At 56.2% G+C, this 57671-nt stretch carries 48 protein-coding genes and 1 pseudogene (1 of these 49 only partly in view); 21 read left to right on the top strand and 28 right to left on the bottom strand.

Annotation, left to right across the window (positions count from 1 at the left end; genetic code table 11):
• Window positions 1-694 carry the 5' portion of a DUF748 domain-containing protein gene (locus tag AB4N85_RS02125; protein ID WP_056783605.1) on the bottom strand. The gene continues 383 nt to the left of window position 1, outside the view, so 694 of the gene's 1077 nt are visible here — the first part of the coding sequence; it begins with the start codon at window positions 692-694; its stop codon lies beyond the left edge, outside the window.
• Window positions 695-835: 141 nt separating this feature from the next.
• Between AB4N85_RS02125 and cysK the strand changes: the two genes are divergently transcribed.
• Both cysK and AB4N85_RS02135 read left to right on the top strand, forming a co-directional pair.
• Window positions 836-1810 (top strand): cysteine synthase A, encoded by a 975-nt coding sequence (gene cysK / locus AB4N85_RS02130; protein WP_095180659.1) that lies wholly within the window; start codon window positions 836-838, stop codon window positions 1808-1810.
• A 184-nt stretch (window positions 1811-1994) separates the two neighbouring features.
• Window positions 1995-2933 (top strand): aspartyl/asparaginyl beta-hydroxylase domain-containing protein, encoded by a 939-nt coding sequence (locus AB4N85_RS02135; protein ID WP_252868967.1) that lies wholly within the window; start codon window positions 1995-1997, stop codon window positions 2931-2933.
• A gap of 46 nt (window positions 2934-2979) precedes the next feature.
• Here the strand turns inward: AB4N85_RS02135 and AB4N85_RS02140 are convergent, their stop codons facing one another.
• Together AB4N85_RS02140 and AB4N85_RS02145 are read right to left on the bottom strand one after the other, a co-directional pair.
• A complete protein-coding gene (locus AB4N85_RS02140) occupies window positions 2980-3156 on the bottom strand; it encodes a hypothetical protein (protein ID WP_191622380.1) in 177 nt (58 codons plus the stop codon).
• 43 nt (window positions 3157-3199) lie between these two features.
• On the bottom strand, window positions 3200-3736 hold the full coding sequence (locus tag AB4N85_RS02145) for a hypothetical protein (RefSeq protein WP_056783608.1): 537 nt from the start codon (window positions 3734-3736) through the stop codon (window positions 3200-3202).
• Between the two features lie 446 nt (window positions 3737-4182).
• Between AB4N85_RS02145 and AB4N85_RS02150 the strand changes: the two genes are divergently transcribed.
• A complete protein-coding gene (locus tag AB4N85_RS02150; protein WP_460066787.1) occupies window positions 4183-5046 on the top strand; it encodes a DMT family transporter in 864 nt (287 codons plus the stop codon).
• A 113-nt stretch (window positions 5047-5159) separates the two neighbouring features.
• On the opposite strand, the gene AB4N85_RS02155 is transcribed toward AB4N85_RS02150, so the two are convergent.
• On the bottom strand, window positions 5160-6068 hold the full coding sequence (locus AB4N85_RS02155) for a DMT family transporter (protein WP_460066789.1): 909 nt from the start codon (window positions 6066-6068) through the stop codon (window positions 5160-5162).
• Between the two features lie 214 nt (window positions 6069-6282).
• Here AB4N85_RS02155 and aceK point away from each other — a divergent pair, with 214 nt between their 5' ends.
• The 5 genes from aceK (at window position 6283) to AB4N85_RS02180 (ending at window position 14694) form a co-directional block, all read left to right on the top strand.
• Window positions 6283-8004 carry a bifunctional isocitrate dehydrogenase kinase/phosphatase gene (gene aceK / locus AB4N85_RS02160; protein WP_305382410.1) on the top strand — a complete coding sequence of 574 codons (1722 nt, stop codon included), beginning with the start codon at window positions 6283-6285 and terminating at the stop codon, window positions 8002-8004.
• Between the two features lie 273 nt (window positions 8005-8277).
• Window positions 8278-12189 (top strand): ATP-dependent RNA helicase HrpA, encoded by a 3912-nt coding sequence (gene hrpA, locus AB4N85_RS02165; RefSeq protein WP_150636562.1) that lies wholly within the window; start codon window positions 8278-8280, stop codon window positions 12187-12189.
• 403 nt (window positions 12190-12592) lie between these two features.
• The gene (locus tag AB4N85_RS02170) at window positions 12593-13714 is read left to right on the top strand and encodes a beta-ketoacyl-ACP synthase III (RefSeq protein WP_056783622.1); all 1122 of its coding nucleotides are present in this window, start codon (window positions 12593-12595) and stop codon (window positions 13712-13714) included.
• A 135-nt stretch (window positions 13715-13849) separates the two neighbouring features.
• Window positions 13850-14461: an RNA polymerase sigma factor gene (locus AB4N85_RS02175; RefSeq protein WP_041478829.1), complete on the top strand. Its 612-nt coding sequence runs from the start codon at window positions 13850-13852 to the stop codon at window positions 14459-14461.
• On the top strand, window positions 14455-14694 hold the full coding sequence (locus AB4N85_RS02180; protein WP_056783624.1) for an anti-sigma factor family protein: 240 nt from the start codon (window positions 14455-14457) through the stop codon (window positions 14692-14694). The genes AB4N85_RS02175 and AB4N85_RS02180 overlap by 7 nt, the downstream gene beginning before the upstream one ends.
• 264 nt (window positions 14695-14958) lie before the next feature.
• Here AB4N85_RS02180 and AB4N85_RS02185 read toward each other — a convergent pair whose 3' ends face one another.
• Window positions 14959-16281 carry a putative porin gene (locus AB4N85_RS02185; protein WP_252887467.1) on the bottom strand — a complete coding sequence of 441 codons (1323 nt, stop codon included), beginning with the start codon at window positions 16279-16281 and terminating at the stop codon, window positions 14959-14961.
• Window positions 16282-16561: 280 nt separating this feature from the next.
• Here AB4N85_RS02185 and AB4N85_RS02190 point away from each other — a divergent pair, with 280 nt between their 5' ends.
• A complete protein-coding gene (locus tag AB4N85_RS02190) occupies window positions 16562-17686 on the top strand; it encodes a GNAT family N-acetyltransferase (protein ID WP_252887468.1) in 1125 nt (374 codons plus the stop codon).
• 118 nt (window positions 17687-17804) lie between these two features.
• Here AB4N85_RS02190 and AB4N85_RS02195 read toward each other — a convergent pair whose 3' ends face one another.
• The 4 genes from AB4N85_RS02195 to AB4N85_RS02210 all read right to left on the bottom strand — a co-directional run bounded on the left by AB4N85_RS02195 (window position 17805) and on the right by AB4N85_RS02210 (window position 22034).
• Complete coding sequence (locus tag AB4N85_RS02195; RefSeq protein ID WP_252887469.1) at window positions 17805-19637, bottom strand: ABC transporter ATP-binding protein; 1833 nt, start codon at window positions 19635-19637, stop codon at window positions 17805-17807.
• Between the two features lie 88 nt (window positions 19638-19725).
• A complete protein-coding gene (locus tag AB4N85_RS02200) occupies window positions 19726-20289 on the bottom strand; it encodes a peptidylprolyl isomerase (RefSeq protein ID WP_252887470.1) in 564 nt (187 codons plus the stop codon).
• Window positions 20290-20292: 3 nt separating this feature from the next.
• Complete coding sequence (locus tag AB4N85_RS02205) at window positions 20293-21096, bottom strand: alpha/beta fold hydrolase (RefSeq protein ID WP_252885531.1); 804 nt, start codon at window positions 21094-21096, stop codon at window positions 20293-20295.
• A 14-nt stretch (window positions 21097-21110) separates the two neighbouring features.
• On the bottom strand, window positions 21111-22034 hold the full coding sequence (locus AB4N85_RS02210; protein WP_016771199.1) for a LysR family transcriptional regulator: 924 nt from the start codon (window positions 22032-22034) through the stop codon (window positions 21111-21113).
• 49 nt (window positions 22035-22083) lie between these two features.
• Here AB4N85_RS02210 and AB4N85_RS02215 point away from each other — a divergent pair, with 49 nt between their 5' ends.
• The 3 genes from AB4N85_RS02215 to AB4N85_RS02225 all read left to right on the top strand — a co-directional run bounded on the left by AB4N85_RS02215 (window position 22084) and on the right by AB4N85_RS02225 (window position 24798).
• Window positions 22084-22398: a hypothetical protein gene (locus AB4N85_RS02215; protein ID WP_016771198.1), complete on the top strand. Its 315-nt coding sequence runs from the start codon at window positions 22084-22086 to the stop codon at window positions 22396-22398.
• A gap of 230 nt (window positions 22399-22628) precedes the next feature.
• Window positions 22629-23228: an FMN-dependent NADH-azoreductase gene (locus AB4N85_RS02220; protein WP_252877668.1), complete on the top strand. Its 600-nt coding sequence runs from the start codon at window positions 22629-22631 to the stop codon at window positions 23226-23228.
• Window positions 23229-23940: 712 nt separating this feature from the next.
• Window positions 23941-24798, top strand: coding sequence for a carboxylate/amino acid/amine transporter (locus AB4N85_RS02225; protein WP_122882071.1), 858 nt, complete (start codon window positions 23941-23943; stop codon window positions 24796-24798).
• Between the two features lie 90 nt (window positions 24799-24888).
• On the opposite strand, the pseudogene AB4N85_RS02230 reads toward AB4N85_RS02225, so the two are convergent.
• The 7 genes and pseudogenes from AB4N85_RS02230 to AB4N85_RS02260 form a co-directional block, all read right to left on the bottom strand.
• Window positions 24889-25497, bottom strand: a pseudogene (locus AB4N85_RS02230) (mechanosensitive ion channel family protein); the annotation flags it as partial.
• Between the two features lie 324 nt (window positions 25498-25821).
• Window positions 25822-27222: a hypothetical protein gene (locus AB4N85_RS02235; RefSeq protein WP_460066798.1), complete on the bottom strand. Its 1401-nt coding sequence runs from the start codon at window positions 27220-27222 to the stop codon at window positions 25822-25824.
• A 235-nt stretch (window positions 27223-27457) separates the two neighbouring features.
• The gene (locus tag AB4N85_RS02240) at window positions 27458-28264 is read right to left on the bottom strand and encodes a hypothetical protein (RefSeq protein ID WP_460066800.1); all 807 of its coding nucleotides are present in this window, start codon (window positions 28262-28264) and stop codon (window positions 27458-27460) included.
• Between the two features lie 33 nt (window positions 28265-28297).
• Window positions 28298-28627, bottom strand: a complete 330-nt coding sequence (locus AB4N85_RS02245; protein WP_134931462.1) for a hypothetical protein — start codon at window positions 28625-28627, stop codon at window positions 28298-28300.
• Between the two features lie 102 nt (window positions 28628-28729).
• Window positions 28730-30871, bottom strand: a complete 2142-nt coding sequence (locus AB4N85_RS02250; protein WP_460066802.1) for a DEAD/DEAH box helicase — start codon at window positions 30869-30871, stop codon at window positions 28730-28732.
• A 101-nt stretch (window positions 30872-30972) separates the two neighbouring features.
• Window positions 30973-32604, bottom strand: coding sequence for a HamA C-terminal domain-containing protein (locus AB4N85_RS02255; RefSeq protein WP_460066804.1), 1632 nt, complete (start codon window positions 32602-32604; stop codon window positions 30973-30975).
• Window positions 32605-33006: 402 nt separating this feature from the next.
• Window positions 33007-33942, bottom strand: a complete 936-nt coding sequence (locus AB4N85_RS02260) for a hypothetical protein (RefSeq protein ID WP_058412200.1) — start codon at window positions 33940-33942, stop codon at window positions 33007-33009.
• A gap of 311 nt (window positions 33943-34253) precedes the next feature.
• Between AB4N85_RS02260 and AB4N85_RS02265 the strand changes: the two genes are divergently transcribed.
• The gene (locus tag AB4N85_RS02265; protein ID WP_004416582.1) at window positions 34254-34655 is read left to right on the top strand and encodes a hypothetical protein; all 402 of its coding nucleotides are present in this window, start codon (window positions 34254-34256) and stop codon (window positions 34653-34655) included.
• A 73-nt stretch (window positions 34656-34728) separates the two neighbouring features.
• Here AB4N85_RS02265 and AB4N85_RS02270 read toward each other — a convergent pair whose 3' ends face one another.
• Window positions 34729-36012: an SMODS domain-containing nucleotidyltransferase gene (locus AB4N85_RS02270; RefSeq protein ID WP_460066808.1), complete on the bottom strand. Its 1284-nt coding sequence runs from the start codon at window positions 36010-36012 to the stop codon at window positions 34729-34731.
• Window positions 36005-36625 carry an SLATT domain-containing protein gene (locus tag AB4N85_RS02275; RefSeq protein ID WP_004416588.1) on the bottom strand — a complete coding sequence of 207 codons (621 nt, stop codon included), beginning with the start codon at window positions 36623-36625 and terminating at the stop codon, window positions 36005-36007. The genes AB4N85_RS02270 and AB4N85_RS02275 overlap by 8 nt, the downstream gene beginning before the upstream one ends.
• Window positions 36626-36933: 308 nt before the next feature.
• Here AB4N85_RS02275 and AB4N85_RS02280 point away from each other — a divergent pair, with 308 nt between their 5' ends.
• Window positions 36934-37257, top strand: coding sequence for a histone-like nucleoid-structuring protein, MvaT/MvaU family (locus AB4N85_RS02280; RefSeq protein ID WP_460066812.1), 324 nt, complete (start codon window positions 36934-36936; stop codon window positions 37255-37257).
• A gap of 194 nt (window positions 37258-37451) precedes the next feature.
• Here the strand turns inward: AB4N85_RS02280 and AB4N85_RS02285 are convergent, their stop codons facing one another.
• Window positions 37452-37925 (bottom strand): helix-turn-helix domain-containing protein, encoded by a 474-nt coding sequence (locus AB4N85_RS02285; protein WP_004416592.1) that lies wholly within the window; start codon window positions 37923-37925, stop codon window positions 37452-37454.
• 207 nt (window positions 37926-38132) lie between these two features.
• Here AB4N85_RS02285 and AB4N85_RS02290 point away from each other — a divergent pair, with 207 nt between their 5' ends.
• The 3 genes from AB4N85_RS02290 to AB4N85_RS02300 all read left to right on the top strand — a co-directional run bounded on the left by AB4N85_RS02290 (window position 38133) and on the right by AB4N85_RS02300 (window position 39720).
• Window positions 38133-38870 carry a metallophosphoesterase gene (locus AB4N85_RS02290; RefSeq protein WP_460066815.1) on the top strand — a complete coding sequence of 246 codons (738 nt, stop codon included), beginning with the start codon at window positions 38133-38135 and terminating at the stop codon, window positions 38868-38870.
• Between the two features lie 31 nt (window positions 38871-38901).
• A complete protein-coding gene (locus AB4N85_RS02295; RefSeq protein WP_025168153.1) occupies window positions 38902-39201 on the top strand; it encodes a hypothetical protein in 300 nt (99 codons plus the stop codon).
• 252 nt (window positions 39202-39453) lie between these two features.
• The gene (locus tag AB4N85_RS02300; protein WP_080052810.1) at window positions 39454-39720 is read left to right on the top strand and encodes an antitoxin Xre/MbcA/ParS toxin-binding domain-containing protein; all 267 of its coding nucleotides are present in this window, start codon (window positions 39454-39456) and stop codon (window positions 39718-39720) included.
• Window positions 39721-39770: 50 nt separating this feature from the next.
• Here the strand turns inward: AB4N85_RS02300 and AB4N85_RS02305 are convergent, their stop codons facing one another.
• The 3 genes from AB4N85_RS02305 to AB4N85_RS02315 form a co-directional block, all read right to left on the bottom strand.
• Window positions 39771-41027, bottom strand: a complete 1257-nt coding sequence (locus AB4N85_RS02305) for a hypothetical protein (protein ID WP_460066819.1) — start codon at window positions 41025-41027, stop codon at window positions 39771-39773.
• Between the two features lie 115 nt (window positions 41028-41142).
• Window positions 41143-42843, bottom strand: a complete 1701-nt coding sequence (locus AB4N85_RS02310; RefSeq protein WP_460066821.1) for a hypothetical protein — start codon at window positions 42841-42843, stop codon at window positions 41143-41145.
• The gene (locus AB4N85_RS02315; protein WP_460066823.1) at window positions 42840-43742 is read right to left on the bottom strand and encodes a hypothetical protein; all 903 of its coding nucleotides are present in this window, start codon (window positions 43740-43742) and stop codon (window positions 42840-42842) included. The genes AB4N85_RS02310 and AB4N85_RS02315 overlap by 4 nt, the downstream gene beginning before the upstream one ends.
• Before the next feature lie 394 nt (window positions 43743-44136).
• On the opposite strand from AB4N85_RS02315, the gene AB4N85_RS02320 reads away from it, so the two are divergent.
• The 3 genes from AB4N85_RS02320 (at window position 44137) to AB4N85_RS02330 (ending at window position 48817) form a co-directional block, all read left to right on the top strand.
• A complete protein-coding gene (locus AB4N85_RS02320; RefSeq protein ID WP_460066826.1) occupies window positions 44137-44772 on the top strand; it encodes an HAD family hydrolase in 636 nt (211 codons plus the stop codon).
• Between the two features lie 264 nt (window positions 44773-45036).
• On the top strand, window positions 45037-45831 hold the full coding sequence (locus AB4N85_RS02325) for a Hachiman antiphage defense system protein HamA (RefSeq protein WP_004416608.1): 795 nt from the start codon (window positions 45037-45039) through the stop codon (window positions 45829-45831).
• 1 nt (window position 45832) lies between these two features.
• A complete protein-coding gene (locus tag AB4N85_RS02330; protein ID WP_038847261.1) occupies window positions 45833-48817 on the top strand; it encodes a DEAD/DEAH box helicase in 2985 nt (994 codons plus the stop codon).
• A gap of 479 nt (window positions 48818-49296) precedes the next feature.
• On the opposite strand, the gene AB4N85_RS02335 is transcribed toward AB4N85_RS02330, so the two are convergent.
• The gene (locus AB4N85_RS02335) at window positions 49297-49968 is read right to left on the bottom strand and encodes a hypothetical protein (RefSeq protein WP_025168154.1); all 672 of its coding nucleotides are present in this window, start codon (window positions 49966-49968) and stop codon (window positions 49297-49299) included.
• A gap of 142 nt (window positions 49969-50110) precedes the next feature.
• Between AB4N85_RS02335 and AB4N85_RS02340 the strand changes: the two genes are divergently transcribed.
• On the top strand, window positions 50111-51226 hold the full coding sequence (locus AB4N85_RS02340) for a hypothetical protein (RefSeq protein ID WP_460066831.1): 1116 nt from the start codon (window positions 50111-50113) through the stop codon (window positions 51224-51226).
• Between the two features lie 312 nt (window positions 51227-51538).
• Here AB4N85_RS02340 and AB4N85_RS02345 read toward each other — a convergent pair whose 3' ends face one another.
• From AB4N85_RS02345 to AB4N85_RS02365, 5 genes are all read right to left on the bottom strand, one after another.
• Window positions 51539-51790 carry an antirestriction protein ArdR gene (locus tag AB4N85_RS02345; protein ID WP_038847264.1) on the bottom strand — a complete coding sequence of 84 codons (252 nt, stop codon included), beginning with the start codon at window positions 51788-51790 and terminating at the stop codon, window positions 51539-51541.
• A 113-nt stretch (window positions 51791-51903) separates the two neighbouring features.
• A complete protein-coding gene (locus tag AB4N85_RS02350) occupies window positions 51904-52326 on the bottom strand; it encodes a hypothetical protein (protein WP_038847266.1) in 423 nt (140 codons plus the stop codon).
• 162 nt (window positions 52327-52488) lie between these two features.
• Complete coding sequence (locus AB4N85_RS02355; RefSeq protein WP_460066835.1) at window positions 52489-54450, bottom strand: integrase; 1962 nt, start codon at window positions 54448-54450, stop codon at window positions 52489-52491.
• Complete coding sequence (locus AB4N85_RS02360; RefSeq protein WP_460066837.1) at window positions 54447-56330, bottom strand: hypothetical protein; 1884 nt, start codon at window positions 56328-56330, stop codon at window positions 54447-54449. Before AB4N85_RS02360 ends, AB4N85_RS02355 begins: the two co-directional genes overlap by 4 nt.
• The gene (locus AB4N85_RS02365; RefSeq protein ID WP_460066839.1) at window positions 56275-57483 is read right to left on the bottom strand and encodes a site-specific integrase; all 1209 of its coding nucleotides are present in this window, start codon (window positions 57481-57483) and stop codon (window positions 56275-56277) included. Before AB4N85_RS02365 ends, AB4N85_RS02360 begins: the two co-directional genes overlap by 56 nt.
• Between the last annotated feature and the right edge of the window lie 188 nt (window positions 57484-57671).

Genomic DNA, 57671 nt, shown 5'->3' on the forward strand with positions numbered 1-57671 from the left:
TGCGTTTGAGCTCGATGTCGCGAGCGCGCAGACGGAATTCAAAGTCTTCGAAGTTGCTCAGCGGATCGAAGGTGGCGGTGGTTTCCAATGGCGCGTGGCCCAGCAGCAAGGCCTTGCCTTCAAAGCGGGCGTCGCGTTTGCCTTCCTTGTCGACCACATTGGTCAGGTTGTAGATGCTGGCGTTGACGTTGCTGGCATTCATGTTCACCGGCGGCTTGGAATTGAAGTTGCGGAAGGTGATACGGCCGTCGTTGATCTGCACTTCATCGAGGGTGATCGGCAGCAGCTTGCCCAATTGTTCACGCCAGTCGGTGCCCTGACCGGTTTGCGAGTTCTGCTTGTTGGGGCCACCGTCGACGAAGTTGATTTCGGGATTGAGGAATTGCACCTGCGCGACCACGGCATGGTCGTACCACAGCGAATGCCAGCTCACCGACAGGTCGATCAACGGCGCATCGACGAACGGCACCGGGACCTTGCCGTCGACCTTGACGATTTTCAGGCCGTTGATTTTGTACGCACCACGCCACAGCGCGAGGTCGACGTCGGTGATCTGGCCACGGTAATCGCCCATGTCCGCGAGCTTGTCATTGAGGTAGTCGCGTACCAGATAGGGCAGGGCGAAATGCAGGGCGACCAGCAGCACCACGACACCCGCCAGGGTCCAGAGCGGCCAGCTGTAACGACGTTTCATGCCATTGTTCCTTCAAGAGTGTGGCTTGACGATTCAATGCGATTGACTCCGCGCGTTTGCAGACGTTCGACCCGACTGGACTGTGATCGGCAACGGGCTTACCTTGGAAGGCTGAATTCAACGCTGCATAAGGACCCAGCCATGAGCCGTATTTACGCTGACAACGCCCACTCCATCGGTAATACGCCGCTGGTCCAGATCAACCGCATCGCGCCGCGCGGGGTTACGATTCTGGCCAAGATCGAGGGGCGCAATCCCGGTTACTCGGTCAAATGCCGAATCGGCGCCAACATGATCTGGGACGCCGAAGGCAGCGGCAGACTCAAGCCGGGCATGACCATTGTCGAGCCGACTTCCGGTAACACCGGTATCGGTCTGGCCTTCGTTGCCGCTGCGCGGGGCTACAAGTTGATGCTGACCATGCCGGCATCGATGAGCATCGAGCGCCGCAAGGTTCTTAAAGCCTTGGGCGCGGAACTGGTGTTGACCGAGCCGGCCAAGGGCATGAAAGGCGCCATCGAGAAAGCCGCGGAAATCGTCGCCAGCGATACCGATAAATATTTCATGCCGGCGCAATTCGATAACCCGGCCAACCCGGCGATTCACGAAAAGACCACCGGCCCGGAAATCTGGAACGACACCGACGGCGCCGTGGATGTGCTGGTGGCAGGCGTCGGCACCGGCGGAACCATTACCGGTGTCTCGCGGTATATCAAGAACACCGCCGGTAAACCGATTCTGTCCGTGGCTGTCGAGCCGGCATCTTCGCCCGTCATCACCCAGGCTCTGGCCGGTGCCGAAATCAAGCCGAGCCCGCACAAGATACAGGGCATTGGCGCCGGTTTTGTGCCGAAGAATCTTGATCTGTCGATGGTCGATCGCGTCGAGCAGGTGACCGATGAAGAATCCAAGGCCATGGCTTTGCGCCTGATGCAGGAAGAGGGGATTTTGTGCGGAATTTCCTGCGGTGCTGCCATGGCGGTGGCGGTGCGTCTGGCGGAGAAACCAGAGATGCAGGGTAAAACCATCGTCGTGGTGCTGCCGGATTCGGGTGAGCGTTACCTGTCGAGCATGCTGTTCAGTGACCTGTTTACCGAGCAGGAGAACCAGCAGTAAGCCTGTTGATTCGGGTCAGCCGAGGTTCAGGTGCTGCATGTTAATAAAGGCTTTGTTGCGTAATGCTTAACACTGAATCTTGCGTCAGGCGGGTTTTTCCGCAGGCCGGTAGTGTTTATCATGGCCGGCTGCCATGCCGGGTAAAGGGCATTGCGCAGCGTTGTCTTTATTCAAGGAGTTGTTGATGACCGTTTCGTTTGCCGCCAAGGCGTTTGTGCTGTTGCTGTTTCTGGGCAGCACGCTCTATGTGCATTTGCGCGGCAAGGCGCGTTTGCCGGTATTGCGCCAGTTCGTCAACCACTCCGCGCTGTTCGCGCCCTACAACGCGTTGATGTACCTGTTTTCCGCAGTGCCATCCAGACCGTATCTGGATCGCAGCAAGTTTCCGGAACTGGATGTTCTGCGCGACAACTGGGAAACCATCCGCGACGAAGCCATGCACCTGTTCGACGAAGGCTACATTCGCGCTGCCGAAAAGAATAACGATGCCGGTTTCGGTTCGTTTTTCAAGAAAGGCTGGAAGCGTTTCTATCTGAAGTGGTACGACAAACCGTTGCCATCGGCCGAAGCCCTGTGCCCGAAAACCGTGGCGCTGGTCAGCGCCATTCCCAACGTCAAGGGCGCGATGTTTGCGCTGCTGCCGGGCGGCAGTCACCTCAACCCGCACCGCGATCCGTTCGCCGGCTCGCTGCGCTATCACCTCGGTTTGTCGACGCCCAACTCCGATGATTGCCGGATCTTCGTCGACGGTCAGGTCTATGCCTGGCGCGACGGCGATGACGTGATGTTCGACGAGACCTACGTGCACTGGGTCAAGAATGAAACCGCTCAGACTCGAGTGATTCTGTTCTGTGACATCGAACGTCCGCTGAGCAACCGCTTGATGACCCGGATCAACCGCTTCATCAGCGGCTGGCTCGGCCGCGCCACCGCGCCGCAGAATCTTGATGACGAACGCGTTGGCGGCATCAACCAGGCTTATGCCTGGAGCAAGAACTTCAGCGACCGTTTCAGCGGCGTGGTCAAGCAGTGGAAGCGCCGCCATCCCAAGGCCTACAGGGTAATGCGCCCGGTGCTGGCGGTGCTGGTGCTGACGATGCTGGGGTACTGGTTGTTTGGCTGAGGCTGGATCAGACAATAGAAAACCGCTCTTTGGGAGCGGTTTTTCATTAGCGGAAGGAAAAGGACGACCCGGCTAATGCGCCGCTTGGCTCTTCAACGGCTGGATTGACCAGTGCATTCCTGATGCGATGCATCTCGGTTTCAGATAATTCAACAGATGGCTGCTTTTTCTCCATCTTTCTGGATTTGAAGTTTGATGCTTTCTTTTCAACGACAGCTTTCATGGGATCTCCCACGTTGATCACTAAATGAGCAGGTGCTCAGATACTAGACTTGGTCAATACGCTTCACAAGACGGCCCTCAGAGTCGAATTCGAAACCCAGTTGACGGTATAGAGGTATAGCTCCCGAAAGAGGCTCCTGAATTTCGATTTGCTGGCTGCCGATGATACGTGCGAAATGAGTGACGGCAGTCAGGGCGAAGGTCGCTATGCGGCCCTTGAGCGGGTGTTCGTTTGGGTGCCCCTCAAGACGCACAATTTTGACTCTCAGTCGGCTTTGGTTCGGATTGGCGAAACAAAGTCCGCACAGTTCACGATCAAACCAGATTGCCAGATCGAAGCTCATTGGTTCTTTGGCTTTCCATCGGACAATTTCCTCCCAGCAGAAATGCGGATCGAGCCATTGCTCATAAGCTTTCATGGCGGACGCATCAATAGCCTCGAAGCGAACCTTGGAATAATCAACGTCAACAATTGCGCGCGCCTCGAGTTCGCTGTGTAGCTTCGCAAATGTAACTGCCGCCCGCTTCCTCGCCTCCGACCGATAAACCTGATACCGCAAATACGTCCGTTTCCTTGGCATATGATCTCTTGCATTCCATGTCTCCTGACAATCCGTTGCCACGCCAATAACCCTAACCACCCGGCGCCGCACTGTCGCTACCGGCCCATTGCCCAAGTCATTGCAATCTGTGTCCCGGGCTGGTTATAGTCAGCCCGCTTGAGCGCTATGCTCACGCCTTCATTTCCTCAATAAAGATCAGCATCCATGCCTGCATCCCTCATCAACGCGGTAGTCGATTCAGCGGTCAACGCTGGCGTCGTGCCGTGCGGGAATCGGCAGCCTGTGCAGATCAGTCATTACCCTCCACCTGTCAGTAGCACGCCGGTGTGCGCAGTCGTTTCGCCGCCGGGCGTTGGTGTTCGGGGCTGATCGGCAGTTTCTGCTGAACCCCGCGCCCGCCAGAAAAACCTACTGAATTTCAGCTTCGGCTGAGTTGGCTTCTTGCCTGACTACAGGTGGTATTCATGTTTGTCCTTTCGAAACAATCCGCGCTCGCGGCGACGTCCACGAGCCTGTTCGTTCTGCTGTGGAGCAGCGGGGCGATTTTCTCCAAATGGGGCCTGGCCCATGCTTCGCCCTTTGCCTTTCTGCTGATTCGCTTCGCCATCGCCCTGTGCGGGCTGGTGTTGCTGGCGCCGCTGCTCAAACTCAAGTTGCCCAAGGGCGGCAAACCGATGCTGTTTGCGATCGCCACCGGCGTGGTGCTGTTGGGCGCCTATCAGATCTTTTATCTGCTGGCGCTGGACTGCAAAGTCACGCCGGGGGTGATGGCCACTCTGATGGGCGTTCAGCCGATTCTCACCGTGGTGCTGATGGAGCGCCAGCGTTCGGCGAGCCGCCTGTTCGGCCTGGCGCTGGGCCTGGCCGGGCTGGTCATGGTGGTTTATCAGGGCATCGGTCTGGCCGGAATGTCCTGGGCCGGCATGTTGTTCGGTTTGCTGGCGCTGGCGAGCATGACGCTCGGCTCGATCATGCAAAAACGCATCACCGACAATCCGCTCGGTACGCTGCCAGTGCAGTACCTGGCCGGCCTGTTGCTGTGCGCGGTGTTCGTACCGTTCCAGCCGTTTCACTTCGAGCACAGCGCAGGCTTTATTGTCCCGGTGTTATGGATGGGCCTGGTGGTGTCGGTGCTGGCGACGCTGTTGCTGTATCGACTGATCGCGCGGGGCAATCTGGTGAATGTCACCAGCCTGTTCTATCTGGTGCCGGCGGTGACGGCAGTGATGGATTACCTGATTTTCGGTAATCGTCTGGCGGCGTTGAGCGTGTTGGGAATGCTGCTGATTATTGTCGGGTTGGTGTTTGTGTTCCGTAAAACCGGATAGCCGATAGGCAGGTGGCGCTTGTTGCGCCGCCTTTCGCGAGCAGGCTCGCTCCCACATTGGAATGTATTTTTCTGTGGGAGCGAGCCTGCTCGCGAATATCTGCGGCAGAAAATCTAACGGACTGACACCTTTGCAGGCCTCACCACCGCCGGCTTCAACACCAGCCACAACGCCGCCGCAATCAGCACCCCGCCATAAATGTGCGCCATCGACAACGGCTCATCCAGCAACAACGCCCCCCACAACACGCCGAACGGCGGGATCATGAAGGTCACGGTCATCGATTTTACCGGGCCGATCGAGCTGAGCAGGCGGAAATAGATGATGTAGGCAAACGCCGTGCAACCCAGGCCCAGGCCGAGCAGCGACAGCCAGACATGCCAGCCACCCCAACTGACCGGCGGCGCAGTGATCACGCTGTAGGCGAACAGCGGCAGCAAAAACAACGTCGCCCCGAGCATGCTGCCCAATGCCGACAAACGGCTGTCCAGCCCACCGGCCTGATCCAGCCAGCGCCGCGCGAGGAAACCGGCAAAGCCATAACAAGTGGTCGCCAGCAGGCACGCGACCGCGCCCATCAGCAGTTGCAGGTCGAAGGCCACGGGACCGGCGCGTGTCAGCACGCCGACGCCGAACAGGCCGAGGAACACACCGCCCAGCTTGGCGATCGTCAGTTTCTCGCTGAAGAACAAACCGCCAATCAACACGCCCATCAGCGGCGTGGTTGCATTGAAGATCGCCGAATAGCCGGCCGGCAATACCTGGGCGGCAACCGAATACAGCGTCGCCGGAATCCCCGAGTTGATCACGCCAAGCAGCATCACGGTTTTCAGCTTGCCCTTGAAGTCCCAACTGATGCGCATCAGCCCAAGGATCACCAGCAGCCCGGCAGCCGCGATCGACACGCGAAAGAACGCGGTCGGGATCGTGCCGATCACCGGGGCAATAATGCGCATGAACAGAAAACTCGCGCCCCAGATAGCGGCCAGCGACAACATGCGGAAAATATCGACAGGGCTCACGGCGGGCTCCTTGCTTGATCGGGACGAGAGTGTTGCCGAGCGTCCGGATCATGGCAACCGCTATTCGGGCTTTTAATTCTGCCCCGGGATTTACCTGCGCGAGAAACCCCGTCAACGGTCAGCCCCGTATCGGTTTTGGCAGAAATTGCGCTTTTCCTGCGGGCGTTTCCGTGACTAAGCTCAGACCAACCGAATTCCCGCCGAGGTTTCATTTATGTCGCAGCAATGGCCAGCCACCGAGATCGCCCGGATGATCCTCGCCGGCTTCGACGATTACCGCGAGCATTTCCGCCGCATCACCGATGGCGCGCGGGAGCGCTTCGAACAGGCGCGCTGGCAGGAGGCGCAGGCCGCGTCGGCGGCGCGGATCAGTCTGTATGAGGAAAAGGTCGGCGAAACCGTCGCTCGCCTGCGCGAGTATTTCGACGAAGAGACCCTGATGAACGTCAACTGCTGGCCGCTGGTGAAAAGCGCCTATATCAGTGTCATCGACCTGCGCTTCGACGATGAGCTGTCCGAAACCTGGTACAACTCGATTTTCTGCGGGCTGTTCAGCCACGACCTGATCAGCGACGGCTGCATGTTCATCCACACCACGCGTCCTAGCCTGCGCCGTGCCCGCGCCGCGCAAACCCGTACGTACAAGCCGCAGGGCCAGTTGTCCGGGATGCTCGCCAGCATCTTCGCCGATTACCGCTTCAGCGAGGATTACGCTGATTTGCCCGGCGACTTGCTGCGGCTCGAAGCGCAATTGCGCGAGAACCTGCCGGACTGGGTGTGCAAGGACCCGGAACTGAGTGTCGAGCTGTTTTCCTCGGTGCTCTACCGCAACAAGGGCGCGTATCTGGTCGGACGCATCTACACCCGCGACGAGCAATGGCCGCTGGTGATTCCGCTGTTGCACCGCGAAGGCCGGGGCATTCAGATCGATGCATTGATCACCGACGAAGCCGATGTGTCGATCATCTTTTCTTTTACCCGTTCGTATTTCATGGTCGATGTCCCGGTGCCGGCGGAGTTCATCGGATTTCTGCGGCGCATCCTGCCGGGCAAGCACATCGCCGAGCTGTACACCTCGATCGGCTTCTACAAGCACGGCAAGTCGGAGTTTTACCGCGCGCTGATCAATCACCTGGCCAACACTGACGACCAGTTCATCATGGCCCCGGGCGTGCGCGGCATGGTCATGAGCGTGTTCACTTTGCCGGGTTTCAACACCGTGTTCAAAATCATCAAGGACCGTTTCTCACCGTCGAAGAACGTCGACCGCGCCACGGTGATCGAAAAATATCGACTGGTGAAAAGCGTCGATCGGGTTGGGCGTATGGCCGATACCCAGGAGTTTGCTGATTTTCGTTTTCCGCTGAGCAAGTTCGATCCGGCGTGCCTCGAAGAACTGCTCGAGGTGGCGCCGTCCACGGTTTCGGTCGAAGGCGAAACCGTGCTGATCCGCCACTGCTGGACCGAACGCCGGATGACGCCGCTCAACCTGTATCTGGAAAATGCCAACGACGCCCAGGTACGTGAAGCGCTTGAGGATTACGGCCTGGCGATCAAGCAGCTGGCGGCGGCGAATATTTTTCCCGGGGATATGCTGCTGAAGAACTTCGGCGTCACTCGACACGGCCGGGTGGTGTTCTACGACTACGACGAAATCTGCTTCCTGACCGAAGCCAACTTCCGCCACATCCCGGCGCCGCGCACGCCGGAGGATGAAATGGCCTCTGAGCCGTGGTACTCCATCGGCCCGCTGGACGTTTTTCCCGAAGAGTTTCCGCCGTTCCTGTTTGCCGATGCCGGACAGCGCAAGCTGTTCGATCAGTTGCATGGCGAGTTGTACAACGCCGATTACTGGAAGGGCTTGCAGGAGGCGATTCGGGCGGGGAAGGTCATCGACGTCTTCCCATACCGGCGCAAGGGCCTCGACAACGAGTAGCTCTTTTAAAAGCCCCTCACCCCAGCCCTCTCCCAGAGGGAGAGGGAGCTGACCGAGGTGTCTTGGGTCAAACGCCGACCTGAAAGAGCTCGGCGATTATGGATTCGGCAAAGCTCTTTCAGGTCGATGTACCTTTGAAGCATCCCCCAATCGGTCCCCTCTCCCTTTGGGAGAGGGCTAGGGTGAGGGTCGCAATCCCCCTGACACGCCACAACCCCCCCAAATCTGCGACAATCCGCCCCTGCATAAATAGACGACCGAATTGCCTACCCGATGACCGACGAATCGCCCTCCATCGACAAACTGCTGAAAAACCTCGATCACGCCATGCTCGCCGACCGTCACCGGCTGCGGCGGCAGTTGCTTGAACTGCGCAAGAAACCCGACGAGGCCAAACTGGCCCAGTGGGTGACGCGCATGCAGGCGTCCTGTGATCAGGTACTGGCGCGTCGCGCGAGCCTGCCGGTGATTCGTTACGACGACAGTTTGCCGATCGCGGCCAAGCGCGACGAAATCAAAAAGGCCCTGGAGCAACATCAGGTGCTGATCATCGCTGGCGAAACCGGTTCGGGTAAAACCACCCAGTTGCCGAAAATCTGCCTGGAAATCGGTCGCGGCCAGCACGGTCTGATCGGCCATACCCAGCCGCGTCGGATTGCCGCGCGCAGCGTCGCCAGCCGTGTCGCCGAAGAACTCGGCACGCCACTCGGAGCGCTGGTCGGCTATCAGGTGCGTTTCGAAGATCAAAGCGATGCCAACACCCTGATCAAGCTGATGACCGACGGCATTCTGCTGGCGGAAACCCAGAACGACCGCTACCTCGAACGCTACGACACGATCATCGTCGACGAAGCCCACGAACGCAGCCTCAACATCGATTTCCTCCTCGGTTACCTGAAAACCCTGCTGCCACGCCGTCCCGACCTGAAGGTCATCATCACGTCGGCGACCATCGATCTGGAGCGCTTCTCCAAGCACTTCGATGACGCGCCGATCGTCGAAGTGTCGGGGCGTACTTTCCCGGTGGAAACCTGGTATCGGCCGCTGACGCTGGAGCAGGACGAAGAGGGCAACCGGGTCGAGGATGACCTGACCGTCGATCAGGCGATTCTTGCCACCCTCGACGAAATCGCCGCCTACGAGCGCAGCGAACGGCGCAGTCCCGGTGACGTGCTGGTGTTTTTGCCCGGCGAGCGCGAGATTCGCGATGCTGCCGACATGCTGCGCAAGGCCCAGCTCAAGCACACTGAAATCCTGCCGCTGTACGCGCGCCTGTCGCCGGCTGAACAGCAGCGCATCTTCCAGTCGCACCCGGGCCGTCGTGTAGTGCTGGCGACCAACGTCGCCGAAACCTCGTTGACCGTACCGGGCATTCGCTATGTGATCGACAGCGGCACCGCGCGCATCAGTCGCTACAGCTATCGGGCCAAGGTGCAGCGCTTGCCGATCGAAGCGATTTCCCAGGCCAGCGCCAATCAGCGTAAAGGTCGTTGCGGGCGGGTTGAGCCGGGTATCTGCGTGCGTTTGTACAGCGAAGAGGATTTCCTCGGCCGCCCGGAATTTACCGATCCGGAAATTCTGCGCACCAACCTCGCCGCCGTAATTTTGCAGATGCTCCATCTGCGCCTCGGCGAAATCACCGCGTTCCCGTTTATCGAACCCCCGGACGGCAAGGCGATCAGCGACGGTTTCAACCTGCTGCAAGAACTGTCGGCGGTGGATCGCAACAGCCAGCTGACGCCACTCGGTCGACAATTGGCGCGCTTGCCGGTCGACCCGCGCATGGGCCGCATGCTCCTGGAAGCGGCCAGGCTCGGCAGCTTGCAGGAAGTGCTGATCGTCGCCAGCGCCATGTCGATTCAGGACCCGCGCGAGCGTCCACCGGAGCGTCAGCAAGCGGCGGATCAGGCCCATGCACAATGGAAGGACCCGGATTCGGACTTCGCCGGGCTGGTCAATCTGTGGCGTGGTTTTGAAGAGCAGCGCCAAGCGCTGACCGCCAATCCGCTGCGTAACTGGTGCCGGAAGAATTTCCTCAATTACCTGCGCTTGCGCGAGTGGCGTGATTCTCACCGTCAGTTGAGCCTGATCTGCCGCGACATGCAGCTGAGCCTGAACAAAGAGCCGGCGGATTATCCGAAGCTGCACAAAGCGGTGCTGGTCGGCTTGCTCAGCCAGATCGGCCAGAAAACCGAAGACGGCGATTACCTCGGCGCGCGGCAACGGCGCTTCTGGATTCATCCGTCGTCGGGCATCGGCAAGAAGCGTCCGCAGTGGCTGATGACTGCTGAGCTGGTCGAAACCACCAAACTCTACGCGCGCATGGTCGCCAAGATCGATGCCGACTGGATCGAGCCGCTGGCCGGGCACCTGATCAAGAAGAATCACTTCGAGCCGCATTGGGAGAAGAAGCGCGGTCAGGTCGTAGCCTATGAGCAGATCACCCTGTTCGGCCTGATCGTGGTCGGTCGCCGCCCGGTGCATTACGGCCCGGTCGATCCGGTGGTGTCGCGTGAGCTGTTTATCCGCGAAGGCCTGGTGCGCGGCGAGATTCAGTCGCGGGCCAAGTGCCTGAGCGCCAATCAGAAACTGCTCGAACAGCTCGACGAACTGGAAGCCAAGGCTCGCCGTCGCGACATTCTCGCCGACGAAGAAACCTTGTACGCCTTCTACGATGCACGTCTGCCGGCGGAGATCCACCAGACCGCGACCTTCGACAGTTGGTACAAGGTCAACAGCCAGAAAGACCCGCAGCTGCTGATCATGCGCGAAGAAGACGTGCTGGCCCGCGAGGCCAGTGAAGTCACCGCCCGTGATTACCCGGACACCCTGCACATCGGCGATCTGGAACTGGCGCTGACCTACCATTTCGAACCCAATCACCCGCGCGACGGCGTGACCTTGCGCGTGCCGGCGCCGTTGCTGCCGATGTTGCCGCCGGAGCGTCTGGAATGGCTGGTACCGGGCCTGATCGAGGCCAAGTGCATTGCCCTGGTGCGCAACCTGCCGAAAGCCCTGCGCAAGAACTTCGTGCCGGTGCCGGACTTCATCAAGGCCGCGTTGCAGCGCATGACTTTCGCCGAAGGTTCGCTGCCGCAAGCGCTCGGTCGCGAGCTGCTGCGCATGACCGGCGCGCGGGTCAGCGATGAAGCGTGGGCGGAAGCGGCGCAGCAGGTTGAAAGCCACCTGCGCATGAACCTGGAAATTGTCGACGGCGAGGGCAAGTTCCTTGGCGAAGGCCGCGATCTGGCTGAGCTGACCGCACGCTTCGCCGAAGCCAGCCAGGCCGCGCTGGCGGTGCCGCAGAGTGCGAAAAGTCAGCAGCCGGTCGAGGCGAAAGTCTTCGCGCCGGTAGCAGAAAAGACCCAGCAGAAGATCGCCGGGCTGTCGATGACGGTGTACCCGGCGCTGGTGGAAGAGGGCGGCGCGGTCAAGGAAGGGCGCTTCTCGACCCCGGCCGAAGCCGAGTTCCAGCATCGTCGGGCCTTGCAGCGTTTGTTGATGCAGCAACTGGCCGAGCCGGCGAAATTCCTCCGGGGCAAGTTGCCGGGGCAGACTGAACTGGGCCTGCTGTATCGCGAACTGGGCCGCGTCGATGCGCTGGTCGAAGACATTCTGCTGGCCAGCCTCGACAGCTGCATTCTCGAAGGTGAAGACCCGTTGCCCCGCGATGGCGCCGGATTGGCGGCATTGGCCGAACGCAAACGCGGCAACTGGACCGAGCACGCCGAGCGCGTCGCGCGGCTGACGCTGGAAATCCTCAAGATCTGGCACGGTCTGCAAAAACGCTTCAAGGGCAAGATCGATCTGGCGCAAGCGGTGGCGTTGAACGACATCAAGCAGCAGATCGGCAATCTGGTTTATCCAGGCTTCGTCCGCGAGACGCCGATGCAGTGGCTCAAGGAGTTGCCGCGTTACCTGAAAGCGGTCGAGCAGCGTTTCGAGAAACTCGGCGCACAGGTGCAGAAGGATCGCGTCTGGAGTGGCGAACTCGCTGGCCTGTGGGCGCAATACCAGACCCGCGCGGCCAAGCATGCGCAGGAAGGCAAGCGTGATCCGCAGCTGGAGTTGTACCGCTGGTGGCTGGAGGAATACCGCGTGTCGTTGTTTGCTCAGCAGTTGGGGACGAAAGTGCCGATCTCCGACAAGCGCCTGAGCAAACAGTGGAGTCAGGTCGAGCCCTGACCTGCAGCCATACACAATCCCCCTGTGAAAGCGGGCTTTGTGGCGAGGGGATTTATCCCCGTTGGGTGGCGAAGCCGCCCCAAAAACTGCAACCTCGGTTCATCAGCTATACCGAGCGTGGTGGGTTGGCGACTGCTTCGCAGTCGAACGGGGATAAATCCCCTCGCCACAGAGTTGAGTTCATATGGTGAATGGCAGTTGTGCTTGAGAACGGCGCCAAAACCTCGGGTTTATGGCAAACTTCGCCACCATAACCCGCCGTTTCGCGACCCAGAGCCTTCGGCCGTGTCGCGCTGCGGAATAAAACGATGCCAGGTTTGCGTCCCCCGGATGGGAATAGACCCTTTGCGTGTTGGTACGACGGTTCCAGCACTTTCTGCCTGAACAGATTAGAGAAACGACCATGCATAACGTCGTCATCAGCGGCACCGGCCTGTACACACCGGCCAACAGCATCTCCAACGAAGAGCTGGTGCAGTCTTTCAATACCTACGTCGCCCAGTTCAACGCCGATAACGCCGAGGCCATTGCCAGCGGTGAAGTCCAGGCCCTGACAGAATCCAGCGCTGCGTTCATCGAAAAAGCCTCTGGCATCAAGAGCCGCTTTGTCATGGACAAGGACGGCATCCTCGATCCGCAACGCATGGCCCCGCGCTTGCCCGAGCGCTCCAACGACGAATGGTCGGTGCTCTGCCAGATGGCCGTTGGCGCAGCCGAGCAAGCCTTGCAGCGAGCCGGCAAAACCGCAGCCGACATCGACGGCGTGATCGTCGCCTGCTCCAACCTGCAACGCGCTTACCCGGCCATCGCCATCGAAGTCCAGGAAGCGTTGGGCATCGAAGGTTTTGGTTTCGACATGAACGTGGCGTGTTCTTCCGCCACCTTCGGCATCCAGGCCGCCGCCAACAGCGTGCAACTGGGCCAGGCGCGGGCGATCCTGATGGTCAACCCGGAGGTCTGCACCGGGCACCTGAACTTCCGTGATCGCGACAGCCATTTCATCTTCGGCGATGCCGCGACTGCGGTGATCATCGAACGCGCGGATCTGGCGACCTCCGCGTACCAGTTCGACGTGGTCAGCACCAAATTGCTGACCAAGTTCTCCAACAACATCCGCAATAACTTCGGCTTCCTCAACCGCGCGGCGGAAGAGGGCATCGGTGCCCGCGACAAGCTGTTCGTGCAGGAAGGCCGCAAGGTGTTCAAGGATGTCTGCCCGATGGTCGCCGAGCTGATTGGCGAGCACCTGGAAGAGAACCAGCTCAACGTTGGCGACGTGAAGCGTTTCTGGCTGCACCAGGCCAACCTGAGTATGAACCACTTGATCGTGCGCAAGCTGCTCGGCCGCGAAGCTACCGAAGAAGAAGCCCCGGTGATTCTCGACAGCTACGCCAACACCAGCTCGGCCGGTTCTGTCATTGCTTTCCATAAATATCAGGATGATCTGGCCTCGGGTTCGCTGGCGGTGCTCAGCTCCTTCGGTGCCGGTTATTCGATCGGTAGCGTGTTGCTGCGCAAGCGCTGAAACAGGTTAATTTCCCCTTAATCGCGTCGATCTTTCCTACATCCGAAGCGATTGAAACGCTGTAATTTTTCGGACGTCGCGGCAGGTGCACACCTGCCGCGTTCATTTTCGAAGTCCGGACAAGGGGATTGATGGATGGCGGCTGACGACACCCAACTGCTCACGCGCCTGCTGGCGGGGGAGCAAAAGGCTTTCAAGGAACTGGTCACCACGTATCAGAGCGCCATGCGCGCTGTGGCTTACGCGATTGTCGGCCAGCGTCATGTCGAGGAAGTGGTGCAGGATGCCTGGCTGTCGGTGGTGCGTCATCTGGCCAGCTTCGAAGGCCGCTCCAGCCTCAAGACCTGGTTGCTGACCATCACCGCCAATTCGGCCAAGAGTCGCTACAAGCTCAATCGCCGGGAGGTCCTGCTCGACGACCTGCCATCGCCCCACGGCACCATCGGTGATGATCGATTTTCCTCGAGCGACGGTCATTGGCTGGTCGCGCCATTTGCCTGGCATCAGGACACCCCCGAAGCGCTACTCACCGAAAACGAACTGCGCGAATGCCTCGAGCACACCTTGCTGAGTCTGTCCGAGTTGCAGAGCAGTGTCCTGCTGTTGCGCGAACGCCAGGGCCTGGAGCTGGAAGAGATCTGTAATCTTCTGGAGATTTCGCTCTCCAATGTCCGCGTGCTGCTGCACCGGGCACGCTTGAAGGTCTTTGCGACCGTGGAACATTTTGAGGAGACAGGAGAATGTTGACCTGCAAGGAGCAAGTGGCACGATCCAGCGATTATCTCGACGGCCAACTGAGCTTTCGCGAGACGCTGATGGTGCGTCATCACCTGTTGTTCTGCCCGAACTGCCGGCGCTTCATGCGGCAGATGCGCGTGATGCAGGCAACCCTGAAGGCGCTGCCGGACAAACCGGACGAGAACGTCGATGCCTTGGCCGAACGCCTGGCCGAGCAACGACGAAAAGACAACCCCCTGTAGGAGCTGTCGAGTGAAACGAGGCTGCGATCTTTTGATCTTGTTTTCAGTATCAAGATCAAAAGATCGCAGCCTTCGGCAGCTCCTAAAGGGGTTTTTGCATCCTGCAGAAATAACCCGGTGCGGGTGAAACGAACGGATGATGGGGATCGTCCCGCCCGCTCCGGAGTGAGGCAGCTTCAAGCTTCAAGCCTCAAGCTGCAAGTAAAGGCATTCACTCGCAGCTCTTGGCTTGTAGCTTGTAGCTTGTAGCTTGTAGCTACCGTTTTAGAACTTCGCTTCAGCATCCAGCTGCAGGGTGTTGGCGTCTGCATCGCGCTGGCTGCGGCTGGCGAAGTCGGCCTTGGTCAGGAAGTACGTAGCGCCGACGGCGAAGTTCTTGTCGATGTCGTAACCGACCTTGAACTTGTGCCCGCGCGAACCGGTGGTGCCGTTGGCGAAGTCGGAGTCGGTGAAGGCGCCGACCACGGCGTTGCGCTGCACGTCGCGATAGTTGTAGTCGAGGTTGAAGCCGAAGACTTTCGACTTGGCGCCGAGCAACCATGCGGTGTCCTGATCGGTCACGGCATCGTTGTTCTTCACGTACTGGCCGTAGAACGACAGCGGCATTGGCAGGCCGCCGATGTCGATCTGGCTGAACCCTTCATACAGACGGAATTCGTTGTTCGCCGAGTTGCCGTTGACTGCCAGGGCGCACGGCGTCGAGGTGCCGGTGCAGCGGCTGTCTTCGTCGTTCTGGTAGGCGTAGACGCTGCCGCCGACGGTCATTTTCAGGTTGTCGGTGATGTTGAAGCGGCTGCCCAACTGGCCAGCGGTCAGGCGCAGGTCGTGGCGGAATTGCACGCCGTCGCCGTCAACGTTGTCCTTGAGGTTGTAGTTACCCAGGCTGCCGAACAATTCGGCGCTGCCGCCCAATGGATACTTGTAGGTAATGGCCAGACCTTCCGGGTTGATATCGCTGTCCCAGATCACGTCGCCCATGCTCACCCACGGTTGCAGCATCTTGCCGCCGATCACGTGCAGGTTCTTGATCTGATCAGGGTGATAGTCGATGTAGCCGAGGTCGAGCCAGATCTGCTTCTTGTCGAAGTAGTTGTCCTGATCCTGGTTGGTCGAGCGCGCGTCGTCACCGCCGCCAGTGGCGATGCGGATACCGGTGTCGACTTGCGGGTTGATCTCGGTGTAGGCGCCCAGACGCGCACGGATGCGCTGGCGATCCTTGTCGCGGCCGCCGTTGTTCGGCTCGCCGTCGATCTTGATGGTTTCCTGGCGGATACGTACGTCGCCCTTGAACTGAGTCTTGGCCGCCCAGGCCAGTTTCTGGTCGAACAGGCTCTGTTCGTTGGTCTTCTTCGCGACCGCCGCCACTTGTTCGTTGGTTTCCTGCTGCGCCTGTTGGGCGATTTGCTGAGCCTTCTGATCCTTGGCCAGTTCTGTTTGCAGCTCGATGTACTGCGCCTGGGAAATCGACCCGTTGGCCTTGAGCATGTCGAGCAGTTTGGCGTCGACTGCAGCACTGGCCGGAACGCTCATGGCCAGCAACAAGCCGCCGCACAGGGCCGCTGCAGTTTTCGTGGAAGCAAGACGCATAGCAATCTCCGAAGATGAAGGGGATGGCTGAACCATCCTGGGCACAACCGGCTGAAGGCCGGAAAACTGTGTCCGGGTTAGAACCCGGCGCTCTAAAAACAGGCGCCAGTATCGCGATGGTTTATGACAGAGCGGTGGCACAGTGATGGCAGGTTGATGACGATGCGTATCAGGCGTGAACTATCGAGTTAGAGCGCTGTCGGCCGATTGAGCGTGTGCAACCGGGTCGCGATCAGCGATACTCGCCGGGCTTTGTCGCCAAGCTGTGGAGTGCCAGTGAATGCCGTTGCAACGCCTGCAAGACCTGTCAGAAATCGCCCCGGCAAGCTGGGATGCGCTGGTGCCGGACAACCAGCCGTTCCTGCGTCACGCCTTTCTCAGCGCGCTGGAAGACAGCGGCAGTGTCGGCCCGCATTCGGGCTGGCAGCCCGAACATTTACTGCACATCGAAGATGATCGACTGATCGCCGCACTGCCCAGTTATCGCAAGTGGCACTCCTACGGCGAGTACGTCTTCGATCACGGTTGGGCTGACGCCTGCGCGCGTGCCGGCATTGATTACTACCCCAAACTCCTGACTGCCGTGCCCTTCAGCCCGGTCAGCGGTCCGCGCTTGCTGGCGGCGAAGGTCGAGGACGGTTTCGAACTGCTGAACAGCCTGCCGGGCTATCTGCAGATCGAAGAACTGTCCAGCGCGCACATCAATTTCACCGATCCGTTTACCGATGCGGCGATGGCCGAGCAACCGGGCTGGCTGCAGCGCATCGGCTGTCAATATCACTGGCAGAACCGTGGTTACCGCGACTTTCAGGACTTCCTCGACGCCCTCAGTTCGCGCAAGCGCAAGCAGATGCGCAAGGAACGCGAGCAGGTGGCGGGGCAGGGCTTCGAGTTCGAGTGGTTGGAGGGGCGAGAGCTGGGCGAGGCACAGTGGGATTTTGTTTACGCCTGCTATGCCAACACCTACGCGGTGCGGCGTCAGGCGCCGTATCTGACGCGGGAGTTCTTCAGCCTGCTGGCCGAACGTATGCCCGAAGCGATTCGCGTGGTCTTGGCCAAACAGGGCTCACGGCCGGTGGCGATGGCGTTCAGCCTGGTCGGTGGTGACAGTTTCTACGGGCGTTATTGGGGCTGCCTGGCCGAGTTTGATCGGCTGCATTTCGAGACGTGTTTTTATCAGGGCATGGATTACGCGATTGCCCATGGCATCCAGCGTTTCGATGCCGGGGCGCAGGGCGAGCACAAGTTGATTCGCGGCTTCGAACCGGTGATCACCCATTCCTGGCATTACCTGCGCCATCCGGGGTTGAAGGCAGCGGTAAAAGATTTCCTGCAACAGGAACGCGCCGGCATCCTCGCCTATGCCGAAGAAGCGAAAACCGCCTTGCCCTATCGCCAAGCATAGATCCCTGTGGGAGCGAGCCTGCTCGCGAAAGCGTCGGGTCAGTTGACGAATTTGTCGCTGATCCACCGCATTCGCGAGCAGGCTCGCTCCCACAGTTTTTTCACCGCACCGCCAGGCATCAGTCGATGCCGACAAAGCCTCCGGTCTGGTGTGCCCACAAGCGCGCATACAAGCCGCGATGGGCGAGCAGTTCGGCGTGGGTGCCGCTCTCGGCGATCTTGCCGTTTTCCAGCACCACGAGGCGATCCATGCGCGCGATGGTCGAGAGACGGTGGGCGATGGCGATCACGGTTTTGCCCTGCATCAAGGTCTCGAGGCTTTCCTGGATCGCCGCTTCGACTTCCGAATCCAGTGCAGAGGTGGCTTCGTCCATGATCAGGATCGGCGCGTCCTTGAGCAGCACCCGCGCGATCGCGATGCGCTGGCGCTGACCACCCGACAGTTTCACCCCGCGCTCACCGACATGCGCGTCGAAACCGGTGCGGCCTTCAGCGTCGGACAGCAGTGGAATGAACTCATCGGCGCGAGCCTTGTGCACCGCCTCCCACAGTTCAGCGTCGGTGGCGTCGGGTTTGCCGTAAAGCAAGTTGTCGCGGATCGAGCGGTGCAACAGCGAGGTGTCCTGAGTGATCATGCCGATCCGCGCACGCAGGCTTTCCTGGCCGACTTCGGCAATGTTCTGCCCATCGATCAGGATGCGCCCGCCCTCGACGTCGTACAGGCGCAGCAACAGGTTGACCAAGGTTGATTTGCCGGCGCCGGACGGGCCGATCAAGCCGATTTTCTCCCCCGGTTTTATCGTCAGATTGAGGTCGCCGATGATGCCTTTCTTCTTGCCGTAGTGAAAATCCACGTGCTCGAAACGCACTTCGCCCGAGGCCACGGCCAGCGGTTTGGCCTGCTCGCGGTCGGTGACGCTGACCGGTTGCGAAATGGTGCGCAGACCGTCCTGGACCATGCCGATGTTTTCGAAAATGCCGGTGACCACCCACATGATCCAGCCGGACATGTTGACGATGCGAATCACCAGGCCGGTGGCCAGGGCAATCGCGCCGACGGTGATCAGCGACTGCGTCCACAGCCACAATGCCAGCGCGGTGGTGCCGACGATCAGCAGGCCGTTCATGGTGGTAATCGCCACGTCCATGCTGGTCACCACGCGACCGGCCATCTGCGCTTTGACGGTCTGTTCCTCGATCGCTTCCTTGGCGTAGTGCTGTTCGAAGTTGGTGTGAGCGAACAGTTTCAGCGTGGCGATGTTGGTGTAGCCGTCGACGATACGGCCCATCAATTTCGAGCGCGCGTCAGAGGCTTCCACCGAACGCTCTTTCACGCGCGGCACGAAGTAATACAGCGCGCCGATGTAGGCGACGATCCAGGTCAGCAAAGGGATCATCAGGCGCCAGTCGGCCTCGGCGAACAGCACCAGCGAGCTGATCGCATAGATCACCACGTGCCACAGCGCGTCCACCGCTTGCACGGCGGAATCGCGCAGCGAGTTGCCGGTCTGCATGATGCGCTGGGCGATGCGCCCGGCGAAGTCGTTCTGGAAGAAATTCAGGCTCTGCTTGAGCACGTAACTGTGGTTCTGCCAGCGGATCATGCTGGTCATGCCCGGGCTCAGGGTCTGATGCACCAGCAGGTCGTGCAGGCCGAAGAAAATCGGTCGCAACACCAGGGCGACCACCAGCATCCAGGTCAATTCGAGGGCGTGGTCGCTGAAGAAATTCGGGTTGGGCGTGCCTTGGGCCAGATCGATGATGCGGCTCAGGTAACTGAACAGCGCCACTTCGATCAACGCGGCGAACAGGCCAACCACGAGCAGGGCGGCGAAGCTCGGCCAGACCTGCTTCAGGTAATAGGTATAGAAGGGCCAGACGCGGTCCGGCGGGGACGCCGTCGGGGCGTCGCGGAAGATATCGATCAGTTGTTCGAAACGGCGATAGAGCATCAGATAACCGCCCGGAATCCGGGCTCTCCTTTTATCAGTGCGAGCGGCGCAGGCTCAGCCCCACGCCGCTCGATATGCCCGGCGAAACTCAGTCGATGCGCTTGGCCGACTTGATGATCACAGGGTCGACAGGCACGTTTTGCATGCCGCTTTTGGTGGTGGTCTGCGAGTTGACGATGATGTCCACGACATCCATGCCCTTGACCACTTTGGCGAACACCGCGTAACCGGCGTCACGGCCCGGATCGAGGAATGCGTTGTCGGCAACGTTGATAAAGAACTGGCTGGTCGCCGAGTCAGGAATGGAAGTACGCGCCATCGACAGGGTGCCACGAACGTTGTGCAGGCCATTGCTGGCTTCGTTCTTGATCGGCGCCTTGGTTTCTTTCTGTTGCATCTGCTGGGTGAAGCCGCCGCCCTGAGCCATGAAGCCCGGGATCACGCGGTGGAAAATGGTGTTGTTGTAGAAACCGCTGTCGACGTATTCAAGGAAGTTCTTCGTGCTGATCGGTGCCTTGACCGGGTCCAGTTCGATTTCGATCTGGCCGTTGGTGGTGTCCAGCAGCACGTGGGGCGCCTTGGCCGGGGTAGCAGCCATCAGGTTGGCGGCAAACAGTACGGAGCTGGCGGCGAGGGCGAGTTTTTTCAGCATGGGTCAGTGATCCTGAGAGTGAAGGTCGGCTGTGGCGAGAAAATCCAGCAGCGTGTGATTGAAGCGTTCGGGTTGATCGAGCGGGGTGGCATGGCGCGAGTCGTCAATGACCACCAGCCGCGCATCCGGCAGCAGTTTTACATAGGTTTCTTTTAACGCCACCGGTGTGTAATCACGGTCGGCGCTGATGACGAGCGTTGGACAGGACACCCGGGAAAGTCGTTCCTGAACGCCCCAGCCCACGATCGCATCGAAGCTGGCGAGATAAGCACGTTTGTCGTTTTTTGCCCAGCGTTCGGCCATTTTCCGTCGCAGATCGGCCTGTTCCGGCTTGGGGAAAAGTTTGCTGCCGAGGGCTTTGCCGATGGTTTCCAGGCTGAGCAGGCGCATCAGGCTCCAGCGTTTGAACCACTGCCAGTAGTCGTCGCGGGTGCGCAATTTGACTTGTGGCGCGCTGTTGACGATGGTCAGGCTCTTGAGCACCTGCGGCTGATCGACGGCCAGCTGAAAACCGATCATCCCGCCCATCGACAGCCCGACGTAGTGCACCGGGCCGAGGCGCAGGTGCTCGATCAAGGCCAGCAGGTCGGCGCTGAACCCGGCAATGCTGTAGCGCTCGCGGGGTTTGTCCGAGCGCCCGTGGCCGCGAATGTCCGGGACGATTACCCGGTAGTGCGCGGCCAGCGCCGGGATCTGCATTTCCCAGTCCAGTGTGCTCGAGCCGAGTCCGTGGACCAGCAGCAACGGCGCACCGTGGCCATATTCCTCGTAGTGCAGGTTGCAACCTTCGTGCTCGAAATACGCCATCGGTGAACTCCGTGTCAGGCTTGTTCAGGTGCGGCGAACGGTGCGTCCAGCGGCAAGGTGTCGAAGGTGCGCAGCAGTTCGATGAGGATCTGCGTGGCCGGGCCCAGGGGTTTGTCCTTGTTCGAATACAGATAGAAGCTCGAATTGCGGCTGCCGCCTCGGTCCAACGGTAGCAGCTTGAGCGAACCATCCTTCAATTCGCGGTCGATCATGTGCCGCGGTAGCCAGGCAAAACCCAGGCCGCTGCTGACAAAGGTCGCGGCGGTGGCGAGGCTGCCGACGGTCCAGCGCTGCTCGGCGCCGAGCCAGCCGACATCGCGCGGCTGCTGGCGGCCGGAGTCGCGGATCACCACTTGCATCTGGGTTTCCAGATCCTGAAAGCTCAGCTCGCGGTTGAGCCGATGCAGCGGGTGATCAGGATGGGCGACGGCGACGAACTCGACATCGCTCAACTCCGCACCCAGGTAGCCCGGAATGCTCAGGCCGGTGATCGCCAGGTCCGCCACGCCTTCGAGCAGCACTTCCTCGACCCCCGACAACACTTCCTCGCGCAAACGCACGCGGCAGCCGCGACTCTGCGGCATGAACGCGGTCAGCGCGCGGACGATCCGCGCGCTCGGGTAGGCCGCATCCACCACCAGCCGCACTTCCGCTTCCCAGCCTTGCTCCATGTGATGGGCGAGGTCTTCGAGTTGGCTGGCCTGTTTGACCAATTGCCGCGAACGGCGCAACAACACGCCGCCGGCCTCGGTGAGCACGGCTTTGCGCCCATCGATGCGCAGCAACGGCACGCCGAGCTGATCCTGCATGCGGGCGACGGTGTAGCTGACCGACGATTGCGAACGGTGCAGGGCCTCGGCGGCCTGGGCGAATCCGCCGTGGTCGACCACGGCCTGCAATGTTCGCCATTGATCAAGGGTCACGCGGGGCGCTTTCATCAATAGCTCCTCTTGTCCTAAGCTGGCCGTCCCTCATGGAGACTGCCGAATGAAAAAATTCTGTTGTGTGGTGCTGGCGCTGCTGCCGTTGACCGCGTTTGCCTATCCGATCGATGTGCAAAAGGATCTCAACGGCATGAAGATCGACTACGAGACTTACGACACGGACAACGACATCGGCTCGATCCGCGTGGCCAACTACGGTGATGTCGACGCGACCTGCCGTGCGGTGTTCAGCAACGGCCCGGAAGCACCACGCACGCGCAGCATCGATGTGCCGGCGGGCAAGCATAAAAACGCCACGGCCAAGTTCACCCGCGAGATCATCAAGCTGCGCATCAAACTGACCTGCACCCCGAAATAACGCGATTACCCTGTGGGAGCGAGCCTGCTCGCGAAGACGGAGTGTCATCCAGAGGATGGGACTGACATTCCGCTTTCGCGAGCAGGCTCGCTCCCACAGGGGATATGGGTTTAGCTTATAAACGAATTTATCGATGGATTACAGCGGATATTTGCGCTTTTTCATCGATTCGACTCTGTTTAACCTTCACTCCATCGACTTACAACATTCTCGGATGGAGGCTACACACCATGTCCCGCGTTCTGATCATCGAAAGCAGTGCCCGCCAGCAAGATTCGGTTTCCCGTCAACTGACCCAGACCTTCATCGCTCAGTGGAAAGCCGCGCACCCTGCCGATCAGATCGCCGTGCGTGACCTCGCCGCGAACCCGGTGCCGCATCTGGACGCCAATTTGCTGGGTGGCTGGATGAAACCCGCTGAACAGCGCAACGACAGCGAACAGGCGTCGCTGGATCGCTCCAACCAATTGACTGATGAGCTGCTCGCCGCCGACGTGCTGGTGATGGCTGCACCGATGTACAACTTTGCGATCCCGAGCACGCTCAAGGCCTGGCTTGACCATGTGCTGCGTGCGGGGGTGACCTTCAAGTACACCGAAACCGGCCCGCAAGGTCTGCTCAGCGGCAAGCGCGCCTTTGTCCTGACCGCTCGCGGTGGCGTGTATGCCGGTGGTCCTGCGGATCATCAGGAACCGTACCTGCGTCAGGTGATGGGTTTCATCGGGATCAACGACGTGACCTTTATCCATGCTGAGGGCATGAACCTGGGCGGTGACTTCCAGGAGAAGGGCCTGAATCAGGCCAACGCCAAATTGTCTCAGGTCGCTTGATCGGTTAATCGCCAGATAATCGCCGATTGTTTAAGTGACCTGGCGCAACCCCTTCAAGGTTCCACGCGCATCGAACCTCCCTTTGCACTTTTGCTCCTGAGTGCTGTAGCCCGATTGAACGCTTTAGCGAGATCGGGCTTTTTTTTGTCTGGGTTTTCTTGGCGGCCTTTGGGCCGACCAGGCTCTTGGGGTTTTGGGTGAATATCCGTTACTGCGGTGTTGCGGCTGGCGGTTCCGCTCTTACAGCGGGTCACTTTGGCAAACGCCCCAAAGTAACCAAAGGTCTGTGCCCCAACGTTCGGCCCGCTCGCTGGGGCTCGGGGTTCCTTCGCTGCGGGATCGATCCGGGCGCAGCGGCTCCGGTTTGCTTCGCTGCACCTCCTTCCGCTGTGTCTGGCTGCGCCAGACGGTCGCTGCGCTCCCACGCCCGGATCAATCCCTCCGCTCAGCCTGCCGACGGGGCGGGTGGATCAAGATCAAGAGCGGTACTCGAGCTTGCGCTCATTGTGTTGAGCGGTGGAGGGCCGGTTTTTGGCTTCTTTGGATTCGATGCGGTATTTCATGTCGGCGTAGCTTGCCCAACCACCTCGGTCAGTCCCCTCTCCCTCCGGGAGAGGGCCAGGGTGAGGGGCTTTTGATTCCGGCGCCGTTTGCTGTTGGAGCCCATCCGAAAAACCGCTATCGTCGCCGCCATTCGATTTTCGAGGCGAGCATGGGCTATCTACTTTTTGTCACGCTGATCCAGGCGTTTTCCTTCAGTCTGATCGGCGAATACCTAGCTGGGCATGTCGACAGTTACTTTGCGGTGCTGGTCCGTGTGGTGTTGGCCGGGCTGGTGTTTATTCCGTTGACGCGCTGGCGTTCGGTGGAGCCGGCGTTCATGCGTGGCATGTTGCTCATCGGCGCGTTGCAGTTCGGGGTGACTTACGTCTGCCTGTACCTGAGCTTCCGCGTGCTGACGGTGCCGGAGGTGTTGCTGTTCACCATTCTCACGCCGCTGCACGTGACGTTGATCGAAGACGCGCTGAACCGCCGCTTCAACCCGTGGGCGTTGATTGCTGCGCTGGTAGCAGTCGGGGGTGCGGCGGTGATTCGCTTCGACAGCATCAGTCCCGACTTCTTCATGGGCTTCCTGCTGCTGCAACTGGCCAACTTCACTTATGCCGCCGGGCAGGTCCTGTACAAGCATCTGGTGGCGAAGCATCCGAGTGACCTGCCGCATTACCGCCGTTTCGGTTATTTCTACCTCGGTGCATTGGCGGTTGTGCTGCCAGCGTTCCTGTTGTTCGGCAAGTCGAACTTTCTACCGGAAGCGCCGCTGCAATGGGCGGTGTTGCTGTTTCTCGGTCTGGTCTCGACTGCGTTGGGTCTGTACTGGTGGAACAAGGGCGCGTGCATGGTCAACGGCGGAACACTGGCGGTGATGAACAACCTGCACGTGCCGGTGGGGTTGCTGTTGAATCTGCTGATCTGGAATCAGCATGAGGAACTGGGGCGGTTGTTCCTTGGCGGGGGTGTGATTCTGGCAGCGGTGTGGATCAGCCGGTTGGGCATTAAACGCACTGCGTAACCCGTGTAGGAGCTGCCGAAGGCTGCGATCTTTTGATCTTGAACATCAGAAGATCGCAGCCTTCGGCAGCTCCTACATGTGATCAGTAAGTTACATCAGGTGTTTTTCCGGCTCCGGAGTACTCGCCGAGCCCAACACCGCCGGCAGCAACCCTGGACGCAAATCCCCACCACTCGGCTGCTGATACAAACTCAGCCCGAACTCCGGCAACACCGCCAGCAGGTAATCGAAAATATCCCCCTGAATCCGCTCGTAATCGGCCCACACCGTGGTGCGGGTGAAGCAGTAGATTTCCAGCGGAATGCCCTGCGCGGTGGTCTGCATCTGCCGGACCATGCAGGTCATGTTCGGCTGAATCTCCGGATGACTCTTCAGATACGCCAGCGCGTAGGCGCGGAAGGTGCCGATGTTGGTCATGCGGCGGCGGTTGGCCGACATTGCCGCGACATTGCCCTGGGCCTCATTCCAGGCCTTGAGCTCGGCTTTCTTGCGGCCCATGTAGTCGGTCAGCAGGTGCACCTGGGAAAGCTTTTCTTCCTCGTCGTCGCGGATGAAGCGCACGCCGCTGGCATCGATGAACAGGCTGCGTTTGATCCGCCGACCGCCGGACTGCTGCATGCCGCGCCAGTTCTTGAACGACTCGGACATCAGCCGCCAGGTCGGGATCGAGACGATCGTCTTGTCGAAGTTCTGTACGTGTGAGCTAACGCTAGAAATGGACATCCAAATCCAATATAAATCAGTAGCTTAAATTTTTTTGTCCATTGTCCATTTTTCTTTTAATCGATGGACTTCTCTGCCAATCCATCAACAGCACAATGCTTGTACATATCCCTAAGTCCCCAATGGCCCCGCACGACCCGCCCATTCAACCTGCCAAGCGGTGCCTTGGATTCTCACCAAAGCACAATAAGATAGAATTGTGCGATTGCTTGGGACGCCCGGATGCCCAGCGATGCCTACCAAAATTAGGACGCGGAAAACCCGGCATGGATCAGCTAGCCACAAGAACGCGGACAGACTTCACATCGGTTTTTGCCATCCGGACTTTACGTAACGGAACCTCGGTTCCTGAACCTTGGGGCCACCGTGATCTTCGCCCTCGATCCTGAAAGACTTGGCCATCAGATCTCGTAATCCCCCCAGGCGCTCCATTGAGGTGAGCTCCTTGGTTATGTCCTTCACGACGGTTGTGAAGGCTTTGGTCGATTCTGATTTCATGAACTCAGGTGTCGAGAGAGCGAAATCGCAGTCAGGTAGTGAAACCCCGAATAGGCTGGTGACTGAGCTTGCCGTTTTAATGAGGAAGCTGCCCTGAATGCCCTGAGGAGACCGTACACCATAGCTACGCCTAAGGTCGCCGCAAATCTTGTCGACGTCGTCCATGAGCTTCGTAATGCGCTTGTTGCCGCTCGCAATGCCCTGCTCGTCGAACGCAATGCGAATGGCTTTGAGCGTTTCACGCATGGTGACGAAATGACCTTCGTTGCGGAGCTGCCTGGCAGCCTCAATGGCATTGGAGACGCTACCAGTAGATTGAGTTAACCACGCCGAGAACAAGGGCAGATCCAATGCAACAGTTTGGGTTGCTCCGTGTGATTGGATTTCCGAAATGCTCGTTCTTGTCTTGTCCGCGAGGTTGGCCAGGAGACGGGCGGTGAAATCATGGCCAAAGGCGCCGACTTTTTTCATCCAGTGCACCTGATAAGCGTGCCGGATGGGGTGGATGAATGAGTCAGCTTTCAAGTGTTTGGCGGCAGTCGAGTAATAAATGGATTTATAGGCAAGCCAATTTAGGGAGGCTACGAACATCTCCAACTGCCTTGTGGGGCCACCATAGTCGCCCCGGCTGCTTTCGGAGAACTCTGACTTGCTGAACACGTGACCATCCGAGCTTACAAGCTTGACGTCCTTCGACCAGCGCCCGCGCGTTTCGCCTGCATCACTCAACTCTGCGAAGATAGCTGCACTTAAAGCGCTGTACTTGCTGTATTCGTCAGAGCCACGATAGCCCAACATCCTCATGGTCAGGTAATACACGCTGGAGGCTTGATCCCAGGTGCACACCATATTCATTTTTAATTGCTCCAGCAGGGCGCTGAAGTCCTCATCCACAAATTTTCCTCCCCGAATTTCGGGACGGATTGATGCCGCTTCCTTTTGCGCGACCGCATCCACCTCCTCAAGACCAAATTCAGTAGGCGCCAAGAACCGAAGGTAGGGAAATTGCTGTTTCCGACTGTCTCTATGCTCAGGCTTGTAGTTGTCTATGCAGAGAAGATCATCGTAGAAGAGATTGCCCTGCAAAAAGTTCTCCAAAGCACACAGATCCCCGTTGATCGTATCGCTGGTCTTAACTGCTACCGTCCCAGTGGCGCGCTGGACGGCTGTGAGTGTGGCATTGTCTATCAGTGCGTACGTCATGGATTGGTAGCCTGTCGTGCTTTGAACAGAAAAATTGTCGAGGCATCAGCTGCCCGCATGGGGTTCGGATTTGCTACGTCGATCCCTATGCCAGTGTGTTTGAGGAAGATTCAATTTTTCCTATAAATTTGGCAAAGAGGGCAATAGGGTTCTAAGGTCATGTGCGTTCATGATTGCATGCAGCGAAGAGAACATTGCCACACAACCTCAGACGCTGGTCAAAAACCAACGCTAATTAATCCTGAATGAGGTCTCCCTCGGGAAAGATTTTATTCCACCACCGGATAAGTTTTTTTTCTTTCGTTGCAAACGCTCCTTCTTGAATTCCTACGATTAGGTAGCCAGCATCTAACGCGTCATGTCTAAACCGCTCTAGCTGTTTTGATTCAGTGGTAAGGTCAATTTCCTGAGTGTAACGAGTCCAAAAATCTAGCGCGAATAGAAGATTTACCTGTAGCCAGCGATAGCTAATCCATGACTTATCAACTTCACTACTATCCGGGTGGGGGTGAGACATGATTGTATTGACAGCGCCTTTCAAGAAATCTTCGTCGCTTGCTATTTTTTCTTCGATGTTTTCCTGTACTTGTTTTCTGTCTTTTGGATGGATGTCTCTAGTTTCGGGTAGTATCTTGTCGATATTTCTAGTCAGTAAGAAGAGATAGTTTACATCCTCGTCCACTTGGCTTTTTCTGTGGTCTCTTACGGCGGACAGCTCAGTTGGGACGATGAATTCTGGGTTGCGGTAGTTTTCCGTCGCTGCGTGATCAATAGTTCTTACATGTAGACTGGGCAGTCCACAGCTAAGTAGATTTTCTTTCTCGTAGCGAAGTAAATACCCATGATTTCGGGATAGCTCAAATGGCCTGACTGTCGATGGCAGTCTATAAAACCATTTTGCTCTATCCTCAGGAGCACCTTTGGATAATTCGTACAGCATCTCTTCAGGCATTAGAAGTCTGTATGAGTTATCCAGCTCATCAATTCGTCTCTTCGAGACTCCCTGGAGGAAGGATTTGTCAAGTACTAGGAATTTTTTCATGACATTCTTTTCTATTTGGATAGTTAGTAATACCTACGTTGCCACAGCCTTGACGGCTTTCTTTATGGAGAATTCCTGCTCGCTACCATCACTGAATTTCACGACAAAGCCCTGTGTAGTGCCACCGTGGGCGCCAACCCCACGCGCTATATTGCGCGCATAAAAGGCAACAGGATGTCCTGGCGTTGGCCAGTTGGTCGCTTTGCAATACCGGACGTACAGGTCTTCGAGCAGATCGAATTCAGTAGTGCCTTGAATATCTCCACCCTCAACGAGATTTTTGTCACGCATGGCATAAAAAAAGCGCTCCGCTTCCGTCTGGGATGGAAAAAGTTGACCTTTGATGACCAGTTGGTTTGGCATTGTGGTACCGCTCCGTAGGGTAAGTCGGCAAACTCGTCAATCTCTGGAAGACCAGAACCTCGGCCCGCTTTATTGCAGCGCCCGCGTCCATCGCTTCCATCTTTACATGTCCGCGACCGCCCATTGCATTAGGCCTTTCTCGAAGGCGGTGAGCTGAAGGCTCTCCACCCGACGGGCAAGCGATCGTAGTTTTGCCAGCAAATCGTTCAGGTGCTCTGATGGCAAAATCAAGTGCTTGATCTTGGTTGAGATCTGAGTGGGAATTCCGTATTCGTCTAGTGCGGTGAGCAGTGGGTCAAGGAACATGTTTTCCAGTTGCTCAGCGAAGAAGCTAAAGTCTCCAGGCTCGTACCCGTGTTGCTCCAGCACGTCGACCTGAATTTTGTGAATCGCCATGATGTCCCGAGGTAATCTGAAGCACATCATGTTTCTGATGAATCTCAGGCGCAGGTTAACGGCTTCACTCGCCGAGATATTCTCCCACCGATTTTCCACTGCTTCGCTCAGATAGGCCGGCAGGTTTTTTTGATTTCGAAGTTCATTGATGTGCCAAGCCAACTGAGAACTGGACGAGATCAGGTAATCCATCAGGTTCTTACCTTCTAGTATGTAGACCAGCTCGCATAAGTAATTCAGTTGGTTTGGCTCAGGGATGCCTTTCCAGCCTAACAACTCCTGACCATCAGGAAGGTCACTGATGATAGTTTTTGCCACTTCGACCTGACGCTCGATAGGAATGTGGCGGTTTTCGATCAGGGTGGCAGGTGACAGCAACGGGTTGGCATACGCGTCCTGAAGGCGGCCTCGCGAGATATCCGTGAGGTATTCGTTTTCCAGCTGCATTAAAAGGCCGATAGGTGAGGTTTCATCCTGATGGCCGATGGGGTACTCGACCGTCAGTCCCTGCTCAATGGGCGGGGCTTCGAGCATGAACACCTTGCCGATGAAGTATTTATTCATGCGGCCAGCGCGCCCAGAAATGTTCTTGTAAGTGAAGTAGTCGAGCGTCGACATCTTGAGGCGACGATCGTAAATAATCACGTTCTCAGCCGACGTGTTGACGCCCTCAATCATAGTTGATGTACAGATGATTCGCTTGATGACGCCCTCGTTGAACAGCTTGACCATGTACTGCTGCAGCGCGCGAGGCACCCCGCCATGGTGGATCCCGATGCCCAGGGCGATCGCCCTGGCAACGTTCCATTCTGGGTGGTAATGCTTGGAGATCCATGCAGCGATTTCCTGCGTCTCTGGCACCGGGATCAACCCACCATCCTGGATAAGATACTCAGCGACCCTGTTTGCGCTTGCCGGCGCCTGACAGTAGATCAGGGTAGGGGACTCCAGCGTCCTGACCAGTTCCAAGAGCTTCTGTGTGCGCTCCTCTGAGCGCATGCCCAGATTGAAATTCTGGATATCGACCGCGACGGTGCTGAAGTCGGACGGGATGAAATGATACTCGTAACCGTCTAACCCAGAGATCTTCTGAATGTGCGGCCCGAGCATGTAGAACTGTGCTCCGGTCTTTGCGAGCTTGTGGAACGCCAAGCTCAGATCAACGGCGCGCGAGCTCTCATCCTTATTGCTCCCCAAATCGATTTTGTAAAATTCGTCCAGCACGAAGAATTCCACATCATCCAGATCAGGACGCTGAATAACGCGCTCCTGCGTCAGGAGGTAGACGTTGGTGACGTCGGGCACCGCTTCTTGGCTGGGGTGGGTGATCAGGTTGAAGTCTCTGAACCGCTTGACCAAGCGGCGGCGGGTTTCGTCAATCAGCGCAATGGTAGGAACGATCACCACCACCTTCTTGAACCGGCGCTGGGCAAGTACTGCGTCGATGACCAGGCTTTTGCCGACGCTGGTGGAGGCGCTCAGGACGACGTTTTGCCCCTGCATGATCAAGCTGAAAACGTGTGCCTGGAGGTGATGAAACACCATGCCAGGTTCCACACCTTCAACTCTGTGAGCCTCGTAAGCCAAGCGATCAGACAGGGCCATGTTGCTCAGGTGTGGCGTGATGTAAGGAAATAGCCCCACGGCTCGCACCATATTGAGCAGGAGCGATTGTTCGACTGCGTCGAAGAGTGCGAACTTGTCGAGCGCACGGATCACCAGATCCCGTCCTTCCCACTCGGCGTTGCTTCGGTTGACGATGGCGTTAATGGCGAGCAGCACATCGACCGTCGAAACGCCCTCATCACTGAGTTTCGCTAGGCTGTTCTTGATCGTTTCGTAGTTCATTAACGCATCATTCCTTGAGATGGCCGAAGCCGGCTTGGCCAGTTCGGAATACCTTCACCCTGTAGTTTTCTCAGCTCTGCAAATCGACCACATGCCTTAGCTTATACCTGCAGGTCTTCAAGTGTTTTGCAGCGGGCGTTGAAGGCATTTGTCAGCTTCTCGATGCTTTCCATTGGCACGAGGAAGACCATGACCTTTACTTGCTTGATGTTCTCTGGCAGCTGGGTGGTGAAGGTGCTGAAGTGGGCCTCGATTTCTTTTCTAAGGTTGTTCACGTAATCAGCGAGCCAACCTGACGAGAGTACGTGACTGTCGTAGGTCAGCAGGATGGGAAAGCACAGGACGTTCAGCATGTCATCGACTGACGAGTTCCGGTGCAGTGCCTGGTTGAAGGCGTCTGCTTTCGGTTGATGGTGCAGGGGCTCGCGCAGGTTGATGATGATTTCCCTTTCCGACGAGAGCACCGTCTCCGAGATGGTTGCGTCTAGGACGCTGCAGATCTGCGCCAACGTCGCGTCCATGGTGTCTGCTTCAATCAGGCGTGCTAGCCCCAGCCATAGCTGATCGTCCTGGCCAGGTATCTGGACGATGTGGGCGTTGCCAAATTCGGAGAGCTTGCCACCGGATTTATAGAAAACCTTGCACGCCACGGGCTCACTATTTTGGCGGCTGCGCAGGATGGCGTGGAGTATTAATTCGGCGATCAGCCTGTCACGGGGCAGGTCGCAGTCGCTGAATGCATTGATGGAACGTGCGAGCATGGCTTCGGCATTGTGCGCGAGGATGTTCACGATCTCGCTCGCCTTGAGTGAGAATTCTGGGAGCCATTCGACTAGGTGTTTAGCAAAACCGTCGTGCCGCCACGCTTTCAGCGCATAGCGTACGTCAAAGCCGGAAAATGATTGCAGCAGGCCCTCATCGGTGCTTGCGTGAAATTCGATTAGGAAGGGATCTGGCCGCTTTTTGTAGGGTTTGGCTGTGGCCGTTGACTGGTCATCAGCTGCATCTAGCAGCTGCTTGAGCTGGGCCAGAGCCGGTTCCCGCAGAATAATTTTCTTCGATGCAGCCGTTTTCACGTTGGCCGTGGCAGCCTTGTCAGCCATCTCCAAGAACTCATCGTAAATGGCCTGCATCTGAGTATTATTTGGACGGTTCCCGAAATCCTCAGCAAGCTTGGAAAGGGCTTTGATGTTGACCGCTTCCAGTGCCTCCACATCCCCATAGACCTGCCAGACGCAGTTGTCCGCCCAGTCAGCGAAACTCCGATTTTGTGGAGAGGTGAATCTCTTGAATTTCTTGAGCAGCGCCTTGCCTCGGGCCGTGGTGGTGTCAGGCAGATTCCGCTTATCCAGCTCCGTTTTGAATCCGTCGAGAATTTTTGCGACGTCCCTCTGGGTCACAATTCGGAAGCGAGCAGGGCCTGGGCGTACATCGCACTTAAGCGATTTATGGAGCAAGGACGAGTCGGCTTTGGTGCCGTCCAGCTTGGTCACCTCTTCCATATTCCATTTGTGGTCACCCTCAGTTGTCTTGACCTGAATGTACTCGTTGACGAGCTGCCCCGCGTACTTGAATACGGCCACGATATCGTCGGCGGTCTCGCACTCCACCTGGGTGTAACTGCTATCGCGCATCATCTTGAAAATGAAGCTGACGGCTACATGGTCTTGATACTTGAAGCCTTGCCTCGCAGCGGGCCCACCTTTGTTGGATGGGCTAGTAATACGCACCATGACATCCCTGTATCGCGAGAAATTTCCAGAAATGGGCATCCGATTGATCAGCCTCGGTGACAAATACGGAGCCTGCTAATAGCGTAAAGCTACCACTAATGGCAAATAGCCCGCTATTGGTAATATTAAGCAATCCGACGATCGTCCACACCGATTCAGCGGGTATCTACTACGCTAGAAAAGTCCGCCACGTGGAGCGGGGCGGGTGGCATATTCGGTGAGTGCCGGCACCCAATTTGGACTCAAACCGAGTCTAATGGACTCGACCTGTAAACCTAGAAAATGACTTGTTAACCGAGGTCGTTTACAGGTCATTTTTCTGGTTTACACCCTCTCCAGGCTGGGGTACGGCAAGCCCTGAATCAAGGCGTCGTGTCATCTTTCGCATGGTAAAGCTGGTCGTCAGACTTTGGCGATCTGAGATTTAAGGGCCAACGTCAGGGTCAGGCGCCGGTTGGTGAAGGTCTTGAAGAACCCCGCCTTAGTGGCCTTGCTCTGGGCCGGGGGAGGTGCTTTCCACAGACCGAAGATGATGACCTCGTCGCTCTCGCTCAGCCCATCAAACCAGCTTGCCTTGGCCGCCCACACACCCACTTCGAGGCTTATACCGTTTGTGGGTTCGTTGGGATCCTGGGTGACCTTCAGTCGTTCGAGGTTCATGACATTGAGCGTTGGATCGTCCTTGACGCCCCGCTTGATCTTACCGACGCGTCCTTGGATGGCGATCGGGTATTGAGTCGAACTCTTTGAGACGGCGTAGTGGGCCTCCATTTGCCGGGCGTGGTCGAAGTAGAACTGATTCCAGCTAACGGTATTGCCTGCAAACACTAATTCCAGGTGTTCCTCGATGTCAGCGTCTTCGTCGCACATCGCGCGCAGTCTGAGGACGCGTTGTGCGGTATTGATGTAGGAAGACAGCCGATTGGATGATGGTGTGTAGGTTCTGGAGGCAGTAGGGGTTCGCTCGCCACCGTCATTTTCCTTGGGCCGCTTAGCAGTTGCCTTCAACTCTTCTGTCACCGCGACCAGGCGCATGCGGAAACGGTTTTTCTGGACGCTTTCGACCAGGCCGTCGGAGGTGCTGGCGAGCTCAACGATTTGCTTATCAACGCCGAATCGGCAGTTAGGGCCATGCGCTCCGTTCGCTTGCAGGCGGAAGAAGGCACGAACCTTAGATGGGTTGTCGTAGCAGTCCCGAGTGAAGGAATTCACATGGATTACTGTGGCGTCGCAGCGTTCACACTTCAGAGGAGCTGTACCCATGCCCTTGGCATAGGTGTCTGCAGCCCATTTGACGCCTTTTTTGTCATAGGCATGGGTCATCTTAATACCGGCCATACAAATCCTTATGCGCATATCGCTGCCTGGCTGCGGCAGCGTAGTGAGTCGGTTACAGCGATAAGACCTGATTCATCTCTACATTTGCGAGGCTACGCGTATGTGACTTTCGTGCTCTACAGACTCGCTGCAACGAGCAGCGCAAGCTGAGACGCATTCTTGCACAGTCGTGGTGTTGCAGAGGAGCTTCACCAGGGCCTGCGGATCGAGGCAGGTAATATCAGGTTATGCCTTGGAATGCTTTCTCAGTTGCCGGTTTGATATCGTGCCGAGGGTTCGATCCCAGGTAGCCTGTCCAGAAGGAATCAGTAATGTTGATGTTTAGGAAGTACAGCCCGAGGTTCGCCAGTGAGGGAGAAATTGCTGCGCAGCGCTATGCCAATAAGCTAGTGTGGCCGGGTCGTGTGATTTCCTTGCTACTCGCGTTTCCGCTAACGCAGTGGCTTGCAGCGATTCTCGGAATCGTTATGGGGCTGATCGTGTACGCGGTAGGGGGAGACTTTCGCAAGCATGAGAAAACGCTCGCCGGGCAAACCCCTTTCTGGCGAAGGCTCTGGCTAATGAAAAGTGGGGCAACGTTCTTGGGTTGTACCGTCGTTGCTACTGGTGTAGCGCTGGGTCAGACAGATTGGTTGGGCAAGGCGCATGCGTTTCATGAGGTCGCCCAATCAGCCATGACATTCGTGACCCTTACCGAAGTGCTGTTTAAGTAAGTGAACAACGAGAGGTCTGCCACTGCGACCTCTCACGCCAGCTCCAGGAAGCGTTTATTCCCGTCGATCGTATTCAAATCGGCACGATGATCCGGCTGCGGGCCACACAGACATTATCTTTCACCGCATAACATTCCACGTAATGGTCGCCTTGGAAGGTTGAGTGCTCGGTTATTTGATGGTGGCCGCTGTCAATCCGAATTTCCCCGCGAATCATGTTCCTCTCAATGGCCTGTGGGCCGAGATTCTTCACCTTCCAGTAGATCTTATAAGGTGGCGGCACATCGATCTCGGCGACCCAGAATGTCAGCTCACGCTGTTTCGGTATCCGATACGTCATGACGCGAGACATGAGGTTGCGAAGCCGGTCGCCCTCGTTCTTGACCGAGCAATCGATACGAAGGGTGTACTGGATGTCGAGGCTGAATTTCCGGCCAATGAACTCTTCGCCATTTTTGACGCGGTTTTCCGCGATGGCCTGCTTTTTTTCCTGCTCGACGTATTCGGGGAAATGCTCGCCAAACACAGTGCTCCACCTCTCATGGGCAACCTCGGCGTCGTCCAGTGCCTCCTGTAAGCGCCGCAGGGCCTTCTTGGCTTTAGGGTGGAAGTTACCTGACTTCGTCACGATAGAGCCGCTTCCGGGAGCACGCCATTGCTCCTTGTCCTCGTCGATATCTACCAGGTACGCGAAGAAGTCCCGAGTCATTTCGCCGTAGGCGGAATACGACTTGGTGTCGTAATCCGTGGTGCTCTTGAAGAATTGGTAGCAGAGGGTGTCGATCATCATCCCTTTCAGCGGCACGCCATGGTCATTCTTCCAGGCCCGCACCATTTTGCAGAGGCGCTTCAGGTTATGGTTTTTGGCCTGGTTTAGCTCATTGATCTCATCAATTTCAGCGACCGGACTGCAGCTTTTCCAGCTACCTCCATCATTCGCATCCGGATAGGTGTAACTGCCATCTTCATGCTCGAACGCGGGTAGCACTTCAACCACGTAGTCCGTGAAGTTTATCGACACCACCTGCTGTTGAGCCCTGACCTCATGGTTCGGGAAGCGCTCCTTCAGGGCCAGACGTATCTCACCGAGCAGTGACGATTGCTTGTTGTTCTCGTAGCGTTGGAAGCGATCGTATACCGACCATGGCAGCACGAACGCCATGTCCAGGTCGCTCACGCCGTGTACGGCGGTATGTCGACCATACGATCCAACCTGGCGGCAGTGTAGGGTCTCTGAGGTGCTGTCGTAGTATTTTCCGTTCAGTTTCTCGGTGATCTGCCGGTAGCTTTTGGAGATCTCGTCAGCATTTTTAACCGCCAGGTTCCTGCGAAACTGCTCGAAAAGCTCTTTACTCATGGGGGCAGACTTCCTTCAGCGAGAGGAGAAGATCCGGATGCGTGACAAGCCATGACCAGCCGGCAACAGCGATCAGTATCACTACGATGAGGGCGTATACGGAAAATGGGATCTTGTCCCTGAAGAGCCTAAATTCACGGTACTCAGCGATCCAGTCGATCTGGTGATCCCAGAAGAACTTTTTGTGAGCTAGCCAGCCCGAAAACAGAATGTGCTTCCTTTGACAGGCCGACCGGAACTCGGTGGTGATTTGATCCAGTTCAGCTTGATCGACGGCAGTGAACTGCAGGTTGGACTTGCAACGAGCCGACATGCTCTTCAGCTGATCAAGCAGTTGAGTCAGCTTGTTTCCAGCCTGGAAATATTGCTCTTTGGTATCGGCGTAATAGGTGATGTAGAGACTGCAAATGCCGATAACCGTGATAAGCGCCGAGACGTGTTTTGCCGCCAGGACATCGATATAGAGCGCTAGCACGCCAATCACTAAGGAGATCAGACCGATCCAGCCTGGGGCTTTCTCCACAATGTCGTAGGTGGAGAAGTGGAGTTTGGCCGAGTAGCCGACGTCATAGGCCTTCTCGGCGATCAATTTCAGCGCAACCTGCTGATCCATATAGCTTACCTGCAGTAAGTATCCTGTGAACGTCTGCCTACCGCAGATGAACGATAGGCAGACGGCCCTGACGCCCTCAGATTGCCTCGGGCAGCGTGGGGACACGTTCCAGGGCCAGGCGATCCACCAGGTGGCGGGGTAGATTTAGCCACTTTATGCCATGTAATGGCCGCCACTATAAACATCGAATTTGAGAAGGGGCTTGTTTCGGCTCGTCGCCTGGGTACCCCTTACTACAAGCGGGCTGCCTACACAGGTGGGAATCCGGAGCCTTGGGGCGATTTGCTACCCGCCTCGGTGTAGCCAGAATGCCGCCGTCCAGGATCAAACAGGGTGGGTATGACGGCTGCTGGGATAGGCTTGCCAGCATTTCTGACCTCGAAGGTCATGGTGCCGTTGGTGAGTACAACAAAAGCCTAAAAGACGTTATCAGTATTCTCGACCTGCGCTCCCCGTCCACCTCAGTCAAAAGCATTTCGTCCGACATTCGCACTCGTAAAGCCCGAGCCGTTAAGGTCTATAAAAATCCTACTACGGGCGAAGTTATCGAAACGAAGGGCGGGAACCACAAAGGTCTGAAGGCCTGGAAAGAGCAGTACGGTGCTGAGACCGTCGAGTCCTGGCTGCGTTGAATCTGCTCGCAAATACTGGTAACTGAATACCATGGCGAGATGGTCAGACAGAGGGAGGGTTAGCCTTCCCTTTGAATTTATCCATACTCAGGAAGCTGCATCAACGCCGAGCAGCATCCGACCTTACCTATGCTGGCACTGTTTTAACGATTACCTGGCATGCCGAGCGACCGAGACGCTGATCAAAGCTCAGTTCAAGAGTCTGAGTGCCAGTACTGACTCACCGTCGATCGCGAGAGCCCTAGCAGTCGTCGGATCTCGGCTTGAGTCTTACCTTCCGCCTTCATTCGCAATACTGCCGCTTTGTTTTCCGTATTCGCCGGCTTGCCCTTCGATCGAGAAACCAGTTCACCGTCCTTTATCTGCTGATGAAGAAGCGCCACACCACCAGCGGCTTTGAATCGATCCAGTTCGCCCTGGGCGACAGCAATGGCATCATCAGGTGTCTGGCCGCGCTCAAGCGAAATGCACAAGGCCAAGAAAGCGATGAGGTCGAAATCCAGCGCTTCGGCTAGGGAGGAAAGCTTTTCGACCGTAAGCTTGGATTTGCCACGCTCGATCGAACTGAGCGTAGTGCGAAAGGTCGACTCGTTGAGCTCTTCGTAGCTCAACCCGCGCTGCTGTCGCACTGCCCTAAGCGCAGCACCTATCTCGTTTTTCAGCGTCATGATCGTCCGAAAAGTCAGGATAGAGCCACACGCTGTTGGTTCTGATAAATAGCGTATGTTGTGCTTATAAGAACTGCTCGGCTATGATGCCTTTGCTCAAGGCATGCTCCGGTGAATTTTTTTGGGCGTGCGAGAGACATCGCCGCGTCTCCGGTCGAGAGGAGTGGGGATATCAATTTACGCTTAAATCGACTTAATAGAGGCCCTATGCGGTTGTACATCCTCTCCGACCTGCACTTGGAGTTCACTGGCTTCCAACCCCCTATATTCCCCCCAGGCAGCCTGGATCTGGTGGTGCTTGCCGGTGACATCCATAAATTGGACAGAGGCGTCCGTTGGGCCAATGAGACATTCAACTGCGATGTCCTCTATGTGCTCGGCAATCACGAGTTTTACTCAGGCCACTTCGACCGGACAATTGTGAAAGCCCGCGCCGCCGCGCAGAGCCATGTGCATGTGCTCGAAAACGAGACATTCGTAGCGGGCGGGATTCGATTCTTGGGAACAACGGGCTGGACGGATTTCAGTTCCACTGGCGACGTGAGTGCTGCGATGTCAGTAGCGCGATCAACAATGACCGACTATCGCACCATACGCACTGGTCAAAACTATCGTCGGCTGCGCCCGGACGATGTGGCCCACAGGAATCACGAGGCGAAGCAATGGCTAGCTGCCGAGTTGGACAAGCCGTTCACCGGCAAGACTGTTGTGATCAGCCATCATGCGCCCATTCCTGAAGTCTGCGACAGCGGGCATGAGGGTCATCTGAACGCCTCGTACTGCAACGCATGGCACGCCATGGTCGATCGAGTTGACGCATGGATTTTCGGCCATACGCACCATTCGGTCGATATTGAGCTCTCCGGCTGCAGGTTGATCAGCAATCAGAGGGGTTATCCGGAGGAAGAGTGCGGTTTCGATCCTCGGAAAATAGTGGATTTTTAATGATGATGGAGTGTGCTGTGGTAACAGCCCAATGAACGCAACACTTATATCCGATGTTCCTCTGGAGGTTGAGGCTGCGAAGTCCTACGACTGGGGGGTGATCATCGACGCGTTTCTGATGCACGCTGCCCCCGTCGGCTCTCAGTACACAGGCTCCGTTTACTATGATCGCTCAGGGGCATCGTTAGACGGCATGACCGTGATCACCCCAAGGGTCATTCGAGTCGCTCAGAAATCCGGCATGACCCTTCTTCGCAGCATTTCCGGTGCTGACCATTATGTTGTAGTAACGCCGTTCTCAGTGACAGCAATGGAAGCCTTGGACGCCTGAAGGATAGGACTGCGTGACGGGTAAAGTTGAACGCGATCTAGGAGGGATGACCGAGGCAGTACATATGACGGTGCAGTTCCATGCGACTGAAGATGGAACGGGTGATCTTGTCGTGAAGCTACCTACAGCAATTCTGGATGCGATGGGGTCACCCTTGGCGACCTACACAGAATAGAACTCATCGAAGGGGGATTGTGAATTGGTATGCAAGGTTTACCCGTGCTCGGGCCCAGAGTTAGATAAGGCTCAATCATGAATGCGCCAAGAATTGTTGCGACATGCACGTGCTCGCAAGCCGCCTGCTGGAGTGCCAGGCATCGTTGCTTCCTGGGCCGATACGAGCAAATTCTTTCGGTCGCGGAGGGCGTATTTAAGGATCGGAACATATCGCAACGGTGGTTTAGAAGGCCGGTGCCTGGACTTGGCCATCTGGCACCTTGCACACTGATCCATACGGCCACTGGTTTCTCAGAAGCTCACAACATGCTCATGCGAATTGATCACGGCATCTGTATTTAACGCCGCAGACTTCTCGGAGCTGGCCATCGTCCTGAGTTGATACGAGTCGGTCACTGTGTCGATCCATAGCGGGCTTCGGCCTTTGTGATGCCCATTTCAGCAAGGCACTCGCTGTATTCAATCAGCGATTGCTGCTTGACCTTGTGATTGAAGTAGTCGACTAGAAAAAACACGGGAAACGGCAGGTGAGGCTCTGGCACATCTCGCGCTAAGCAAATAATGTGAGCCACGCCGTACAGCTTTGCCACCAAGATAATCGCTGCTCGCCCTCCGGGTTGACTAACTATGCTGAGAAAGATCACGTGGTGATGGTCAGGAGCTGCGTCGAGCATCGCTTTCACCGCAACATCCTCGAAGATTTGGCCGTCTACAGGCGGTGTCCCGGTCAGTATTCCGTCCTTAATCTTCCGAAATCCGAAATCGGCTACGTAATCCCGCCCTAGATAATGGGCCAGCAAGTTGATGCCTATTTTCGCAATCACTCGTTCTATCACGCCGACAGTCACTGTCATCCTGACCGATACGATGGGGCCCTCTATGTCCTTCGTAACCTGGGTATCGAATGAAAACTGGTCGACGGCACGGGCAAAGAAATTGAGGGCGCCCTCGACTGTGGCGCTTGAGGTCTTGAGCACGATGCTCCCGTTCAGGTTACGAAAGATCGTAGCAGCAGGGATCAGACTTTTCGTGCGGGTCTCATCGTAACGTTCCAGCCATAAGCATTCCCGAGGAGGCTTGCCCTCAAACCTTGACCCACCCTCTTGAGTGTATGTCTCACCTGAGCGAAGCAAGGTGATCGCTTCGTACCGCAGCTCGTGCTCAGGCCCCCGCTTGCGAATGCAGGTAACTTGATCGTTTTGAAGCAGGGTGGAGAGTGACGTGACGAAGCTGCGCAGTTCGTCTGGGCCTGCGGCGGTGGAATCAAATGTCTTGTCACCGGTTATCTTCAGTTGCGGGAGGACTATCGGTTTCGCGTGCGGGCCGAAGTCAATTTCATCAGGATATCCTGATCCATTAGCCATCTGCTTATGTTGGGCCTGTATGCCTGGCGCCGTGGTGTGCTTGCCCCGGTCGCGGCCTTGCGGCTGCATGAAGGCGCGAGCGAAGCCAATGGGGGAGCTGCGCAGTACCTCCCGCTCCAAGTTGCCAAAGACGTTAGTGTTGCAACGCCGACACACCATATCAACAAGCATGAAGCGACTGTCGTCCGCTCCAAGCCCCGCGCTGATGACATGCTCGTCAGAGAAGGGGCCAGGGCCATCGCAGTAGATGCACAGGGATAAAGAGTCTGTCGATTGAGTGATCAAGGCGGGGCTCCTGCAAGCTGCAAAGGGGAGGGGCTCGATACGTATAGAATCCCAGAACTGCCCAATTTACGTTTAGTCCCGATGTGCCCTCGCCACCCCTGACGAGGGAGGTCGATCAGGGAGAAGTTATTGTGGCAGCGTTCTGAACTCCGGCGAGCTTTGCGAGGTACCACGTGGGCAGTGGGTGGCGGTGCAGCCTCGCCGAAATCGCTATGAGCACTTCCCAAGGGGTGTTGTGCCACGCGAAATCCTCTGGGACAGCGGCGTGGCTCGGCACTTTCAGCGAGGCTTCGACTTCTTCTGCCGGCGTCTGTCTGAAGTCAGTCACGCTGCGCGACACACCAATGGCGTTCACATAGGCCCCGGAGCTCGTCAGCGTCTGCAGTGCCTTTTGAGGGAACCACCGCTCCTTGGTCACTCGCTCCAGCTTCGGAACAATCATCGTAGATAGTTGACCGAGACCTTCTTGATCCCTCAACAGGGCGGCCATAGTTCCCAGCAGTGGTACCAATGTCGAGGTTTTGAAGAATTCTTCTTTCTGGGTTTTCTTCCCATAGTGCAACGCCATGGCATCTTCGAGATCATCGGTATCCACCGGCATGATCCTGTTCTGCTCCAGTCCCGTTTCAAAACGATCAATGCACTCTCGTACGATGAGTTGGGTGCTGGTGACATCCCCTGCGGCCATGATTGCGGCCATGGCGAGCGAAAGGTCGATGGCCTGGCCGTCGTACACCGGCAAAAGGCAGCCGTTGTGAGCATTGATGAAAGACACGAGTTTTCCGTGCAGCGCTACGACAGCTGCCTGATCTGCTTTCATTGCCAGGAGCAGCAGAAGGGCGGTGCCCAGTCGGCCAAGCTCGTCGCATACCAAGTCCATATAGAGCACATGATCTGGGCGGTACCGCAGGACATTCCGACGGTTGAGAAGCGACGGCATTACTCGTTCGTAGTACCGCTGCAAGGCATCGGCATGAAGTTTGGCAAGCGTTTCGAATCGCTTCAGGAAGTGAGCGTCGGTCTGTAGGCCCAGGGTGATCGATTCGCCCCACAGTCGCAGCAAGAGGTATTCACCCGCGAGGACGCCAGGCTTCTGGTTCCCTTCGCTTTCGCCCCACACGAGCAGCACGGCCCACCCCACCGCAGCCGCAGCCGCGCGTTTATGGAAGCGGTTCCGGCGCGAATTTTCGGAAACGTCCGGGTCATCTGCCAGGGGGCTCATGCAGTCATCGGCGAAGCGCACGAACCGGGTGAATGACGCCTGCGTGTCTTCCAGGCCGGCCAGCGCAGCCCTCAGGTCAGACTTTCCCTTGTCTAGTAACAGCGCATCGTCGAAAAGATACTGCTCAATGAACGGGCTCAATTGATCCATGCCCCAGAATTCCAGCGAGCACAGCGGTGAGAATTCCGTCACCTCTTTCGACAGCGCAGAAAAATCCGACTGCGCGTCTTGCTTCAGGATACCGTTGGAAACCAAGACGATGCGCTTTTTCAGCGCCCGCAAGGGTTCTGGCACTCGGTTCCGGACGTACTCGGTCGACGCCTGGCGGATGGAGGGCAGGATGGCCTGCTGAGAGCCGTAGAAGTCGTTCCGGCTTACATTTCCGAACTTGATCACGAACAGAAAGACCTCGGGCTCACCTTGGGCATTCTCTTTGGTCGACATCACGTCGACGCCACCCTGATTCACACCAACCTGGGCACGGCTCAGCACCGAATGGCTCATGGCCTGGAGAAGATCCGGAAGGAGGGCATCCAGTTCGTCGCGTTCGCGAAGCCCAGACAGATAATGCGAAAGAACCAGCTGGATACTCATTGGCTAGGTTCCTCCCATAATTGATGCACCAAATGGCTGTAGAAGAGCGGATCGGCAGTCCAAGTCTGAGGCAGTTCCACGCTCATTTCGTGTGTGAACATTGGGATCATCGTCTCGACGGTTCCCTGATCATTCTGGTACTCCACGGCCACTTGGTGGGAATACTTGAAGTGTTCAGACAGCATGAACATATCGGCCAGGAAGGAATCATCTCGGGCCTGCTCGGTCACCGCTCGACTTTCGTTTCGGCGCATGTACCGGAAGCTTCGGCGCATCTCTGATGGCATCTGAAGTTCAGCGAGGTGTGGCAGGGCCTCTAGCTCACGGAGTTCGGAGGTCAGCCTTTCGGCGAGGTGCAGGGCGAGCGGCGAATCGACAAGCGGAGAGGACTCTACCTCCAGCAGGCGCTTACAGGTGGCCGGATGCTCGACTGCTAGAAATCCTAAGACCGTGGCCGTGGTGCTCGAAATCAGAGGGCTATGGGCGAGGTCTTCATTTATGCTCAAAACCCAACCCAGAGTGACGACTACCGGCGCATCCAGCGCACACAATCGACGAGCTACCATGGCGGCGCATTTTTCTGAATAACCGGACAGCGTGAATCTCAGCAACTTGGGGTGCTGGAAGTATTGGACGGCGACCTCATGGGTCAATGCCTTGCTAAGCCTGTAATGCCCCTTGCTCCCGATCCAATCGCAGGCTGCCCGCGCAAACCATTCGGGGGTCGCGATCTTGCGAATGCACCCTTTTGCCTCCTCCAGGAGTGTCTCAGCGTCCACGCCCGACTGTTCCGCTTCTCGCCACAGCGCATAGAACTCATCCAGCAATGCCTGGCCATCCTGCTCAGGGTCGGCTCGGTAAAGGCGAAGGTAAAAATCGTTGAACCGCATCATGTCCATCTACATGGGCTCCTAAACGAGAGTAAGCGCTTGTTGCAAAGGACTTCGTTGTGGCTGAGGTTGGTCGCGCGCTATGAGGCGGGCAACATCCGCTATCCAACCATCACATTCCGCTACCGCACGACCTCTAGACGGCAGCGAAGGCGCGGGCGGCTCCCAGTCGGATGCCAGCCCGAGATTACCCGGAAAAGCGCAGATAATTCTGGATATTTGTGATGTGTGTTACAAATCTGAAAAGGGGTACCCTTGAAATTTTTTTGCGCGACGGAGTTTTATTATTTGAGAGCAAAAATTTTTTAGGGTGCCTGCACCACCGCCGATGCAGGATCTACCCTAGCGATCTTGACGCGGCCTGTCTGCTCGAAGAAAAGGGTTCAAACAGGAGTTTCGTCGCATGCCGATCGTAGCCACGATTTTCGATGCTTTTGGAACGGTCGTTCAAATTGGACGGAAGCGCCATCCGTATAGGCAGCTCCTTCGCCTCGGCGCTCTTCAAGGCCGTAGGCCAAGTGCTGCTGACCTTCATCGTTTGATGACTGCCAACCTCAGCCTGGACGCTGCTGCCGAAACGTTTGGTATTGGCTTGAGCCCCGAGCAGATGAAGTCCTTGCAGCATGACCTTGAGGAGGAGCTGGACTCCATCACTGTGTATCCCGATGCAATCGATGCGCTTCGGTTGCTCAAGGCCGAGGGGATGGCCACGGGTATCTGCTCAAACTTGGCCGCTCCCTACGGCCCGGTTCTGCGCCAACGTCTCAGCCATGTCGATGGGTTTGCCTTGAGTTATGACGTCGGAGTGATGAAGCCACATCCAGGTATTTATCGCGAGATCTGTCACCAGCTAGGAGTTACTCCACGCCTGGACATGCCACATTCAGGTGAGCGTGTCGCGATGATTGGGGATTCCGTGCAGTGCGATCAGGATGGCCCAAGAACTGTCGGGATCTCCGGCTTCCATCTGGACAGGAAGGGGAGTGGTTCTATCTCCAGCTTGATGCAGTTCGCAGAGCTCGCATTGAAGACAGCCTGATGTTTCTCGGCTCGCAGCGCGAATCTATAGGACGCTGAAGCCTTGATTGGATGCGATCGTTCGCGTGCGTGGCCGTCAACTACCTGAGAGGCATTCTTGGTAAGTACGACTGAGGCTGAAAGGGGGGCGTACCATCAGGCTATCGGTTGACATCTGCCCGGTTGTTTGGCGTACCGTAGTGGCCATTAACCACCAATCGGTAACTGGGCACTGGGTTGACTGCTAAGCCTGCTGCCGAGCTTTGATCTAGGACGACCATCAGCCATGGATGATCTCGGTTTTGACTTTGCCAACGCGGTGCCGTGGTTTGCTCATGAGCAGGAGCTGCCCTATGTGCTGGTGAGGATGACTGCCCAGAACGTAGCACTCCTGGAGGCAGCCATGGCCGAACCGCTGCGCCGTTGCTACATCACTGACGGCGCTCTTGCGGCAGCGGTAGCACGCCATGGAGTAACGCCTGCTGATGTTCTAGCTGCCAAGCTTCCCGATGCCGGGGCAACCATGGCGGGGGATTTCGGAGAAGTGCTTGGCTACTTCTACCAGTCCACCAAGGAGCATCCTGATCCAGCCATTGGCCCCAAGAAATGGCGGCTCAAGCAGGACAGAACGAAGCCAGCGCCCAAGTCAGACGTCGTTCACTTCATCATGCCCAACCGACCTGCTGCGAGCGCGGATGATCAGGTTCTTTGCTCTGAGGTGAAGGTCAAATCTACCAGCGCTGCCTCAAATCCAATCGGCTCGGCTATCGCTGACTGCGCTAAAGATCGCACCAGTAGGCTTGCGAGCACATTGGTGTGGTTGCGCGAGCGTGCGCTGTTTGAGGATCTGGGAGATGTCGATATCCCGCTCCTTAACCGCTTCATCAATGCCGTTGATCATCCACCAACGACTCAGCGCTTCCGGGCAGTCGCTGTCATCTGTGAAAGCCTGCTCACTGCAGAGCTCCCCAATGCCCCGGTGACGGCCAGCAGTGAGTACACCCTTGTGGTGATCTCCGTGCCGAATCTTTATACCACTTACAACGCGGCCTTCGAGGCTGCGCGGGCGACGGTGCGTTGATATGAGAGCTTCCCTGCAGACCTGGATCAACGATGCAGACAAGGCCCGGCATTTGGGCCAGTTTTCCGTAGCTGCGTTGCCCATTGAACTGGCTCAAATCAGCAACCGATCTACGGATTATTACATTTCGCTTGTCGGAGAGCTGTTCGACGGCCTTCACTCCACGACGGTCTCAGGCGATGACTGGGCGCAGTTGGGAAACGCTTTCCTCCAGTTCTCGAAAGACATGCCGGCTGAGCAAATTGAAGCGATGGGTATCTCAAAGAATGAGGCGGCATTGTTTTCTGCTGCCGCGTTCTATTTTGGGGATTTCCCAGCGTCAGCCTGCTTGGCCATGAGGCAGTCGTCGCCGCCCGCCGATCCGTTGAGTCCATGGGCTGCATGCTATGACTTCCTGGCGCGGCCAGAAACGCTGGTATCTCAAACGGCACACCAGGTGCAGGAGCACCTGCGAACAGGTGATCTTCCTGGTCTGCGACGCATTGTGGAGGCGAGCGCTAGCGAGGCGGACAACGCCTTGCAGGTTGGGCCAGATCAGTGGGTGGCGGCGGCTTTACTCAGCCGCCTTCTGGCCCGCTTCGATGCATCGAATACCCGAGCTGTGCTGCCGGATGGCGCAGATGCATTCTGGACGCCGCTGATCAACGCCTTCATAGATCGCAAGCCATCAACGTGGGAGTTCTTCCCCTCTCAGATTCAGGCCATCGATGAAGGGCTGCTGAGCACCTCCGAAAGCTATGCGCTACAGATGCCAACTGGGGCTGGCAAAACCACGCTCTGCGAGACGCTGCTGTACTGGCACCTGAAGCGAAATCCTACGCACGTCGCGATCATGATCGTGCCGTACCGCTCGTTGGCTTCGGAGCTTCGACACTCACTGGTTCGTCAGCTGAATGCTCTCGGCATCGCGGCGCGGTGCGCGTATGGCGGCACGATTCCGTCGGGAGACGAGGTACATGGGCTTGATCATATCAACGCGCTGATCGCGACACCTGAGTCGCTGTCCGGAGTCCTCAGTGCCGATCCAGCCTTCGCTCAGCGAATATCGCTGGTCATTTGCGACGAAGGGCATTTGCTCGACAGCGCCGGCAGGGGAATTGGCCTTGAGCTGCTGTTGGCTCGGATGAAGGCCCGCCTGGTCAACCCGATCCGCTTCGTGTTCATGTCGGCGATCATCCCCAATATCGAGGAAATCAACGCCTGGCTCGGAGGGGACGATGACACGGTCATCAGAAGCACCTATCGGCCAGCCATCGCGGAGTTCTCCGTGCTGCGATCATCCGGCGCCGGGGTCAACAAGTCTGTACGTCTGGACATGCACCCGCACGCACAGCAGCGGCAGTACTCGATCCATGGTTTTCTGGATAGAACCAACTTCCAGTACCGGAATCCCCAAACCCGCCGAACCAACACCTATACCTTCACTTCTACCAAGACCCTGGCCGTCGGTGCAGCCCGCAAGGTGTTGTCGATGGGGACGACGGCAATTTTTGCCGCCAATAAACGAGGACATCAGGGTGCGATTGGCTTGGCAGAAGAGCTCATCAAACAGCTAGAGTGCCCACTGCCATTACCGAAGCCCGTGGATTTCGCCGATCTCGATGTAATTAGGTCGCGCATCGAGTATCTCGAAACCGAGTTCGGTGACAGCTGGATCGGCGCGAAGGCGCTGCGTAATGGCGCGGTGTTGCACCACGGAGACATCCCTCAGGAGACGCGGGAGGTCTTGGAAGAGTTATTGCGGGATCGGAAGATCCAATTGGTGATCTGTACCAGCACGCTCGCGGAGGGGGTCAACCTGCCGATCCGCTCACTTGTTCTGTATTCGGTGCAACGTCGCGTTGGCAGCGGGCAACCCGAGAACATGCTTGCCCGCGACATCAAGAACTTGGTGGGTCGAGCCGGTCGCGCCGGTGCCAATACCAAGGGCCTGGTGATGTGCGCTAATCCTGACCAATGGTGGATCGTTCAACCTGTAGCCACCGCAGGTGCAGGAGAGTTAGTCAGGGGGTCTCTGCGGAAGTTGATCGTTGCGCTTGAAGAGCATCTGAGAACCACCGGCATCGTGCTCAGCAATGAGTTCTTGGAAGCCCAGTCAGCCAGTCATTCGCTCATCGACGGGGTGGATGCGACGCTAATTGAGTTAATGGCAGAGGAGATTGGAGACGCCGATTTTGTGAGACTGGCTGCTGACCTGTCTGACCATACCTTTGCTGCCCAGCAATTACCTGCCGCTGCCGTCGTCACGCTCCGGACTGTTTTTGAGCTGAGAGCGCAGCGTCTGATCGGGCTGAGGGTGGATGGCAAGATCGCCTGGCTGCAAGATACGGGTGCCAAGGTGCGCCTGCTGGATTTCGTCGAACAGACCCTGCTACCCAGCAGAGTTAATTGGACTGCTGCAGTCGATCCCGTAGCTGACGAGCTGCTGACTGCCATCCTGGAGTGGGCATGGCAGGACAGGGAGCTGAAGTCGGACGTACGTGTGGCTTTCCGACTGGAAGATAGCCAAAACACTGAGCATGCGAAGTCCAGGTTCTTCGAGATCGTTCGCAAATGGGTACACGGCGCAACGTTCGCAGAAATTGCCGGATCCACCCGGATGGAGGTGGACGATGTCCTGGGAATTCACACTCGCGCCGTTACCTACTCGTTGCAAACATTGGTTGAGCAGGGCATCTCGCTGCTTGCCCGGCTGTTGCTCGAACGCGGTATCGAAGTGAACGAAGGAGTGACGGCTCTCGTCGAACATCTCAAATTCGGCACACCTTCGCGCATTGGGGTATTGCTGGCGAATGGCGGAGTGAGGCATCGCAAGGCGTTTGTCGAATTGGGGAACGCGATGCAGGCGCTCACCACTCCGATTACTGCAGCAAACGCCAGGACATTCGCACGACGTTCGCTTGAGGCCCATTCAGGAGCATGGCGTGACGCCCTGGGTGAGTTTGTGTTCTCTAACACGCTGACGGATGTGGGCAGAGTAGGGTAGGTCGTCTAACTTAAATTAGAGACTGATGTTGGTCTAAATTGCTTTAGGAAACTGAGGCCACAAAAAAGCCCCGTTGCACAGGCGGGGCTTGCTCATTGCTTAAACTTTACTCGGCTCAGTCAGAAGTAACCAACGCTGGCTTTCATCTCGGGGGACTCGCTGGCAAACTGGGCGCGGCCATTGGTGCATGCCGTACAGCGGTGGATTCCGAGTACGCCCCGAACGACCGGCAAGCCTCCTCGACCAGTGAGAAAGAATATCCATCACCTCTTATCTTGCGAATACGTCTACCCACGCTGGATACGCATCTAGCTGAGCCAGGTTTAGGGCGGAATTGGTATCTAGCGCAACAATAATCTGGGTGTCGACAATGATAAGGCGAGGCGGCGTCGATCGATGCATTTAATATCTGTCTAGTTAGCTAATTAACGAGGGTGCGTCTTGAAGTAGTGAGCGATCGAGTCGACCGGTTAGCGAGATCAGCGATCCTCTTCCTCTTGGGCACTAGGGTGCCAGAGCCATTCAATGCCCCAAAGCGGGCGGCCTGCTTGGATATCTTTTATTACACTGAGGTGCGCGTCATATGCTGGCTTTTTAAAGGTTGTCCAACTTTTTCCTAGTTTTAGGGCGGTTTTAAATTTCTTCTGAAGATCAGATCCTTTGTGCTTCGGGTGGGCAAGATAGCTGTCGATCGCATTTAGGAGTTGTCGGTCTAAAGGCGGGTGAAGTGCTGAGATCTTACTTTGGTCGGCGTCCGATGAGGCACACACCAGTTTTGACTTGAGATAAACATTCACAAGCTTTTGGGCTCGACCGTAACTGCATATGAGGTCATGCTGGCTTGAATATTCATCTTTAGTAATCTCATCTTTCCAGGTTCGTGTGTAGGTCAACTTACACGCTATTTTTATGACATTGCGGAATTGTAGGTCTAAAAAGGCGTCAATTTCTTTTGGTGGAGGCAGGTCGTCGGGCGTCGAAATTCGTCCCACCCCTGACTCATTAATCAACTGAGTGGCCACTGCCATCGTGTGGCCAGGGCCTTGCCTGGAGTACGCTCGGCCCGCTGCCCAAATCGCGAATCGATGGCGGTGTTCAGCAATACTGTAGCTATCCTGCATTCTGTGCCTCGCTTGGATCTGCTTTTGCATTTCGATATCAATAGCTCTTGGTGGCATTATAGTGCCAGCATTGCCAGGCCGCCACGTGTTACCGGCTGATCAGATGGATCATGGTGATAGACGATTTAACGAAGCTATCTTGTCGCTGAATTGAAATTCTACAAGGGTATTTATGAAGGTTACGCCAGCTAATACGAGTCTGTTTGGGGAAGATGCGGGGGTGGTAAAAGCCTATTTTGAATCTTTTTCCCAGTGTTTGGCGGAGAGGTTCGAGGTTCAGGCTGAATTTTTTGCCACCTATTTAGGTACTTTTGAGCTGTTTTTGATGACGAGGGAGGGGGATGGGGATTTATCTCCCCTAGAGGTAGCCGTCAATACATTGGTGGAATGGTTTGATAAGCTCGAAAAATCGGCTGCACAAGCTATTTTTACTAAGGCAGAAGAAGGCTGTAGAGAGGGTAATGACTCTTTCTGGTCGATGCTTAATTCTGATCCTAGAATTCACAAGGGTTACAGTTTCAAAGAGAGTGTTGATAAGCAGTTTGAGGTAATTGGTAAGGTTTTGGAATTTATGGTGGCGAGGGAGGGTTGGTTGATTGCCGCTTTCCAAAGAAACCATGTTGATGTGGATAAAGATATACCCTTGCATTTTCTGTGGGACGGCTGCAGGTCTTTCTTTGGGGAGGACGGTAACCTCGCTGTTGTTGGTGAGAGTTTATTCGGTGTTCCACTTAATCAATGGCGAAATATTGCGGTGCATAAGAGTTACAAGTGCTTGGGTGGAAAGATTGAAGTAAGCTATGGCAGGGATGTATTAAAAGTTGTAACGCTTTCTGGGGAAGAGCTTGGGCGTGTATGCATGGAGATATACAAGTTTAGGGTTGGGGTTAAACTTGTTACAGGGCTGGCGTTGATAATTTTGGCTGCAAGGGGGCAAGACCTTGTTGAGGCTGTTCAGCTTTCTCCTCGGTCGTTTTTACATGATCTAAATTATTTGCTCGGTCGGTACGGTACTCAGGTGGAAAGCTTTGAGCTTCTGGATGAGTTGGTGATGGATGGGGGGAAGTTTGAGGTGCCCGATGGTTTTTCGATCTTCGATGTAAAGATTGCCTGTGATGACGCTAAAGATAGTGATGATGCCCGTCTCCCAGATATGGCAGTGCGGATCGCAAAAGTGCTTTCATATGTGTTTGGTGATCACAATAGTCTTCCTGAAAAAGAAAAGATTTTACTGCATTTCACGCGGTCGCCCGATAATGGGTTTCATATGATTTATACATATGATTAATATGATCGTGTAGCTTGATTTGGGCGTTGTGCCTGGGGCGGAGCGAGGGGCGAGCACTATTGTTTAGATGGGGAGCAAGCGTCGAGATGCAATTTTCTGCGAATTGGTAAGAAGACCCTGGTCTGGGGTACCTGAACAAGGGCACCCATGATGAGGCTGATCGGGAAGACATTGATGCGGATGTAGCCGAGCAGGCGGTTGAACTGTTGGAGGGCATCAAAGCTCTGCGCCTGCGTGGGCCATGATTGTCTTGGAGCAACGGGGCTTAACGGAAAAATCCGGATAACTGAGTGGAACTCGGGTTTCTCTTTTCTATTGTTCATCGGGGTTAACAGCGACCCACGCTTTCGCGCCGTTGTAGTCGTCGCCGCCTTGAGCCTGGAAGACAAGACCAGCCTTGTCCACGGCGTAGACGCCTGGGCGCTCGCTTTCTGGATCGCGCAGTTCGTTCTTCCAGCCGTACACCTCGCCTCCCCACACCAGCACAACGCCTCCAGCTTGTTCCTGGTTACCTGCCCGCCACTTGGTGGCGGTTGCGCGTAGCGCATCTATCAGCTGTGTCATGAGTGAGGTTTGCTCCTTCACTTCATCGAAGTATCACGGTACCAACTGGACGTCGACGATGATGGTGAGGGCAAGCTGCTGCGGCCTACCCTCACCATCAGCGCTCAATCGGGTCAGGGGCGGCTCGGCGGATGAAGGGGGACAACATTGTCAAGCTGGCGCAAACGGCGCTCCGACTTCTCCCAGGCTCGCAGTAGCATGAGCTCCCGGCCCAGCGCCGCTTTGTACTTGTCCTCAAAAGATCCTGCTTCAGCTTTGGCTTTTGCTGTCTTGGCCTTGGCCTCTTGTATCTTCAACGCACCAGGAAGACTCTGCTCCTCCTGCTCCTTTGCACGCTGCTTGATCTCGCGAATCAACGCTGCATAAACGGAGCGCTGTTTCTTGATGCTACCCGCGCTCTTACCTGCCTCCATGGCCACCGCGTTGAGTGTGATCTTCGTACCGGCTGGAACCACTTCGCTCTTGCCTGCCACGAGGCGATTGAGGGCAGCGTAATAGGGCTTCAGGGTACTCGACTCTTCAGGGCTGTCCGGCATCGGTGATTCCTTTGAAAATCAGTGATGGCTGTGGTGATGGGGGGGCATTGCCGCCCTTGCGAGCACAGCTTGGTTGAGGGCATCAGGGGATCCGCATGGGAGGCGGGTCGCACCTGTTGCCCGTCATATCGCAGATAACATGGCATGGGTCGATATGCAGCTCTACCCCTTCGCGATGATCCGGTCTCGTATCTCTATGAAGTTGGCAAGGTTTTGCTCCTCTGCTCGGTACTCTATGCTTTTGGGATCAAGCTGCTCAAGGTCGAACCTCATGATGTTGATGGTCTCATTCATAACTGACTCCTTGGCTACAAGCGCTGAGCACCCTGGACATGTCTCGTAATTGCCGTGAGCACGCTTGTCACAAGGTTCTGCAGATGTACAAATTCCGAGCGGGCTTTCCATGTATGACCTAAGCCCCAGCTTTGCCTGGCGCTGCATTTCCTCCTCAGTCTCACTCAGCCAGACAGAGTCATTACGTTCCTTCATGAGTTGCCGTCCCCGAGCGCCATATAGACGCTCCACAGATTTGTAGACATCCCGAATGAACATGGCCCCATCGGCTTCCTGCTTGGCCTTCCTGAGCTCTTGGGTGAGCTCCGGGTTAATGAGCGCAAAGTAGTAGTTTTTCGCCGAGCAACCTTTGGAGTAGTACTGGGACATGACTCTGGTGAGGTGGGTTAAGAGGCGCTTCAGCGAGGGCAGTGTGATCAACCCACTCTGAGCCGCAAATACCGCCATTGAACGTCGGAATTGATGGCTCGAAGCATGCCACGGTTTCCCAATCTGATATTTCTTGTCGCCCCGCCAGTTTCGTAGCGGGTCGATGGTCTCCAGCTCAAGGATGTCCTCGTTTGTTATGAGAACAGGATCAAGGCGGTATTCCAAGTTCCGCTTTTTGAAGTGCCCGGCTTTGGCATCTTTTCTGCCATTGCTTATGGGGTGTACGGAGGTGCTCAGAAAGAGTGAATCCTTGTGGCTGGAGAAGGGGGCAAGAATAGAGTTGATCTTGGTAAGTGCGTCGATAGGCTTTAAAATGGCATCAGTTGTGATCCACTTTGTTGGTTTGGCCTTGCTATGCTGCTTAGTACTGATTCCGATTACATAAAGCGCTTTTTTGTTCCATCCTTCCACCGGTTCCAAGCAATCTTTGCCAAGCCCCGTCACTTCATGATCACGCATCAGGGTGAAAAGGTGAATAAGGTTCTTTGCGCAATGTGCCGCTAGCGAAAGGAAGCTCAGAAGCGAAGGAGCGCTGACCAATTTGTAACGCTGGCATAAGTCAACCAAATTTAAATCTGTTATGGCCTCCTCGAATGTGATCGGGTTCCGCATGTGCGCGATTTTTTGAGCCTCTGTACCTGGGCGGCTAAGCTCTCTGTAATGGGTGTTTTCCTCTTTGGCAAAATAGGGATTTTCTAATGACCGCCGTAAGAAAATATCGATCTTGTAGTGGTTCTGAATATAGTCGTCCAGGCAGATAGAATATTGATTGTACTTTTTCAGCAGGATTCGACTAGGAATGATTGGGGTCTGCTGTCCCTCGTTCCGCGAAGAGCGTGCGATTTTCTGCATGTAGGGAAATATTTTGCCATCCAGCGTCAGGCCCCTCTGGCTGCTATCAAGCTGGTTTAGCGTTCGGACTAATGCTACAAGGTCTCGATTCAAGGTTTGGGGTATGGACTGCTGGAACGCCTTGAATGTTTCGAATGATGAAAAGACACTTTCAGCGGTAATGTTTGCACTTGCGCAATAACGGCACACTTTCTCCAGTAATTGTCTCAATTTGTGCATCGTGGAGATGCGAAGGGGAAGTCCTGTTTTGTTGTTCGGAGCAAACATCTTGATGATGAAGAGTTTTTTACACAGCAACGTATTGGCGAGGGAGTGCGTGTTAGGGGTATAGAACGGCAAGAAACTGAAATATGGATTGTCGCCCACGTGGAATGCAAAATCAGCCAATTTCCACTCATCGTCCCCGAGCAGGGTGATACCAGTCTCATCGCTAGAAATAACTGTTTGCTCGCTAAGTCGGCGAAAATCCATACCGTAGTAAATACGGGCGTGGAGGTCTTTCGCGTGGCGCATGCTATGGCGTTGGGTATCATTAGTGGATTTGCTCATTGGATCACCTTGGTTCGGATGAGTCGGCTGTAGAGTCGTTCCCAGTAATCGGTAAGATGAAAGTTTTCTGTGATCTCAAGTGTGATTCGTTCAACTAACGTTCTGGCCTCCGGCCGGAATTGGATAAGTTCGGCCATTAATGCATCGATGCGGAGAATCGCATTGCCATGAACGGTGTGGAACTGATGTGCGTCGGTGCAGGCATTCAAAAACTCTGAAGTGACCCAGCGCATACTCAATACCTTTCGGATAGAGTTCTCGTCAGCATGCATGCGGAATTTGCTGCAAAAAATACATCCCACGAAGTTTCGGCAATTTGGCTGGTAGGCTTCCGGGGGCTCTACGGTCTCCTCGGGTTCCCCGCCTCCGCATCCTGATGCAGGCGTAGGGAGGGTGTAGTGGCTTTCGAAGATCGTTCGCGCGAGTGTCATGACCTCGGTGATCTCGTCGATGGCGGTTTTTTCTTCTGCGCTAGCATAATGCTTTAGGACAGTTTTACCGCTTGTTTGCATGAGGGCCGAGACTACTTCTACAGGATGGCCGGTACTCAGTAAGTAAACAGACTTGTACTTACGCAGCTTCTGATATCCCAGGCCAGAAAATTTTGGTTCGAGAAAACTCCTGATTTTACCGTTAGCAAAATGTATGCAGGAGGATTTGATTGGGATTGGTTTGGCCACATCCAGGGTGATGTTTATGAAGAGGTAGGGGTGTGGCAGGCCATTGGTGAGGTACTCGCGAAGTTTCAAGAATTTCTTGAAGTCCTTGAGGAATGGCTTCTGGATCTCAAAATACTGCTCCATGCCGCCAGCGCGCTGCTTGATAACGACAAAGCCGGCATTTTCACTGTTTTCTACTGTGTAGTCATTCGACCACACGAGCTTGCGCATTGGGGCTTCATTCATCCCAGTATTGGCTACAAAATGAGAGATGAATGCATCTTGGGCCAAGGCGGCTAACCAAATCCGCTTTCGGTGGCGGAGGTTGAAGTTCGCATCATTCAGCTCGCGTAACGCTTCGTGCCTCTGCCTGATTAAGTGACGTTCTGTCTGTGATGACCTGGCCTTGCATTCTTCCAGGGAATTGACCTTTCCGTCGCGGTAATTCCAAAAGTTATGATTCCCGACTTTCGCCGTCTGATGTACTGCTGGAGTGGTAATCGCATACTCTGCTGGAAGCAAAGTGGCTTCGGTGTCCATGTAGGGAATGCGGCACGGAAATGCCAAGCCTTTAAGCACAAAGTCTGTTAGGCCGTCAAATAAATAGCGATAGCGAGTGAGGTGGGCAGTCATCTCCTCCATTGAGGGTGTTTCAGTTGTCTCCTTATTGAGGCTGCTGTGAGAGATGATAGGCAGGTCAGTGAGGAAATTAAGAGGAGAACCTGGGAAAATAATGTAGGCACTTTTGATCGCCTGACTCTGAAGGCGATTGGCAGTGAAGGTGCCGATACCTTCAGCACTCTGAACTTGCCATTGCAAGTGAATAGAGAACTCATCCAAGGCAGTTTTGTACGCTTCTGCGTTGGCTAGGAAGCCGCAGTGTTGATTGGCATCACACCAGTCGCTGAAACTTACGAACTCGGTCGCGTTGGTATAAAAGGTATACCCACTGCCGATATGTCGGTTTCCCGTTTCTGCGCACCATGCACGAATAGCGCGTGCACGCGCAGGGCAGAGAGATGACTCATCTACCGGCTTGGGGATCTTTCGGCTGTCGGCGTCACGGGCGCCATAGCAGAGTGAACCGATACTGATTTTTCGGTCACTGGTGCAGCGAATTACAAGACGCTCAATCGCGCAATTGGAGATGACAGTTTGGTATTGGTCATTCGTCAGTGTCTCCAGGTTGAGGAGGTGGACGGTTTGCTCGGCGCTTTTCATTCTTCACCATTTCCGTTCGGACGAGGCTTTCGAGATGAATTTCGAAGCCTGATTGTGCTTGGGCCAGGCGCGGGTGATCCTGGTAGTATTTGAGGTAGCGCATCGTCACGTTTATATCCTCTTGGTTTAATCTATTTTTCAAAGTGTCTAAAAGTTCGAGTTGGTTCATCTTTCCGTTCTCCATGTCGCCGTTGTTATCTTCGATAAGGTTCATGCCAAAAGTGGCCCTTAGATCATGAAGCTGGTAGTTGAATCTTTTGTTATCTCGCTTCACTACATCTATGACCTTCTTGCAGAAGTGGCGTAGGGCTGAGCCTTTTTCGGTGCTGAAGTCGAATAAGTGCTCGTCTGCCTTCGCCACGTAATACGGTTTTCCTGTGCGAGTCAGGAAAATGTACTGCTGAGAATCTTCCGTGATTGGGGACTTGGCCGCGCGTTGTTTGTGTCTGTCGGAATTTATATAAACGTGCAGCATGTGGTGAACCCATGCGGGCATCATGATCACTTGTTCCTTGCTGTTCTTTGCCTCCACCGGGCTATCTTCGAAGGCTACGTTAATTCCGTACAACGCATACTTATTGGGGTCGTCCTCGTCCCCCACCCCTTGCGTGATGGAGTCGTGACGTAGTGTAAGGTTGGTCTGCACCCGCATTCCGGTTGTCAGCCCAACAATGTGCACTAACAGCATTTCTGGGTTTCCCAATTCAAACAGTGCATGCATAACGCGATCTTGGTTTTCGCGAGATATTGGGCAGAGCTTTCCTCCGTCAATAATGTATTTGCCTACCGGTATGGACTTGCTTTTTTTGAAGGTCAAGTCAGTTGAGATAACTTCCTTTATGTGGGTATTTCCATGCCGGTCAGTGTATGGGATTTGCCGAGTCGTACTTACCCACATTGGCTGCTTCGGCTTGAAGTTTCGGGTGGTGGTAAGCCATCGATACAGTCCTTGAACACTGTAGATCTTACGGTTGCAATAACCTTTGCTACGAGCACCGCTCATGATTTCGCTTTTGAGTGTCGCCCTGTATCGGTATGTGGGGCGAAGGGATTGGGGGCCGTCAAAGTTCAGAAAGTCCAAGCCGCTGTCATCCATCTTGTTCATGAAGTCAGCAAGATCACCCGCAGCGTTCGCTGCAGAGGATTCGCTCATGCCCTGTTCCGTAATTGACTCGAATAGATAGAGACTCCCTTCCTGCCACAACGCGCCATCGGGGCGCAGGATTACGTATAGGTGAGGGGCGTACTCGTCGGAGAGATGGATTGGCCTGGTGGGATAGGGATCGGCCTGGCTTTCATCAGCATCGGAAGCAGCAATCCAGTCAAAAGCCTCTTCGGGCT

Source organism: Pseudomonas sp. H1_G08 (assembly GCF_054681355.1).

Coding starts and splice junctions, on each gene's coding strand:
- AB4N85_RS02290 (WP_460066815.1), top strand. CDS start 38,133: ATGCGGTTGTACATCCTCTCCGACCTGCACTTGGAGTTCACTGGCTTC.
- AB4N85_RS02340 (WP_460066831.1), top strand. CDS start 50,111: ATGAAGGTTACGCCAGCTAATACGAGTCTGTTTGGGGAAGATGCGGGG.
- AB4N85_RS02350 (WP_038847266.1), bottom strand. CDS start 52,326: ATGCCGGACAGCCCTGAAGAGTCGAGTACCCTGAAGCCCTATTACGCT.
- AB4N85_RS02365 (WP_460066839.1), bottom strand. CDS start 57,483: ATGAGCGAATCCTCTGCAGCGAACGCTGCGGGTGATCTTGCTGACTTC.
- AB4N85_RS02360 (WP_460066837.1), bottom strand. CDS start 56,330: ATGAAAAGCGCCGAGCAAACCGTCCACCTCCTCAACCTGGAGACACTG.
- AB4N85_RS02300 (WP_080052810.1), top strand. CDS start 39,454: ATGAATGCGCCAAGAATTGTTGCGACATGCACGTGCTCGCAAGCCGCC.
- AB4N85_RS02205 (WP_252885531.1), bottom strand. CDS start 21,096: ATGGCGTATTTCGAGCACGAAGGTTGCAACCTGCACTACGAGGAATAT.
- AB4N85_RS02140 (WP_191622380.1), bottom strand. CDS start 3,156: ATGAAAGCTGTCGTTGAAAAGAAAGCATCAAACTTCAAATCCAGAAAG.
- AB4N85_RS02135 (WP_252868967.1), top strand. CDS start 1,995: ATGACCGTTTCGTTTGCCGCCAAGGCGTTTGTGCTGTTGCTGTTTCTG.
- AB4N85_RS02175 (WP_041478829.1), top strand. CDS start 13,850: ATGGCGGCTGACGACACCCAACTGCTCACGCGCCTGCTGGCGGGGGAG.
- AB4N85_RS02310 (WP_460066821.1), bottom strand. CDS start 42,843: ATGAGTATCCAGCTGGTTCTTTCGCATTATCTGTCTGGGCTTCGCGAA.
- AB4N85_RS02250 (WP_460066802.1), bottom strand. CDS start 30,871: ATGAACTACGAAACGATCAAGAACAGCCTAGCGAAACTCAGTGATGAG.
- AB4N85_RS02235 (WP_460066798.1), bottom strand. CDS start 27,222: ATGACGTACGCACTGATAGACAATGCCACACTCACAGCCGTCCAGCGC.
- AB4N85_RS02275 (WP_004416588.1), bottom strand. CDS start 36,625: ATGGATCAGCAGGTTGCGCTGAAATTGATCGCCGAGAAGGCCTATGAC.
- AB4N85_RS02260 (WP_058412200.1), bottom strand. CDS start 33,942: ATGGCCGGTATTAAGATGACCCATGCCTATGACAAAAAAGGCGTCAAA.
- AB4N85_RS02170 (WP_056783622.1), top strand. CDS start 12,593: ATGCATAACGTCGTCATCAGCGGCACCGGCCTGTACACACCGGCCAAC.
- AB4N85_RS02200 (WP_252887470.1), bottom strand. CDS start 20,289: ATGCTGAAAAAACTCGCCCTCGCCGCCAGCTCCGTACTGTTTGCCGCC.
- AB4N85_RS02355 (WP_460066835.1), bottom strand. CDS start 54,450: ATGAGCAAATCCACTAATGATACCCAACGCCATAGCATGCGCCACGCG.
- AB4N85_RS02330 (WP_038847261.1), top strand. CDS start 45,833: ATGAGAGCTTCCCTGCAGACCTGGATCAACGATGCAGACAAGGCCCGG.
- cysK (WP_095180659.1), top strand. CDS start 836: ATGAGCCGTATTTACGCTGACAACGCCCACTCCATCGGTAATACGCCG.
- AB4N85_RS02325 (WP_004416608.1), top strand. CDS start 45,037: ATGGATGATCTCGGTTTTGACTTTGCCAACGCGGTGCCGTGGTTTGCT.
- AB4N85_RS02285 (WP_004416592.1), bottom strand. CDS start 37,925: ATGACGCTGAAAAACGAGATAGGTGCTGCGCTTAGGGCAGTGCGACAG.
- AB4N85_RS02240 (WP_460066800.1), bottom strand. CDS start 28,264: ATGAAAAAATTCCTAGTACTTGACAAATCCTTCCTCCAGGGAGTCTCG.
- AB4N85_RS02295 (WP_025168153.1), top strand. CDS start 38,902: ATGAACGCAACACTTATATCCGATGTTCCTCTGGAGGTTGAGGCTGCG.
- AB4N85_RS02255 (WP_460066804.1), bottom strand. CDS start 32,604: ATGGTGCGTATTACTAGCCCATCCAACAAAGGTGGGCCCGCTGCGAGG.
- AB4N85_RS02180 (WP_056783624.1), top strand. CDS start 14,455: ATGTTGACCTGCAAGGAGCAAGTGGCACGATCCAGCGATTATCTCGAC.
- AB4N85_RS02320 (WP_460066826.1), top strand. CDS start 44,137: ATGCCGATCGTAGCCACGATTTTCGATGCTTTTGGAACGGTCGTTCAA.
- AB4N85_RS02185 (WP_252887467.1), bottom strand. CDS start 16,281: ATGCGTCTTGCTTCCACGAAAACTGCAGCGGCCCTGTGCGGCGGCTTG.
- AB4N85_RS02225 (WP_122882071.1), top strand. CDS start 23,941: ATGGGCTATCTACTTTTTGTCACGCTGATCCAGGCGTTTTCCTTCAGT.
- AB4N85_RS02150 (WP_460066787.1), top strand. CDS start 4,183: ATGTTTGTCCTTTCGAAACAATCCGCGCTCGCGGCGACGTCCACGAGC.
- AB4N85_RS02190 (WP_252887468.1), top strand. CDS start 16,562: ATGCCGTTGCAACGCCTGCAAGACCTGTCAGAAATCGCCCCGGCAAGC.
- AB4N85_RS02270 (WP_460066808.1), bottom strand. CDS start 36,012: ATGAGTAAAGAGCTTTTCGAGCAGTTTCGCAGGAACCTGGCGGTTAAA.
- AB4N85_RS02335 (WP_025168154.1), bottom strand. CDS start 49,968: ATGCAAAAGCAGATCCAAGCGAGGCACAGAATGCAGGATAGCTACAGT.
- hrpA (WP_150636562.1), top strand. CDS start 8,278: ATGACCGACGAATCGCCCTCCATCGACAAACTGCTGAAAAACCTCGAT.
- AB4N85_RS02210 (WP_016771199.1), bottom strand. CDS start 22,034: ATGAAAGCGCCCCGCGTGACCCTTGATCAATGGCGAACATTGCAGGCC.
- AB4N85_RS02345 (WP_038847264.1), bottom strand. CDS start 51,790: ATGACACAGCTGATAGATGCGCTACGCGCAACCGCCACCAAGTGGCGG.
- aceK (WP_305382410.1), top strand. CDS start 6,283: ATGTCGCAGCAATGGCCAGCCACCGAGATCGCCCGGATGATCCTCGCC.
- AB4N85_RS02315 (WP_460066823.1), bottom strand. CDS start 43,742: ATGGACATGATGCGGTTCAACGATTTTTACCTTCGCCTTTACCGAGCC.
- AB4N85_RS02265 (WP_004416582.1), top strand. CDS start 34,254: ATGTTGATGTTTAGGAAGTACAGCCCGAGGTTCGCCAGTGAGGGAGAA.
- AB4N85_RS02280 (WP_460066812.1), top strand. CDS start 36,934: ATGCCGCCGTCCAGGATCAAACAGGGTGGGTATGACGGCTGCTGGGAT.
- AB4N85_RS02195 (WP_252887469.1), bottom strand. CDS start 19,637: ATGCTCTATCGCCGTTTCGAACAACTGATCGATATCTTCCGCGACGCC.
- AB4N85_RS02215 (WP_016771198.1), top strand. CDS start 22,084: ATGAAAAAATTCTGTTGTGTGGTGCTGGCGCTGCTGCCGTTGACCGCG.
- AB4N85_RS02245 (WP_134931462.1), bottom strand. CDS start 28,627: ATGCCAAACCAACTGGTCATCAAAGGTCAACTTTTTCCATCCCAGACG.
- AB4N85_RS02145 (WP_056783608.1), bottom strand. CDS start 3,736: ATGCCAAGGAAACGGACGTATTTGCGGTATCAGGTTTATCGGTCGGAG.
- AB4N85_RS02220 (WP_252877668.1), top strand. CDS start 22,629: ATGTCCCGCGTTCTGATCATCGAAAGCAGTGCCCGCCAGCAAGATTCG.